Genomic DNA, 44,892 nt, shown 5'->3' with positions numbered 1-44,892 from the left:
AGTCCAGCGTGGAACGCAGGCGGGGGTTCATGACGAAGGCCTCCTCGCGGGGGATGGGGGTGGTGCGAGGAAGCCGGAGGGCGGGTGCGCCCTCCGGCTGGCTGGTTAATGCAAGATCTTGCAACGATTCCAGGACGCTACCAGCTGAATGCGTCAATGTGAACGGGTTGGCGAGCGGCTGGGCACAGGATGTCGCGCACGGAAGACTGGAAGGCTAGCCGAGCAGCGGAAAGTTGTTGCACAGGCGGCAAGAAGTTGCCGCATCATCTTTGGGGTGGGTAGCGCTGCCGTCAGACGGCGCGGAATCCATCCGGCGGCCAGTGGTGGCTTCCCACGCCGAGTCCATCGCACCCGCGCCGGTGGCCGTCGCCTGGTTCGAACCGGCTGTCGGCTCAGGCGCGCTGGCGGAGACCCTGACCGGCGCACAGCGTGAGGGCACGTGTAGCGGCCGGCAACTCGACGGCTATCTCGTCTTGTGGGATCCGCGCTGGTAGCCGCTGGCGGAGGGCGGGATGTAGGTCTCGGCCAGGTGCTGGCGGAGCATGTCGGTGAACCCGTCGGCGTCACCGGCGTGCAGGCGCTCGACGAGGATCTCGTGCTCGGCCAGGATCTCGTCGCACCGGGCGAGGAGCCGGTCGCCCTTGCTGAACAGCAGGAACCGCTGCCGGTCGGACAGCCGGTCGTTGAGTTCGAGCAGGATGTCGTTGTCCGCGGCCTCCACGAAGGCACGGTGGAAGTCGATGGTCAACTCGATGAACTGCCGAATGTCCTTGGCCTCGAACGCGGCGCGCTGCTGTTCGATCGACTGGCGTAGCCGCTCGGCGAGCAGTTCCCGGACGGGGGCGCTCGCCCGGCTGGCCCCCGTCGACTCCAGCATCAGGCGGGCGTCCTCCAGGTCGGCCACCGCCCGCTCGCTGAGCCCCTGCACCAGCGCGCCGCGCTTGGGGTAGATGACGATCCAGCCCTCGTCCTGCAGGCGGGTGAGTGCGGAGCGGACCGGTGTGCGACTGACCCCGATCTCGGCCGCGAGGGCCTCCTCGCCGAGCATGGCCCCGGCTGGGTGCACGCCGTTCAAGATGCCGCCGCGGATCGCCTGGTAGGCCCGTTCCGCCGCACTCGCACTGTCTGCCAACGACGCTCCCATCCACGGTGACGCGACGTACCTGCTACAAGTATCCATCCGGCACGCCGAGGCACCGTCACCGGCGGGCCGCTCGGGCGCGGACGAACAGCCAGGCCACGGCGGCGCCGCCGATCACGATCGCGGCCACGAGAAGATCCGGCACACCATCGGTGACCTGCCGTACCCGGTCCTCGAGCGCGGCCTGGTCGGAGGCGCCGAGAATGCCGCTCAGCGACGTGGTGCCGTCGGTGACCAGGAGCAGGACGCCGATCGCCACGGTCAGTGCGCCGCCGACGATTCCCGTCCAGGTGTTACTCCATCGTCCGAGGCGGATCCCACGGGGGCGGACCAGTCTGCGCACGAACGGCAGCCGTCCCCACAGCAGGGCCAGGACCAGCAGGGGAGCGGCCATGCCGGCGGCGAAGACGAGCAGCACGATCCCGCCGTAGAGGGCGTTGCCGCCGACCGCGGCGACGGTCAGCACCGCGCCGAGCAGCGGGCCGGCGCAGACACCGGCGAGGCCGTAGATCGTGCCGAGCGCGTAGACGGATGCCGCCGAAGTGCCCTCCATTCCGCTGCGGGACAGACCCGGGATAGGAATGTTGGCCAACATGATCAGGCCGAGCACGATCACCACGACGGCCGCGACCGTGACGAACGTGTCGCGGTGCTGGTTGACGAACGCTCCCACCGTCCCGGCGAGCACACCCAACGGCACGAGCGTGGTGATCAAGCCCAGATAGAACACCCCGGTGCGGCTGACCAGCAGGGTCGGGCTGGTGAAGGCGTACGAGAAGAACGCCGGAAGCAGCATCGCCGAGCAGGGGCTCAGCAGGGTCAGCAGGCCCCCGAGCAATGCGCCGAGAAGTCCCAGCTCCACGGTCAACTCGCCTTGGCGATCGCAGCGTCCAGGTACTGGCGGAAGACCGAGGTCGGCTGCGCGCCGGACAGCGTGCTGTCACCGGCGACGAAGAACGGGACGCTGGTGACACCCAACTGCGCGGCCTCGCTGTTGCTGGCCTCCGCCGCGGCGCGCAGGCCGGCGTCGTCCAGGTCCGCGGTGAACCGCTCGATGTCGGGCACGCCGGCCTTCCTGGCGAACGCGATCAGTCGCTCGCGCGGCAGATCCGGGTGCTTGTGCTCGTGGGCCTCCTTGTACACGGCGCTGAGGAACTCGAAGAACCGGCCCTGCTCTGCCGCAGCTCGTGCGGCGACAGCGGCGTCCTCGGACTGCTCCCCGAAGTACGCGACGTCGTGCACCTCGATGCGGACCTTTCCCGTGTCCACATACTCGCGCCGCAGCACGGGCAGCGTGTCACGGTTGAAGACCGCGCAGTACGGGCAGCGCATGTCGGTCCACTGCACCAGGACCACGGGCGCGTCCACGGCACCGACCGCCATCGGGTCACCCTGTTCGCGGCGTACGAAAGTGAACTCGCCGGTTCTGGCGCCGTCCGCGCTTGCCGAAGCCGTCGGGGTGGCGACCGGGCCCCGCCCGTTTGTGCGGTGAGCGGCCAGGACCACGCCGAGGAAGGCGATGATCGCGACGGCTGTGACCGCGATGCGGTTGCGGCGTCGCTTCGCCTCCTGGAGTCGGGCAGATTGTTTCGAACTCTTCACGAGATTAGGATACAGCATGTATCCAACACTCTGATCATTCGTGGTGGCAAGGAACGCGCATTGATGACCCTCACCGGCTATGTCGACAACCCCGAGGCCCGACTGGCGTTGCACCACCGGACGCTGAGCGTGGCGATGGCCTCGCAGGTCTTCAGCGGTGCCGGACTGGCCGCCGGCGTCACCGTCGGCGCCCTGCTCGCCGAGCAGATGCTCGGCACCAGCACCCTGTCCGGACTACCGGCGGCCCTGTACACCGGCGGGTCCGCCGTCGCGGCGTTCGCCGTCGGCCGCCTGTCCCAGCGCCTCGGCCGCCGTGTGGGCCTTGCTGCCGGCTACGCCGCCGGTGCGCTCGGCGGCGCTGGAGTCGTCGCCGCAGCAGCCCTCGACAGCGTCGTCCTGCTGCTGATCTCCCTGCTGGTCTACGGTGCGGGCACCGCCACGAACCTGCAGGCCCGCTACGCCGGCGCCGACCTGTCCGCGCCGGGCCGCCGTGGCCGGGCGGTCAGCTCGGTGCTGGTCGCCACCACCGTCGGCGCGGTCATCGGGCCGAACCTGGTCGCATCCACCGGCCGAGCCGCCGAGCACTTCGGCCTGCCCGCCCTCGCGGGGCCGTTCGCGCTCGCCGCGATCGCCTATGCACTGGCCGGCACGATCCTGTTCCTGCTGCTGCGCCCGGACCCGCTGCTGATCTCCCGGACCCTGCACACCGAGACCGCAGCAACCGCATCAGCGAGCCAGGCACCTGGCGTGTCCGCGGGTGTGATCGCGGGGGCCGCGACCATGATCCTCACGCAGCTCGTCATGGTCGCGGTGATGACCATGACCCCGGTCCACATGCAGGCCCACGGCCACGATCTGGCCGCGACCGGTCTGGTGATCTCGCTGCACGTCGCCGCGATGTACCTGCCGTCGCTGGTCACCGGCATCCTCGTCGACCGCCTCGGCCGGGTGCCGGTCGCGGTCGCCTCCGGTGTCACCCTGCTCGCCGCGGGCCTGGTGTCGGCCACCGCCCCGGACGACTCGGTGCCGCTGCTCGCCCTGGCCCTGATCCTGCTCGGCCTCGGCTGGAACCTCGGCCTGGTCTCCGGCACCGCCATGATCACCGACGCCGCCCCGGCCGAAACCCGCGCCAAGATCCAAGGCACCGTCGACCTCTGCATCGCCCTGGCCGGCGCGACCGGCGGCATCGCCAGCGGCCTGGTCATGACCGCCACCAGCTACGCCGCCCTCTCCATCACCGGGGGAGTGCTCGCCCTCGGCGTCATGCCGTTCGTCCTCTCCCGCACCCGACGGGCCGCGGTGTGACCACCGGGCTCGCCAAGAGATCGGTGGCCTGACCGTGGACCTCCACGCCAGCCGGACTCGGGCTGGCCGCCGTCTGGCTGGTCGCCGGCACCGCCAAGGTCGGTGACCTGGCGGAGTCGGCGCGCGCGGTCAACGCTTGCCAGCTGATGCCGTACGACGTGGAACGCCCGCCAATCTGCCGGTTGCGGCCGAATACGGGCTTGTCCGAACAGGAGGCATGAAGTCATCAGAGCGGCCGGTCGATCACCAGCTATGGCCCCCCACAACGCCAGAAGCGGCCCGAGCGAGGGGCCGATATGATCGGCGGGCTCCAAGGCGCGCCGGGAAGTCTGGTCGGCACCGTAACCCGTCGTGCTCGCTGGAGGGCCACCCGTGCTGCTGCTGTCCTTCGCTGTCGTCCTGCTCGCTGCGGTGCTGCTGTCGGCGCTCGCGCACCGCACGATCCTGTCCACTGCGGCGTTGTTCCTGGTGGCCGGGTTCGTCCTGGGAGAGGGCACCACCGGGGTGCTGCATCTGCACGCGGACTCGCCGATCGTGGCGCAGCTGGCGGAGTTGGCGTTGTTCGCGGTGCTGTTCACCGACGGGATGCGCGTGGGCTGGGCGGACCTGCGCTCGGCGTGGCGGCTGCCGGGGCGGGCGCTGGGCTGGGGGCTGCCGCTGACCCTGCTGGTCACCGCCGTCCTGGCGCACTACGTGGCCGGGCTGAACTGGGCGGAGGCGCTGCTGATCGGCGCGATCCTGGCACCCACCGACCCGGTGTTCGCGGCCGCTCTGGTCGGCAACGACAAGGTGCCAGCCCGGCTTCGGCACCTGCTCAACGTCGAGTCCGGCGTCAACGACGGCCTGGCGCTGCCGTTCGTGGTGGTGCTCCTCGCCGTCGCCGCCGGCTCGCACGACCTGCACCTGGAGGAGTTGGCCGCCGAACTGGCGGTCGGGTTGGGAATCGGGGTCCTCGTGCCGCTCGCCGCGATAGCGCTGGAGCGGACCCGGTTCTTTGCCGCGTCGGCGGCGTACGCGCCGCTCAACGGGGTGGCCATTGGCCTGCTGGTGCTGGCGTTGGGCAAGGCTACGCACGGCAACCTGTTCCTGGCCGCGTTCGCCGCCGGCATCACGGTGGCCACCTTCGGGCCACGGGAGCGGGCAGCGTTCGAGCATTTCGGGGAGAACGTTGCCGAGCTGCTGAAGCTCGCCGCGTTGCTGGTGTTCGGGGCGCTGATCTCGGTGGAGTTCCTCGGCGAGATCTCCTGGACCGGTTGGGTGTTCGCCGTCCTGGCCATTGCGGTCGCCCGGCCGCTCGCGCTGTGGATCTCGTTCCTGCGCTCCGGGCTGAGCCTGCGTGAGCAGGGCGCGGCGATGTGGTTCGGTCCGAAGGGCTTCGCCTCGGTCGTCTACGGGCTGTTGGTGCTCGAGTCCGGCATCGGCGCCGCCGACGAGGTCTTCCACCTCGTCGCGTTGACCATCGTCATCTCGATCCTGGCGCACTCCTCGACCGACGTGGTAGTCGCACGGGCGTTCGACGACACCCGCGACTTCCCGAACTGGCACGGCGTGCTGCGCCGGATCCAGCGGGCGCGCCGCACGGCACCCGCGCCGGGGCAACGCGCGGCGGCCGACAAGGCCAACACGGCCACCGAGCGGGCCGGCCGGGACGGCGGCATCAAAACGGCGAGATGGCGGGGGGATCAGGCGAAGTAGCGCAGCCACAGGTAGGGCACGGCCAGCCCGACGGTGACCAGGGTGACCAGGATCCCGTAGCGGGTGAACTGCCAGAAGGTGATCCGCTGCCCGGCGCGTTCGGCGAGGCCGAGCACGACGACGTTGGCGGAAGCGCCGACAGCGGTGGCGTTACCGCCCAGGTCCGCGCCGAGCGCGAGGGCCCACCACAGGACCCGGGACTGCTCGGCACCGCCTTGGGCGCTAACCAGATCGGCGACGACCGGGCTCATGGTCGCCACGTACGGGATGTTGTCGACGACCGCGGACAGCGCCGCGGATCCCCAGAGCAGCACCATCGACGCCGGCAGCAGCCGGCCGTCGGTGGCATTGATCGCGGCGCGGGAGATCTGCTCGACCACACCGGTGTTCACCAGGGCGCCGACCATGATGAACAGGCCGGCGAAGAACACCAGGGTGGGCCACTCGACGTCGCGGCTGATCTGCCCGGCGTCGAGGCGGGACAGCGCGAGTAGCAGCAGGCCGCCGATCAGGGCCACCACCGCCGGCTCCAGGTGCAGCGTGGTGTGCAGGACGAACGCGGCGGTCACCGCGCCGAGCACGGCCAACCCGAGCACCAGCAACCGCCGGTCCCGGATGGCGTCGCGCTCGTGCAGGGCGGCGATCTGCGCGGCCCGCTGCGGGTCGTAGCGGAACGCCGAGCGGAACAGCACCCGGCACAGCCCGAGGAAGACCACCAGCAGCAGCACGACGAACGGGGCGAGGTGCAGGAGGAAGTCGTTGTAGGTCAGGCCGCCCCGGCTGCCGATGATGATGTTGGGCGGATCGCCGACGAGCGTCGAGGTGCCGCCGATGTTCGACGCCATCGCCTCGGCGATGAGGAACGGCACCGCCGGCACGTCGAGCCGCTCGCACACCAGGAAGGTCACCGGGGCGATCAGCAGGACGGTGGTGACGTTGTCCAGCGCCGCCGAGGCGACCGCGGTGATCACCACGAGGATCACCAGCACCCGGTACGGCCGGCCCCGGGCGCGCTTGGCCGCCCACACGGCGACGTACTCGAAACCGCCGGTGCGTTTCAGCACTGCGACGATCAGCATCATGCCGACCAGCAGGAAGATCACATTCCAGTCGATGCCGGCCTGCTCGTCGAAGAACGCGTGCGCGGTGTCGGTGGCGCCGATCAGGAACATCACCGCCGCCCCGCCGAGCGCCGCGGCGACCCGATGGATCTTCTCGGTGGCGATCAGGACGTACGCGACGGTGAAGACGGCCACCGCCGCCCAGGCCACCCCGGTCACGCGGCCAGCATCCGGTCGAGCAGCGCGTCGAGGCTGATCCCGCCGATCATCGGCTCCCGGGCCGCGGCCACGGCCACGAGGGGGCTCCGCTTCTGCGCCATCACCGCGGCGATCTCGAGCACGGTCGCCTGCGGTTCTACCACCGGCGGTTCGGGGTGCTCCTTCGGCAGCAGGTCGGCCACCGTACGCCCCTCCGCGCCGCGCAGGAACACGTCCGCCGACGGCTCGTCGATCATCCGTGCCAGGGTCGGGTCCTCCCGGCAGTAGCCGGGGATCACCAGGCGCAACACCTGGGTGCCGGGCAGCACGGTGACCGGGCAGCCGCGGTCGTCGACCACGATCAGACCGGGCAGGTTGTAACCGGCGAGCAGGCGGGCCGCGTCCAGTACCGAGGTGGCTACGGTGATGGTCGGGACGGGCACGGCCAGGTCTCGGGCTCGCACAGTGAACTCCAGAGGCTTCGGGACGCGACGGATGACACGCCGACCAGACTTCCCGGCACACCGATGATCACCCTAGGTGCCTGAGGCCCCGAACTCACCGGTACACCCGAGCCGACTGCGGTAACTGATCGGCTTTCCGCAGAGGTAGAGGATCCGCCGAAGAGGAGGGAGTCGCCAGGGCTGTGCGTCGGCTCGTCTGTGACATCCGCTTCTGCCGCAGACGGTATATAGCGGTTTCCCGCCGGCGCTTCGGTGGTCAGCCCGGCCCCGGTTGCGGCCAGCCCGCCCGATCGGTGGCGTTCCAGGGAAGGAATCAGGTAATGGCAAGGAGTACCGCTTGGCCGAGTGCGGCGGCCATCCGGTAGAAGCGGCACAGGTCGGCGAAGGCTGGCGCGATTTCGCTGTCGAAGTCGCCGGCCCCGCGATCCCACACACTCGGGTAGATGTCGGCGGCCATCATCGCGTTGGCGTCGTACCGAGCGCGCAACGTGTCGACGTCCAGCGTGTCGAGCGCGGTGGAGATCACGCGGACCGTTTCGGCGTCGAGAAGGCGTGCCGGCCCGTAGCCGCCGTCCTCGCCGATCTCCTCGCCGCCGAGGATCGCCGCACCGGCCCCGTCACCGATCTCCCATGCGGTACCGGTGAGCAGGTAGTGCAGGGGGGCCGGACGAATTGGTGGGCCGCGACGCCGATCTCGGCGTCGCGGCCCGTCTTTCCTCACGGTCCCTTCACCACGGCTCGACCATGGTCAAGCCGCAGATCACGGCCTACTTCCCGTTGTTCGGCACCGGGTGCATGACGGTCAGCGTCATGCTGTTGTTCTTGTAGGACACCCGGAACAGGTAACCGCCCACGTTCAGGGCCCGGTCCTCGGGCAGCGCGTGGAAGGCACCCTTGATCGAGCTACCGCTCATGATCGTGAACACGGTGCCGGGGGTCAGCTTGCCCCGCACGTCCAGGTCCAGCTCGCCGTCCAGCACCAGCTTGCCCGCCGCCCGGACGCTCGTGTAGTCCCGGTCGCCGGAGATCGTGACGGCGACGCGACCCTGCCTGCCGACGGTCACGTTCCCGCCGACGTTCAGGACGTTGCCCGCGGAGGTGCCGGTGAGCTGCGCGGCCTCGTCGGACGTGAGCCCGGGCCGCAGCATGCCGCTGGTGACGGTCACGCTGTCACCCACGCTGCCACTGCCGCCGAGCGTGCCGCCCTTGACGTCGATCGAGCTTGCGTGCGAGCCGGTGATCGAAAGCTTACCGCCTTCAACCGTCGTGCCGCCCTCGTAGGTGGCGTCGCCCGTCATGATCAGCGTCCCGGGGCCTTGCTTGGTCAGAGAAGCCGTGTAGAGGTTGTTGTCGATGTTGTTCTGAATGTAGGCCGCGCGCTGGTCCATCCATTCCTTGCGCCACTTGACGGCGTCCTCATAGGTGATCTTGTCGTACAACTCGGGGTGGCCGTTAGTGATAGCTTGGATGTGAGGATCACCCAAAATGCCCTGAAGCATGAAGGCCTGTTCGTCAAGCGTGCCGTCCGGGTTCAGCACGTTGGGGCTGAATTCACCGGCGTAGGCAATGCCTTGCTCCTTGTAGCCCGCCAGCCACTCGAGATCTTCCCTTTCCCTTTCCTTGATCGCGATCTGGCTGATGTCGTTCGACCAGACGTCCAAGGGCGCTTTATCCATGTTGTAGGTCATGGGGCTCAGGAGCTGGCCGGGGCCGTACATGCCCTTGGCCAGATCGGGAATCCCCCAGCCCCAGCGTTCGTCCGGAAGACCGTCGGGAGCGGTCCAGGCGATGGATGCCCCGGAGGGGGAGGTTTGCCCGGTGCCGAGGAATCTCACGCCGTCGGACATCTTGTTGTTCGCCGTGGTGAACATCAGCTCACGCACCTGCTTGGCGTCCATGTTCGGATAGCGGGAGAGCAGAACCCCCATCACCGCTGTCGCAACGGGCGTTGCCGGTGACGTGCCGCTTGAGTTTGAATAGCTAGTGTCACCACCGCTGCTCGTGGTCCGAACGTTGCTTGAAGGGGTAGACACGTTCCACCATTTGGCGAGCCCTGCCTCGTTATACCCGAAATGCTTTGTGTATTCGGGATTGGTCGCAGTGGGCGGTTGCACCCCGCCGACGGCTATCCACTGCTTTTCCGCCGAGGGATTGAAGAGGGGATACGCCGGGCGAAAATACGGGTTGCTCCAGTCGTTGTTGCCGGCCGACCTTGCGTTGACGGTACCGCTGTCCTTGATGGCGTCCCAGATGGCGTCCATAAAGGAACGTCCGGGGTACTTCGGATTGTACTGAATGCCGCCTTCCGAATAGCTTTTCTTGAAGAAGAAATACTGGTACTCCAGATCCTTCAGGTGCTCGTTGGGGATAATGGTCGCCATTGCCGTGGCGCTGGCGCTGTCTTTGCCAGTCAGTTGGTAAGCGTTGGCGCGGTTGCCGTTGACTCCAAGGTCGTTTCCTAAGCCGTCATAGCGGGCTCTGTCAAGAGTCTGGACATAAGAGCCCCAACTGCTGTTGATGACCTGGGCGCCCGCGTCGACCAGGGCCTTATTGGCTGTATACCAGTACACGTAATCGTGGAAGGGACCGTGGGACTGGCTATCGGAACCGCCGGTCTTGGCAACATACATCTTCGATCCAAAGGCGATGCCGTGCTGGTCTATACCATCGCGCATGCCGGAGGTGACCCCAAGCATACCGGTCCCGTGCGAGTAGTCAGTTGTTCTCGCCTGATCACCGGCCACAGTGAACCACTCGCCCGCAGTAAAAGGGTTCGTCGGGGTCGCGCCACGATATCCGTAGCCGGACGTGCCGTAGACACCCTCCCCTGTCACCGGATCGATCAGCTCGGTCTGAAATGCTTCGTGTGTAGGCCTGTAGCCCGAATCCATCATGCCCAGCGTGACGCCCTGCCCGCAGTACCCCAGGGCGTAGGCGGTGGACGCGTTTACCGCGGCGAGTTGCCATGGGGAGTTGACCGCTGTGCCAGGAGTAGAAGGATTATGGCCGGTATAATAACCATATTCCGGCGTTTCCCAACTGGCTTTAGCGGCATCTAGTTCCCCTGGACTCGTGGCGACAAAGCCGGGGTCTTCCGGGTACGACCACTGCGCGCAGTCTTCCGGGTACGACCACTGCGCGCTGGCCGGGCGTTCGTCGGCCCCCGGCCCGGCCAGGGCGCCGGTCGCCGGCAGGCCGGCGGCCACGACCGCCAAGGCCAGCACCGAGCCGCGCCGGGCAAGCTTCCCTCTTCGCATCTGCGTGCTCCTCTTCCCCACACCACCCGTCGACCAGCGGCTCGAGGTCCCTCGTCGGCATATACACGGGTCAGTCGCCACAACAATCGAACCGAACCTACGGACCGACGTGCAGCAGGTCATCGGACACCTGTGGAAGACGGCCGCCGTCGGCTCCTACGCCTGTCGCACGGTCGCCGCCGGCGCTGGACCGCGAGCCGACCCGATTCGCGTTTGCGACGACCGGATCGTCGATTCAGGAGCGATCGGTCATTGACAGAGCCCAGAACGAGCGTTCAGGCAGCTCGTCTCGTTGCCCTCGTAGGCGGTGGGCCATGCGCGGTACGGGTTGTAGCCGGGATCCCCTCGCCACGGGTTTTGGCTGGGGTCGATAGGCGGCAGCTGCCCTACGTCGCCCACTCCCACGGAGATGGGAGCTAGCCCTTCGACCTTGAATAGCGGTGCCGTGGCAGCTGCCAGCCTCGTCGACGAACAGCACGTCGAAGGGAATCGAGTCGTTGCCGGCTGCTCCGAGGTGAGAGAGCAGTCGCCGGCGCTCGCCCAGGGCACCCAGTTTGTGAGATGTCCCGAGAACAACTTCGCAGGAGCTGGGGATGAGCGTGGTTGTGGTCGCGGATGGACTTGTGCACGTCTTGCCCCCGGGAACGTCGTAGCGCTCAGTCCGGTGCGGGGGTCAACGGCACACTGCGGGACAGGATCGCGGACGTGAGCGCGGTGGTGGCCTGCTCGGGAGCGTGAGGATTGGTCAGCAGTACCAGGTCGAGAGCGGGCAGTACCGGGAGCCCGGTCGAGGCGGTTAGCTCGACGAGGTCCGAGGGCAGAAGGGATCGTGCGAACACCGCGATGCCCAGCCCGGCCCTGACCGCGGCGAGGACCCCGTTGACCCCTCGAGCCACGCAGGTGATCCGGTACCGCATGCCTGCCGCCTCAAGAGCCTCGACGCTCATCGATCTGCTCAGGCTCGGGCTCTGGTAGGCCACCAGCGGTACCGGCTGCCTCAGCACCGGACTGGCCTCTGCTGCGGCCCAGACCCACTGGTCGCGGCGGACCAGTTGGCCCTGATTCGCGGCTGGCACGCCCACGCTCCGCTTTACGAAGGCCATGTCGAGGTGGCCTGACTCGATGCGACGCAACAAGGCGTCGTTCTGCAGCACGGTGAGCTCGAGGCCAATCCGCGGGTTGAGTTGCCGGAAGCTGCGGAGAATTCGGGGCAGGGGTGTCAGCGCGAGGTCGTCGGTGACACCGAACCTCAACCGGCCGGCGAGGGTCGGACCAGTGAAGTGTTCGACGGCGCGTTCGTGGGCGGCGAGGATGTCGCGGGTGAGCGGAACCAGTGCCTCTCCATCAGCGGTCAGCGTCACGCTGCGGGTGTCGCGGACGAACAGTGTGCGGCCGACTTGCTCCTCGAGTCGACGAATGTGCTGGCTAACCGTGGGCTGGCTGAGTCCCAACCTTCGTCCGGCTGCAGTGAAGCTCAGCCCCTCGGCGACGCCGAGGAACGTGCGTAGCAGCTCTGGGTCGTACACCGGTTCCTCCCCCGAGGTCCTGCCATAGTTATTACTGAACCCAATCAGAGTTATCGCAGCGATTGGACTCAAGTATATGTCGCCGCAGGGGAGGATCGGACCAACCGACTCCTCTCAGAAGGACCCCATGAGCGCCGCGGAGCCCACCCCTCCTGCCACCACCCCAGCTCGCTTCCCCCGTGCCCTCGCCTCCATGGAGAACCGCACCTTCCGCATGCTGCTGGTTGGATGGTTCGCTGCCGGAACCGGCTACTGGATGCAGTTGCTCGCCCAGAACTGGCTCGTCCTCACACTGACCAACAGCCCCTCTGCAGTAGGCCTCGTGACAGCCGCCCAGTTGCTCCCGACGCTCCTGCTCGGTCTGCACGGCGGCGCGATCGCCGACGCCTTCCCCTGCCGCCGGATCGTGCTCGTCACCAACAGCGCGAAATGTGTGCTAGCGGCGGCGTTCGCCCTGCTCACCGCCAGCGGGCACGTGGCGGTATGGGAGGTCACCTGCCTCGCGATTGCACTCGGCGTGGTCTACGCCATCGACAGCCCAGCCCGGCATTCGTTCCTCACCGAAACCGTTCAAGCCAGCCACCTGCGCAACGCAATCAGCCTCGTCTCGCTGGCCTTCCAACTGGGCGCGATGATCGGCCCCGCGCTGGGGGGTGCCCTCATGGTCACCTTCGGCACGGACTACGCCTTCGGCGCCGCCGCCATCGCCTACGTGGTCCCCGCCGCCGTTGCGGCACGGCTGCCAAGTGCGACCAGTCGGACCCACGTCAGTGCGGCACCACGGACTGGAGTCCGCGAGGGACTCCGCTACGCGATTCGCACGCGAACCGTGTTGTGGCCGTCACTGATCGTGGGATCGTTCGGGTTCTTCATGGTCAACCTGCCGGCCACGCTGACGACGTTCGCGAAAGACGAGTTCGACTCCGGACCCACAGGGGTAGGACAACTCAGCATGTCCCTGGCGGCCGGCTCACTTCTCGGTGCCCTCCTCACCGCCCGCCGAACACGCCCGCTTCGCCTGCGCACCATCGCGGGCTCCGCGATGCTGCTCGCCCTGGCGCTCCTCTCGGCAGCGGCCGCGCACACCCAGACCATCCTGACCTTGCTCCTCACTGCCGTCGGAGCGACCTACCTCGCCCTGCTCACCTCAGCACAATCCCTAGTACAACTGACCACCACCGACATGCTCCGCGGCCGCGTGATCGGCACCCATCTGTTCGTCTTCCTCGGCAGCGGGTGCGCGGGCGGTCCGGTACTAGGTCTCCTCACTGAGCACTTCGGCGCCCGCGCCACCCTGCTGCTCGCCGGCGCCATCCCCGCCCTGATCACCACCATCATCGCCCACCACCTGGCCCGCCTCGCCAACCTGCGAGTCGGCCTGACAACCATCTCCGTACAACTACACCGCCCCACGCTCGTCCCCCGCAGTTAGGCCGCCCGCCGGACTGCAACGCCAAGGGCGTTCGCGTCTCCTCTAATGAGCCCAGCGGCTTAACGGAGGCGGCTCGGTCGAGGGGAGTGCTGCACGAGCTTCTGATTTCGGATACGGCTGCCAGGGCGGGCCGGGGCGATCCCGGCCGCCGTGCCGACGCCCGACGGTCAGGTGTCGGTCCGGGTTCGGTGAATCCGCCGGCAGCCTGGTCGCCCGTAAGGGCGAGCAGATCCTCGCCGGCGGCCAGACCGTGGTGCGGGCGGGAGGCGAAGTCCACCTCGCCAGTACGGATGTTCGCCGACATGACATCGGAAGGATTCTTTGCACCGGCACGAAGCCCTCGCCGAGCCGGATGCGGGAGGTGAGCACGCTGTGCACCACCCATGACCACCAGAGCACGGCGAGCACCAGCACGGCGTGCAGCAGCGCGCCGCCGGTGATGTCCCGCGCCGTGGTCCGGGTGATGATGAAGAACGAGAAGACGAAGACCAGGTCGAAGAAGATCTCGAACCGGTCCACCCGGGCCGCGGGGGCCACCGGCACCGCGGGCCCGAGGCGCCCCCGCCACCCGAAGCCGCTCACCGCCCGAGTCTGCCAGCGGACCGCTGGCGGTGGGCCGGATTCCGAGCGGTCTGCCGTCTCCTGCATGCCGCCCGACCCGGTGGCCGGGTTCTGCATCCTCCCGCGGGTCGAGCTGATCTCCAGCACCTGCGTCACAGACAACCATTGTTCCGCGGCAGAGATCCCGGGCCGTGACGCCGGCCCGGGATCTCGGAGAGGTGGGGGTTACCTGATCGGTTGCGAATACACCGGAGGAGGCGGTGGGACGGGCTTGCGGAAGTGGGCGCGGGCGCCCGGCAGGCACAGCAGCACCAAGGCCGCCGCGACCATCGGCAGGGTGAGGCCGCCGGTCGCCCGGGTCAGCATGCCCCACCAAGGCGTGTCGGGGGAGCCGCCGCTGAGCAAGGACCAGAGCGCGACGAGCACGGCCGGCACGGCCAGGATCCAGGTGAAAACCCGGGCCACCCGGGCGCCGCGGGCGTCCAGCACCGCCAAGAGCAGGAAGACCAACCCGATCACGGCGGTGAGGGCGGCCAGCAGGACGTACGAGACGGTTACCACGGCGGGATGGCCGTCGCCCTGATGGTCGTTCATGTAGATCCGGACGAACTGCGGCAGGCCGAAGAGCGTGCCGATCGCCCACGCCACCCAGAGCGCGGCGGCGCCGGACAGCAGCAGGGAGGCGATGAAGACCGGACGCGGGCTCATCGGGTCACCGCCCGGCGGCGCCGGCGGACGACCAGGATGCCGGCGGTGGCCCAGGCCAGCACCGGCAGCAGGGTCAGCACGTAGAACCAGGGGTTGGACAGCGGCGACGGCGGCAGCGCGAGGGCCTCCTCCCTCGGCAGCTCGTTGCTCTCCTGGCCGAACCAGAGCTTGCCGCTCTTGTCGGCCACCGGGCCCCCGGCGAGATCGGCGACTGCCGTGCGCAGACCGGGCCGCTTCGCCTCGAACTCCGGCTCGCTCAGGTTCGACGTAGGTGTGGTCGTGAAGTCGACACCGCCGTAGACGTACGTGTTGGTGTAGATGTAGTTGCCTTTGCGGGTGGTGTGCTTGACCCGGAACTCGCCGTTCTTGTACGACTTCACGTACGCGTCGAACGTGTCCTTCGGCTTCCATGAGCTCTTCGTCGCCCACGGCGTGATGTCCCCGCTGTCGACGATGTCGGCGTACGCGGTGGGCTTCTTCTCGCTGCGCTCCCGGTACCACTGGGCGGCGACCCGGCTGGCGTAGACGCGGCGCAGGTCGGCGTACTCGGGAGCGGTGTTCACTGCCTTGACGATCTGCGGGAGGATCTCCGCCCTGTACACCCGCTCGTTGTGCTCGGTGTCCGCGGTTGCCTGGCCCGGGCAGGTCTGCGAGCCGGACAGGTTCTCGTACTCCGTCTCCATCTTGACCTGCAGCGGCGCGTCGAGGATGAAGAGCTCGTTTCCGGCGTCGCGCACGGTCGCCGGAGCGGGCACGATCCACTGCCGCATGTTGATGCAGCTCTGCTCGCCGCGCAGCTCGCTCCAGAACCGTCTGCCGCCCTTGGTGTCCGGGTGGATCAACTTGGCGACCGTCTTCTTCATCTGGAAGTCGGCCTCCAGCAGGACCCGGCCCGCATCCGTACGCCCGAAGCGCGCGTCCACGATCCGGTTCGGCTCCTCGGGGTTCAGGTTGACCGTGAAGGCGGTCTCGGGCAGCGCGAGCCACGTGAAGAAGGAGTCCGAGGCGAGCTTGGCGGCGTCCGCCCCGCCGTACGAGACCTTCTGTTTCGGGTCGGGGTCGACGCTGTACGAGTACTTCACGCCGGGCGCGCCCGCGTAGGTGTCGGAGATGTAGCGCAGTTCCAGCGTCGAGAAGTCCACTCCGCCCAGTTGCTCGGCGTCGTCGCCGATCTCATCGTTGTCGTAGACGACCGCGGGCACCGCCGCCGAGACGTCCGGGTGGCAGGGGGATCGACCCAGCTGGCAGATTTTTGACGGCGCAGCTTCCTCGGCCGGAGCGTCCGCGAGGTCCTCGGCCACCGCTTCCTTGAGCTTCTCCTCCTCCTTGGCTGCGGCGGGCGAGCTGGGCGAATTCTCGATCTGCGTCGCCGCCTTGCTCGGCCACGGTTTCTGCGCACCGGCCACCAGCGGCGAAGCTGATGCGGGCCGGTTGACGACGGCCTGCGCGCGCCACGTCTTGATCGAAATGGGGCGGGTGCCCGCCCCTGCTGCCTCGCCGTGCAGCTCGATGCGTCGCGCCAAGAGTATTTCCTGGGCCTTCTCGATGACCCGGAGAGCTTCCGCGTTCGGAGTGTCGCCGAAGGTGATCTCGATGTCGGCGTTCTTGGCCGCGGCCACCTCCACGGTGACGTTCAGGAACTCGTCGGCGTCGAGGGTGCTGCCGGACTTCCGCTCACCCACCACACCTCTGCTCGCCCCGGCCGGATTCGGGTGGTAACTGTCCACCCGGTAAACCCGGTTCGAGCCCACCTTCCGGCGCTGCGGGTTGCCCTCCTTCCACGTCAGGTTGACGCCGCGGACCTTCTGGTTGACGGCCTCGAAGCCATGCGCCCTGTCCACACTGTTTTTTCCGTTGTAGTGAACCTCGTAGGCGCCGCCCCCTTTGCCGCGGTTCAGGATCTCCACGGTCTTCTTCAGCCAGTCCCCCCAGCTCAGCTTGCCCTTGTAATCCCGCCAGCCGGTGAGCATGTGGTTCCAGCCGCCCGGAAAGAACGACTGCCAGAACTGATCCTCGGTGACGATGCCGCTCTGCTCGCCACGCTCGGTCATCTCGTCGACGTAGAAGGCGTAGGCCGCGGCGAACCCGGGGCTGTGCCGGTTCGACGCCTTCTTCCGGAAATCGTGACTAGGCAGGGCGTTGAGGTACTCCTTGGTGAGCATCCACTGCGGGATGTTGTAGTCGTCGGGATCGAGCTCGTCGTAGTGGTAGGGATCGGGCTCGACGACGTTGACCGGAGGCGGGCTCCATGTCCTGACCGCCGGAGTGGGCGCCGGGGCGGCCAGCACCGGTGTGGGCAGGGCGCCGAGCCCGGCCATGACGAGGATCAGAGCGAAAAGGGCCGCGACCGGCGACCGGAATTGGATCTTCATGCGAAAATCCTCCGTGGCGGACGAAAGGGGAATGCCGGCCTCAGGGTAGCCAGGACGACGCAAATGCATCGACCCCGGCCAGTGTCCGGCAATCGTCAGTCCGCGAGCTCCTCGCACTGCCAGCGCAGGTAGCCGGGGGTACGCATGCCCATCCGCAGCTGGACGAGCGGCAGCTGGGAACGGCTGTCCCGGCCGACATTCACCACATAGGGCACCGGCTGCTCGCCGGGCTCGTCCTTCCACGACCACTCGCCACCGCCGGCCCGGCGAAAGGTTTCGCCGAGATACCAGACGGCGCCGTCGACCAGGTCGCTGTTGGCGGGATCCTTCAGCGCGCGCGGGTCGCCGAGCAGCCGCACGAGCAGCTCGCCGAGCCGGTCGAGCGAGGACGGCGAGAAGTCCCACGTCCCGTCCGGCGCCCAGCGCGCCACCCAGCCGGCGAACCCGGCCTTCCGCTCGGCCAGCCAGCTCCTCAGCTGCGGCGGCTCCGCGGGCTCGTGCCGTTCGTCGAGCCCGGGCGTCGGCTCCTTGACCGGCCGCCAGCCGGGCACGGCGTCGCGACGAGCCGCGACGGCCGCGGCCCACTGGTCATAGACCTCGATTGGCCGGCCCGGCTCGACGAGCAGCTCCGCGGGCACCACCGGAGGCAGCCCCAGCTCCGGATCGGCCGCCACTCCGGGCTCGCCGGCCACCTCGACCCAGCGTCCGCCCCCGACCCGCAGCAGCGTCTCGCCGAGATACGCCTCGTACGCCGGGCTGTCGCCCTCGGCCGCCAGAACCTCCAGCTCCGCCAACGATACTCGGCTGAAGTCGACCTCCAGCGCCGCCTCGAGGCCGACGAGCCAGGGCTGCACCCCCTGCAGCCACTCCTCAAGCTCCATGCCGTGATCCTAGGACCGCCTGCCCACCGAGCGGCCACTCGCTGTCGCAGAACAACCTTCCGGACCGAGCATCTTGGCTTGGGGGGCGGTCTCGCTAACGGTGTTTTCGGCGATCTTGATTAGTCGGTTTCAGCGGCCGGAAGCGGTCGCTGAAGGTGATGGCGAAGGCGTTCAACCCGTTCAATCATTCGATCGCGTTGGTCGAGCAGATGACCTTGCGGATCTCCACGTCATAGTCGAGGAACGGGACGAACTCCGTCCAGACGTCGTCCCACAACCAGATCACCGCCGGATACCGTCCACCCCACTTGTCCGCGAGGTCGTCGAACGCCGCCCTGGGGCGGTGGCGTTGACGGCGGTGTAGATCGGGTCTTCCAGGACCTGCACCAGGCGGCCGATCTGCCCTTGCCGTAGCCGCAGGTTGTGCCGCCGCCCCGCATCGATGTCCAACACACCGCAGGGGTCGCCGACGTGCAGCACCCCGACCCGCTGTTCTACAGGCCTGGAGACGACCATGGCGGCGGCTTCGTGCTGGGCCTGGCGTCTCACGTTAGCCATCGGCGATGGCGCTTGGCTCATTGTCGTTACGCCCGTACCAGCCGAGCCAACGCGATCGCGAGTAGGCACGACAAAGTCGCGTCCAGCCGATGTGGACGCGGACTGGTGGGGTTGAGCATCGGTTCAGTTGTCGACATGAAATTCACGGCATCAGGCCGCGGCGATGGCCTCGATCTCCAGCAGCCAGGACTCGTCCCAGCATCCGGTGATGATGATCCCCAGCGACGGCCGGTGGCTGCCGAGAATCTCTTGCCTGATCTTGGAGTTCATTTCCCGATCCGCGCGGTTGGCCAGGTAGGTGGTGACCTTGACCAGGTTCTCCACGCCCATTCCGGCCTCGTGCAGCACCGCCAGTACGTTGCGCCATACCAGCCGACATTGAGCCTCGAAGCCCTCCGGTGCTGGTTCGTCGGCTGTCAACGGCGCCTGACCGGTGATGAACAGCAGCCGCTCGGCACCGGTGACGAGTGCCCCCTGGGAGAGCCCGGGATCCGCGAGATGTGATGGGTCCACGTTGGTGAAGTTCATGACGGCCATGCTAAGCGGCCCTTACCTGGGTGTCTTTCTCTTGTGTTGCGCAGTTGTCCGCGGACGACTGGGCATGTCTGCGATCCCGCACCGCTGGGGCGACGGCGATCAGCAGGACCGCCGCGGTCAGGGCGAATCCCACCGGGTAACCCAAGAGATCGGCCACGAAACCGAACCCCACGGCACCTATCCCGAGCCCGGCGTCGTACGCGAAGTTCCACAGCGCGCTCGCCCGGCCGAACTCGGATTCCTTGACCCGCTCGAACAGCATCACCATGGTCACGTTCTGCCCCGCACCGAAACCGATGCCGAACAGCACCATCCCCGCGATCACCGCGAGCGGGCTGTCCAGCCACACCACGCAGAAGGTACCCATGGCCGCTGAGAGCACGGCCGGAATCAGCAGACGGGCCGCGCCGTGGCGATCCGCGATCCAGCCGGCGGCCCAGCGCGCCAGCGGGACCAGACCGGACTGGACGAGCAGAGCCAGCGCGGCCAGCCGTCGCGACTCCGCCGACACGGCCAGCGGCAGGAAGGTGGCGAAGACACCCGACGCCACCGCGAGTGCGGTGAAGATGAGCGTCGGACGGGCCAGTGCACCGGTCATCCCCCTGAGGACCCTGTGCCCCTCCTCGACCCGCGCGGTCTGGGACGGCAACAGTGGTACGGCGAGCAGCCCCACGAGTCCGATCACCGTCGTCACCGTGAATATCGTCGAGAATGCGACATGATCGCTGAGCCAGACCCCGACCGGCAGCCCCAAAATGGCCGGTATCGCGCAGACGACTCCATACAGGCCAAGGCCTTCCCCGCGCCGTTCGGCCGGGACCAGTTCGGCGACGAGTGCGCCGCCGGTGACCACGAAGATCCCGAACCCCGCTCCGCGCACCAGCGAAACCGCGACGACCAGCTCCATCGCCGGCGAAATGATTAGCAGCAGCGAAGGAGCCGCCAGCAGGAGCAGCCCCAGTGCCAGCACCGCTCGATATCCCAGCCGCGCCAACAACTTCGGCGCGGCCAGTTCGAGCAGCACCGTGGACAGCATCATCGCGCCGGTGGCCAGTCCCGCACCGACGTCGCCCGCGTTCGACCCCCCGGCATAGAGCGGTACGACGGACAGGAGCAGGAAGAAGTTCGTGAGCCCGCCGAACGAGGCGAGCAGCAGCAGAACCATCGGGCGGTTCAGGATGGGCTGCACCTGAGTGGTCGTCATGGTGACAGTGTCATACGGAACGGGTGCGCCTGGCATCGCCACGCTGCCCTTGGTGGCTCAAAGGGCCACCTGCACTCGTGTCTGCGTACCCGAGTTCCGGTGCGTGCCTGCGGGTTTGACATCCATGGGAACGACGACATCCCCTCGCCGTGAATTAGCTCGAGATTCGCGAACAGCGGCACCGGTAAGTGTGCCCCTGGCGGCCGATGGATGTCGACGTGACGCGGCGATTGAGCAATTTGGAACAAAGATCTTGGCGTGCAGACATGGAGCAGCATAGGAGATGACGCGACGTTGTCCAGTGGGGCAGCATTGGGCGGAGCAACCGCCGGCCTGAGTTGGAGGACCACGTTGCCTGAGCACAGTCGGTCGGCAGCCGGCGACAGCGGCGAGCCTCGGGTCTCCAACGGTGGCGCACCGGAAACCCGGGCGCCGGCCGACGAGGCCGACGGCGCCACCGAACCCGGCGAACTCGACCAGGTTCCGGACCTGGTCAAGGCGCTCGACATCTGCGCGTGGGATCTGCGCGCGGCACGGCACGACATCGATGAATTCGTCGGCTACTGCGAACAGCATATGCTTCCCGTGGACAAGCCGGTTGTCGCCGCTCTGGTCGCTGCGGCTCACCAGGCCAGGGAACGCATCGCCGAGCAGCGGCAGTTGCTTCTGACGCAGTCCGAAATCGACGTGACTCAGCTGTCCGCAAGCGAGCTGGCTCTCCGCTTCGGGCTGGCCACGCTTTCTTATGTCCGGGGTGCGTTGGAATGGCGTTCCGCCGCCTTCGACCAGTCCCTGGCCGTGCAGTTCTTCGATCTCTGGGCGCAGGGGTCACCACCGGTCAACTACGAGCGTTACGAGCACAATCCGGTGCGTCGGGTGGAGGCGCAACTGCTCGAGGTGCTCGGCCTGTCATCGGAGAGTCATTCGATCAGCGCCACGTCGTCCGGTGTCGCCGCCTACACCCTGGTCGAGTCTTTCCTGCTGCGGAAACGGTTGCGGAACGGTGACAGGGTCCTGATGGCGCCGTACATCTACTTCGAGGCGTCCGAGCAGTTGACCACTCTGCCGTTCGTCCGGGTCGAGCGGGCCTCGGGGTACGGCGTCGAAGAGATCATCGCCGATGTCGTGCACTACCGGCCGAGAGCCCTTTTCGTGGACCCGCTGGCGAACACCGCCGAGCAGCGGATGATCGACCTGCCCGGCCTGCTGGCCCGGCTGCGGTCGGTGGTCCTCGAGCGGACCACGGTCGTGATCGACGGCACCATGGTCTCCGGCGGCCTGCCACCCGAACTGCTGGACAGCGACGACAAGGTCGAAGTGCTGTACTACGAAAGCGGCTCGAAATACCTGCAGCTCGGCATGGATGCGGGAATGGCCGGTCTGGTGGCCTACCCGATCGAGTTGCGGGAAGCCTTCGACCGGCAGCGCCGCAACACGGGCTTGATCCTTTACCGGCACGGCGCAGACCTGTTCCCGCGATACCAGAGATCGTTCTATCGCAGGCGGATGAGGAGAATCGGCGCGAACGCACTGCGGATCGCCGAGCTGCTGCGCGACGACCGCCGGGTCACCGATGTCGGTGAGATCTTCTACCCTGGCCTTCCCGATCATCCCGATGCCAGGATCGCCGAGCGGCTGCCGTACGCGGGCGGGTGTGTAACGTTCCTGTTCCATGAGCGGGACCGCAACACCAAGGACGAGCTCAATGTGCTGTTCGACCGGATTTTCGCGAACGCCCGCGTGTTGGGCGTGCAGGTGACCAAGGGAGCCAGTTTCGGTTTCTCGATCCCACGGCTATCCGCTGCGGACGCCTTCGCCGAGGGCGAGCCCCCTTTTCTGCGGCTTTATGCGGGCGACCGAGCCGACCAGGTCGAAGCGCTCGCCAAGGCGTTCGTCCAGGCACTCACCGACCACGTCGGTCAGTCGCCCCGCGATTTCGCGAACGACGAATCACCGCGGATTTCTCGAATCTCGTAACCGTCGCCGAACGGGAGCCTCCTATGCACAACGTGCTCATCATCGACTACACCGGCAGGGGGCACGCCTTCGCCGACCTGTTCGTGAGAACCGACCCGGACATCACGGTGCACCTCGCCCCCGGTTGCGGAGCGATCACCGATGATCGCATCATCTCGGCCCCCTGGCTGGACATCTACCACCCCGGCCCGGTCGTGGAGTACGCGAAAGAGATCCGCGCAGACCTGGCCATGCCGGCTCATCCCAGATCGCTGACCGAAGGCTTCGTCGACGCGCTGCGCGCCGGCGGGATTCGTACCATCGGCCCGGATCGGTCCGCGACCCGTCTCGAGTCCAGCAAGAAGTTCACCAAGGACCTGTGCTTCAAGTACGGCATCCCGACCGCGGGTTACCGGTACTTCGAGGATCCGGAAGCCGCCATCGAATACGTTCGCTCGGTCGACGCCCCGCATGTGGTGAAGGGCAACGAATCGTGCCAGGGGAACGGCGTCTTCATCTGCGAGACCGAGGCCGAGGCGATCGACGCGATCAACCGGCTGATGGTTTCCCGGGACTTCGGCCCCGGCGGGAGAACCATCATCATCGAGGAGAAGCTGGTCGGCCGGGAACTGCTGTACTTCGCGCTGGTCGGCGGGGAACACCACCTGATGTTGCCGATGGCGGTGGATTATCCCCGGTCCGATGACGGCAACCGCGGCGTCATGTGCGGCGGGATGGGCGCCTTCTCGCCGAGTCCAGACGACACTCCGGAAGAGATCGAGAGGTTCGAACGCCAGATGCTGCGGCCGCTGCTGGCCGCGATCAACGCCGAGGGACTCAACTACACCGGGGTGATCTACGTCGGCTGCATGCTCGTCGGAGACCAGCTCTACCTGATCGAGATCAACGCCCGCATGGGCGATCCGGAAGCCGAAGTGGTGTTCCCCCGGATCGCGACGAACTTCACCGAAGTCGCAACGTCCATCCTGGACGGCACACTCGATCGGCAACCTCCGTTGACCATCACCGACGAGTGCCTCGTCAATGTCGTCGCCACGCAGGGACCGACGAGGGAGCCCGGCAGGTCCTATCCCGGCTGGCCTTACGGTGAATACGGCCGGGGCTACCCCATCACCGGTCTGGACGCCGTCGACCGAGACCGCTGCCTCGTCTTCTACGGTGCCGCCCGCACGCGGCCCGACGGCCAGTTGGTCACCGACGGCGGAAAAGGCGTCAACCTGGTCGGTCGCGGCGCCACGCTCGACGAGGCGGCGACCAATGCCTACCAGGCGATAGCCGAGGTGAGCTTCCAAGGCATCAGGTACCGCAACGACATCGCCAAGACCATGCCGTGGGACTGACCGCGGACCAGGCCTGGCGCGGGGTGTGACAGGACGGCGTCCGTCACCGCGAAATTCGCGATGACGGACGCCGTCCTGTCATCGGAACCGGCCTCACCCAGGCAGGGAAAACGGAAGGGTGAGCCCGTCGTGCGCGTGGGCGCATCGGCAGTCCCGCTGATCACCGAGCCCCGCGACGGTCCGCAAGACGAGCTCGCGCAGCCGCTCGATGTTCTCGGCGAACACGCGGAAGACCTCGTCCTGTGCCACCGCGCTCTCCTCGTCGACGCCGGCGTCGAGGTCCGTGACGAGGGCGATCGACGTGTAGCACATGGCCAGCTCACGAGCCAGCGCCGCCTCCGGAAGCCCGGTCATGTTGATCAGCGACCAGCTCTGCCGAGCGTAGTACTGGGACTCGGCGCGGGTGGAGAACCGCGGGCCGTTGATCACGACCATGGTGCCGCCATCCACAACGGGCTGGCCGAGATCGGCCGCGTTTTTCAATACCGCCGCGCGCCCGTGCGGGCAGTACGGGTCGGCGAAGCCGATGTGCACGGCGCCGGTGTCGAAGAAGGTGGCTGCCCGCCCACTGGTGCGGTCGACCACCTGGTCGGGCACGACGAACGAGCCAGGTCCGAGCTCCGCGCGCAGCGAGCCGACCGCGCACGGGCCGAGCACCTGGCGTACCCCGAGCGACCGCAGGGCCCACAGGTTGGCGCGGTAGTTGATGACATGGGCCGGATGCTTGTGGCCCCGACCGTGCCGGGGCAGGAAGATCACCTCCCGGCCGCCGACCATGCCGCGCACCAGCTGGTCGGACGGCTCCCCGTAGGGAGTCTCGACACTGACCTGCTCGGCTTCCTCCAGCAGCGAGTACAGCCCGCTGCCACCGATCACGCCGACCGGCGTGCTTCCCGCCATGCTGCCGTTCCTTCCCACTGCTGTGTGGTGCCGGCGAACTCCGCCAACCGGCCGGCCGCGGTGGCGATCACCGCGTGACTCTTGCAGAACGCGAAACGAACCAGGTGCCGGCCGGCCTCGGCGTCGGCGTAGAACGCCGAGCTGGGGATGGCGACCACCCCCGCTTTGACGGCCAGGTCCTGGCACAGCGCGGTGCCGTCGAGGTAGCCGACCGACCTGGCATCCGCCTGCAGGAAATAGCCTGCTTGGCAGGAGAAGCACCGCCAACCGGACGAGGTGAGCGCGTCCCGCAGCGTGTCGCGTGCCGTCATGAGGCGTGCGCGGAGGTCGCTCAGCCACTTGTGCCGATCGGGCAGCGCCACGGCGACGGCGTACTGGAACGGCGTGCCACCGGCGAAGGTGAGGTACTGCTTCACCGTCCGCACCGCGGCGACCATCCGCTCGGGCCCGCACACCCAGCCGATCTTCCAGCCGGTGGCATTGAAGGTCTTTCCCGCGGAGGAGATGGTGAGCGTCCGTTCGGCCATCCCCGGAAGCGAAGCCAGTGGGACGTGCCGGATCCCGTCGAAGGTCAGGTGCTCGTAGACCTCGTCGGTGATGGCGATCAGGTCGTGCCGCCGGCAGACGGCGGCGATGTGGGCCAGCTCGGCCGCCGCGAACACGGTGCCGGTCGGGTTGTGCGGCGTGTTGACCAGCACCGCGCGCGTGCGTGGGGTCACCGCCGCGGCCAGTTCGTCGGGATCGAAGGTGAACCGGTCGTGCTCCGGACGCAGCCGGACGGTTCGCCGGTGGGCTCCGGCGAACGCGATCGCCGCGCCGTACGAGTCGTAGTAGGGCTCGAACACCAGGACCTCGTCGCCCGCCGGGACCAGAGCGGCGATCGTGGCGGTGATCGCCTCGGTGGCGCCCGCGGTCACGAGGATCTCGGTGTCCGGATCGTATGGCGTGCCGTAATCGGCCGATCGCTGCTGGGCGATCGCGGCGCGAAGCTCGGGCACACCCGGCAGCGGCGGGTACTGGTTGCGCCCGGAGAGCACCGCCTCGGCGGCGGCCGCGAGCAGTTCGGAGGGCCCGTCACTGTCCGGGAAGCCCTGACCGAGGTTGATCGCGCCGGTACGGTTCGCCAATGCGGTCATCTCGGCGAAGATCGTGCTGCGGAACGCCGCGAACTTGGGAACGAGTACGTCACCGCTCACTCAGGCCACCTCCGTTCTCGCGCCGAACCCGGTGAAGTCGACGACCACCGGGTGGACGCCGAACTCGGTCTCGCAACCCGGCCGACGCACCCCCACGGCCCGCCAGCCCGCGGTTCGGGCGGCGTCCAGCTCGGCCCGGCTGTCGGACAGGAACAGGATGTCGCGGGCGGCCGTGTCGATGGCGTGCGCGATCCTCCGGTAGGAAGCCGGCTCACGCTTCGGGCCGCCGGTCACCGTGTCGAAATGTCCTGCCAGGTAACCGAGCAGATCCCCCTGGTCGCTGCGGGAGAACCAGAGCCTTTGGGCGAGCGCGGAACCGGACGAGTAGATCCAGCAGGGCGTGCCGAGCCGGTGCCATTCGGCCAGCGCCGGCGGGACGTCCGCGTACACCACGCCGGACAGCTCACCGGCCAGGAAGCCCTGCTCCCAGATCAGCCCGTGCAGTGTCTTGAGCGGGCTGTGCTTCGCGTTTTCATCGTGCCAGTCGAGCAGGGCCCGCACCACGTCGTCCAGACCGGCCTCGTCGCCGAGCAGGCCGCGGACGCCGGCGACCACCTCCCGCGTGCCGGGCCGGTCCTGCCGCACCCAACTTTCGATCCGATCGCGGGCGTAGGGGAACAGCACGTCGTGCACGGCCGACAGCGGACTGACCGTACCCTCGATGTCGAGGACGACCGCACTGCTCATGAGGTGGCTGCGGGAGCGAGCAGTTCGTCGAGCGTCGCGATCCGGGACGCGATCGCCGAGCCGGTGAACTCAGCCACCCAGCCGTCCTCCTCCTGGAAGAACCGGATGGCGCAGAAGTGCGGCCGGGTGCCCATGTCGAACCAGTGCGTCGTGCCGGCCGGCACCGACATCAGGTCACCGGCGGTGCAGACCACGGCGTAAACCTTGTCGTCGAGGTGGAGGTAGAAGCAGCCGCTGCCCTCGACGAAGAATCGGATCTCGTCCTCGTCGTGGGTGTGCTCGTTGAGGAATTTCGTCCTCGCCGCCTCCGCTTTGGCCGGCCACTCCGGGTCGGAGTCGTTCGGCACCATCCGGACCACGTCCACGAGCGGGTAAGGGCCCTCCGCCGAGAGCCGCTCCACCTCGGACGCGTAGGCGGCGAGCACCTCCTCCTGCCCGGCTTCGCCGGCCAGCGGGACGGTCGCCCACCGCTCGAGCCGGATGCCGTGCGGCGCGAGCTCGGCGGCGATCTCGGCGATGTCCTCGGTGCGCAGCAACACGTTCGTACCGTCGTCTGTCGGCATGACCTGAAGCAGGGTCATCGGCTTCTCCTTATCAGTGACGCGTCATGAGCGGGCGACCAACAACGTGAGCTGACACATCGCCTCCAGGCACTCCATGCGGTTGCGCGCGATGTCCAGCGTCGGCCCCCACGTGGTCGCCCCGTGATTGCCGATCAGCATCACCGGCGGCGCGTCCGAGGCGATGCGAGCGACGACGTCGTCGGCGATATGGGGCACATGGGCGTGGTTGTCGAACACCGGCACGAACACTTTGGACGGATCTGACAGGCCGAGCCCCTTGATGATCTCCAGATCGGTGAACGTCACGGTGCCGGCGCCCCGCCTCGCCGCCAAGATCGCGGTCGCGGTGGCGTAGGGCGGATGTGCGTGGACGACGGCATGGGACTCGGCTGACAACCGATACAGCGCCGTGTGAATGGTGGTCTCGGCCGACGGGTGTGGCGCACCGTCGTGCACCGGGCGCGCGTCCTCGATGCGGACCTCGACCATGTCGGCGGCGGTGAGCGCACCCTTGCTGAGGCCGCTCGCGGTGATCAACGCTGTCTCGCCACCGGGCAGCCGGACCGAGAGGTTGCCTGCCGTGCCCTCCAGCCAACCGCGGGCGTAGAGCGCGGCGGCGGTCTCGGCCAGTGCGGCGCCCACGGCGTCGATGGACTTGGTCATGAGACCCGCTCCCTCGCTGCCGGTCTCGGCAGCGTTGTCCTCAACGGACGTACCAGGCCGAGTTCGGTGACCACGGCGGTCACCAGCTCGGCAGGCGTGACGTCGAACGCGGGATTGAACACCCCGGTGCCCGCCGGGGCGACCTCCACCCCGCCGAAGGCGGTGACCTCGCCGGCCGCCCGCTCCTCGATGACGATGTCCGCACCACTGGTCAATGCGGTGTCCAACGTGGACTCGGGTGCGACGACGATGAAGGGCACGCCCGCTCGATGTGCAGCCAATGCAAGCGAGTAGGTGCCGATCTTGTTGGCCACGTCTCCGTTGGCGCACACCCGGTCCGCGCCCACCAGAACGCAGTCCACCATGCCGGAGGCCAGAGCGGCCGGCCCGGCCGAGTCGACCAGCATCCGGTGCGGGATGCCGGCCTCGGCCAGTTCCCAAGCGGTGAGCCGCGCGCCCTGCAACAGCGGCCGGGTCTCGCCGAACAACACCTCGGCCACGTGCCCGGTCCCGGCGAGCACTCGGATGGCGCCCAGCGCGGTGCCCCAGGCGACCGTGGCCAGACGGCCGGTGTTGCAGTGGGTCAACAGCCGCAACGGTTTCTGCCCGCACAACCGCCGCACGAGGCCGGCGGCCGCCTCGGCAGCCGCGCGGTTGCGCTGCTCGTCCTCGGTGAGAATCGCCAACGCCTCGGCCTGCACGGCCTCGGCGCCACCGCCGAGCTTGTCGACCACCCGGCGCACCGCCCAGCTCAGGTTCACCGCGGTCGGCCGGGCATCGGCTATCCGCCGTGCGTCGGCACGCACGGCGATCTCGTCGCAGACCCCGTCGCGTGTGTGCGCCCTCGCCGACATCGCCACTGCGAGCGCACCGGCGACCCCGATGGCCGGGGCGCCGCGGATGGCCAGGCGCTGGATGGCCTCGATCACCTCGTCCGGTGTGGACAGCCGCAGCAGCCGGTACTCATGCGGCAGCGCGCACTGGTCGACCGCCTCGATGGCGCCGTCCTGCCAGGCGATGGAACGCATCATGGGCCCCATCGTCGCAACCGGCCGATTCGGCGGGCGTCTTCAATCGTGCGGTTAATCCTGACAATTTCGAGAATGCGATCTTCGGGAGCAATCCTCGCCCCCGGCGTCAGTGGCTCAATTGATCCCAAATCGCTACCCGACCGGTTCGCGGCCGAATCCACGGGCTTGGTGCTGCGCCTACGGCTGACCTGTCGGCGTGGGCCTGGCCGAGGAGCGCGTCGACGGTGTGCAGCCGCTCGCGCCATTCCAGCCTTTCCTGAATAGACGCGACGGCGTGCAAACAACGACACATAGCGGACACATGTACGTCAATATGATGAGGCATCAACGTCTTGCGTCGACGCATCGTCGGAGCGGTCTTCCAACCGACGGGCTAGCGCATTTTTAAAGTTGCACGCGTCACGCGCCGGACTCGAAGATCGGTGCGTCGGAACGGTCGAGGGTGACGGCCATCGGCACGGGGAAGAGGGGGTAGCAATGCTTGTTGCGTCCCGTATCCACGAGCAGGCGAGCCGGACGCCCTCGGCGCCTGCGATCCGCTGGCAGGACCGGTCGGTCACCTACGCCGAGCTTCGGGAGCTCGCCGCGAAGGCGGCGGCGCACCTGACCGGCCTGCAGACCGGCGGCGCTCCGGTCGCGCTGCGTGCCAGCAAGTCACCGGAGTCCGTGGCGGCCGTACTGGCCTGCCTCAGCGTGGAGCAGCCGGTGCTGCTGCTCTCCACCGACCTCGGTCCGCAGGTCTTCGACGCGCTGGTTTCCCAGGCGGGTTGCGCGGCGGTCATCTCGGTCGACGGTGCTGACCTGTGTGTCCAGCCCGTTCCGGTGCCCCCGCAGGCGCCCGTGCTCCCGCCGGACACCTGCCTGCTGCTCACCACCTCGGGCTCCACCGGGCTGCCCAAGATCGTGCCGCTGCCCGCCGCCGGCGTCGGCCGTTTCGTCGACTGGGCGGCCGCCCAGTTCGGCCTGACCGAGGGCACCCGGGTGCTCAACTACGCGCCGCTCAACTTCGACCTCTGCCTGCTGGACATCTGGGCGACCCTCTGCCACGGCGGCGAGGTGGTACTGGTCGACCCGGCCCGGGCGGTCCAGCCCCGGTACCTGCTGAGGCTGTTCGCCGAGGCGCGGCCGGAGGTCGTCCAGGCCGTGCCGATGCTGTTCCGCCTGCTCACCGAGGCGGGCGACGGGCACACGTTCCCGGAGGTCCGGCACGTCCTGCTGACCGGCGACCACACCCCACACCGGGTCCGCGCCGGCCTCCCGTCGCTGTTTCCCGGGGCGTCCCTGCACAACGTGTACGGCTGCACCGAGACCAACGACAGCTTCCTGTACACCTTCGGCCCGCAGCAGGCCGTCGAGGACGACGTGCTGCCCCTGGGCCGGCCGCTCCCCGCAGTGGAGGCCGCCCTGTTCCACCAGGGTGAGGTGGTGACCGGCCCGGGCACCGGCGAGCTGGTGGTAGCGACTCCGTTCCAGGCCGACGGCTACCTCGGTGACGCGGCGCCCGGCGGTCGGTTCTTCCGCCGGATCACCGACTCCGGCGAGCGGACCTGGTACCGGACCGGGGACCTGGTCCGCCGCGCCCCGGACGGCCGGCTGACGTTGATCGGCCGCAACGACCTTCAGGTGAAGGTCCGCGGCGTACGGGTCAACGTCGAGGAAATCGAGCGGGTCATCCAGGCCCACGAGGGTGTGGTGGAGGCGGTTGTCGTCCCGCTGCCCGATCCGGGCGCCGGCACCCGACTGCACGCCGTCGTGCGAACCGTCGACAGCGGCCCGAGCAGCCTCGCCCTGCGTACGCACTGCGCCGCCCGGCTCACCCGGGTGGCGATCCCCGACGCGTTCCGACTGGTCAACGAGCCGCTGCCGCTCGGGCCGACCGACAAGGTCGACCGCCATCGTGTCCGTGACCACCTGATGAGGGAGCTGTTATGAGCCTCGCCGACGAGATAACCCGGTACGTGGTGTCGGAGTACCTGCCCGGCACCTCCCCGGAGGAGTTGGACCCTTCCTACGACCTGATCGACACAGGCGTGGTGGACAGCCTGCGGCTGCTCCAGCTCATCGCCTGGCTCGGCGAGCGCTACCGGATCCCGATCGACGACATGGACATCTCCCCGGAGAACTTCCAGTCGGTCGCCGCCATGACGGCGTTCGTCACCACCGCCCAAGACCACGCTGCCCTCAGCTGACCACCAGGACTGGACTGATGATCGTTCGTACCAGGGAACGGATCGAGGCGGTGGAGTGGGGCAATGGCCTCAGCTACCGATTCCTTCTCGATGCCGACAACATGGGCTTCACCGTCTGCCACACCATCGTGCGTGCCGGGACAAAGTCGCGGCTGGCGTACCGCCGCCATCTGGAGGCCTGCTACTGCATCGGCGGCCGCGGGTGGGTGCAGACCGCCGACGGCTCCCAGACCTGGGAGCTGCGACCGGGCGTGCTGTACGCGCTCGACGAGCACGACGCCCACTTCCTCATCGCCGCACCGAAGACCGACCTCGAGCTGATCAGCGTCTTCAACCCGCCACTGCTCGGTCCGGAACGGCACAACCTGGAGTCCGCCGAATTCTCGGAATACTGAGGCGGCCAGGGCATGCGATGGAACGACGAGCAGCGGGCGTTGCGCGAGGCGGCCGAGCAGGCCGGCCGGGCGATCGGCGCGGACCACCTGGAGCGCGACGCCCGCGGGGAGTTCTCCTGGGACGGCTGGAAGCGACTGCGGGAAGTCGGTCTGTTCGGTCTGCCCTTCCCCGAGGACCACGGCGGCCTCGGCCGTGACCTGCCGACCACCATGTACGTCCTGGAGGGGCTGGGCTACGCCTGCCGGGACGCCGGCCTGACCTTCTCCGCCTGCACCCACCTGGTCAGCACCGGTGTCCCGCTGCACCGCTTCGGCGGCGCGAACCTGCGGGAGCGCTACCTGCCGCAGATCGTGGCGGGCACGATGATCGGCGCGCACGCCATCACCGAGCCAGCCGGCGGCTCCGACGTGACCAACATGGCCACCACGGCCGTCGCCGAGGACGACCACTTCATTCTCAACGGCAGCAAGGCGTTCGTCAGTAACGGCCCCATCGCCGACCTGGTGGTCGTCTACGCCCGGACCGGCCGCCCCGGCAGCGCCGCCGCAGTGACGGCGTTCCTGGTGCGGTGCGATTCCCCCGGCCTCCAGGTCGGCAGCCCGGTCGGGAAGATGGGGCTGCGCACCTCGCCGCTGTCCGAGCTGTTCCTCGACGGCGTGCGGGTGCCCCGGGACCATGTCGTCGGCTCGGTCGGCGCGGGGCTGCTGGTGCTCGACGCGGTGATGCGCTGGGAGATCCTCTGCGGCTTCGCCGGCGTGCTCGGCGAGATGCAGCACCGCCTGGAGCGGTGCGTCGAATACGCCCGCACCCGGACCCAGTTCGGGGCGGTCATCGGCTCCTACCAGTCCGTGTCGAACCGACTCGTCGACATGCGCATCGACCTGGAGACCTCCCGCAAGTGGCTGTACGACACCGCCGAGCGGATGGCAGCCGGCGAGAACGTGGCGACCGACGTGGCGATCACCAAGCTGATCGTCAGCGAGAGCAACGTGCGCTCCGCCCTCGCCGCCGTGCAGGTCTTCGGGGGCTACGGCTACACCACCGAGTACGGGCTGGAAAAGGACCTGCGCAACGCGGTGTCGGGAACCATCTACTCCGGCACCTCCGAGATCCAGCGCCAGCGGATCGCGGCCCTCATGGGACTGGGCCGGACCGCCCCGGCGAGGAGCACGACAGGGGAGCGTGAGGCATGAGCGGCACCGATCCCGCGCTGATCCGGGCCACCGAGTTCCTGGATCACGAGTCGCCCGCGGTGCGGCGCTTCGTCGCGGACGCGCTGGGCGACGCCACGGACGGCACGGATGTCGACAAGGCCGTTCGCCTGTACTACGCCGTCCGCGACGGCATCCGCTACGAGGTCTACGGCGCCGACCTGTCCCGCCACGGGCTCACCGCCAGCGGGGTGATCGAGCGTGGCTTCGGGTTCTGCGTACACAAGTCGATCCTGTATGCGGCGGCGCTGCGCGCGGTCAACGTGCCAAGCCGGATCGTCTACGGCGACGTACGCAATCACCTGGCCTCGCCCCGGTTGCGGGAACTCGTCGGCGGCGACGTCTTCCGCTTTCACAGCTTGACCTCGGTCCACCTCAACGGCGCATGGGTCAAGGCCACACCGGTGTTCAACAAGCTGCTCTGCAAGCTCTACCGGATCAGACCGCTGGATTTCGACGGGCTCTCGGACAGCCTGTACCACCCCTTCGACGAGCACGGCCGGCAGCACATGGAGTTCCTTCGCATGCGGGGGGAGTTCGACGACGTCCCCTACGACCTCGTGGTGGACGGCATCCGGTCGGCCCATCCGCTGCTGTTCGCCAGCTCGCACACGACCACCGCCGGCTCGCTGGTAGCCGAGGCCACGACACCGGAGGGCTCCCGTTCCGAAGGCGGCCAGGTTCCTGCCTGAGTGCGTGTTCGAGATGGGGTTGATCGCCTCCAGGTGAAGGTGCGGCGGTCTTGACGGTGTGCGGGTCGGCCGCGGGTGATGCGGCACGCCATGCCGGCGATGACGCGACCAGCGGTTGTCTCGGCGGCGCCCTGACCGGGCGCCGCCTGACCAGAGCGACCGACACCACCCGGACGGCCGCCGAACGCCCCGGCGCTCAGGGCGCCGGCTTGATGTTCTGGTTCAGATGGAACACGTTGTCCGGGTCGTAGGCCCTCTTCACCTCGGCCAGCCGGGCCAGCTTCGCCGGCGGGTAGGCCCGGCGAACGCCGTCCGTTCCGTCATCACTGAGCATGTTGACGTAGACGCCGCTGGCGAACGGTTCGAGCGCCGCCGCCACCTGCTTTGTCACCGCGATCCGGTCGGCGTCCTCGGCAGGATCCGTCCACGAGGAGCGGACGCCGAACTCGAAAAGCGTCTGCCGGTGGCCGAAAGCGGTTTCCTCGTCCGGAACCTCGGCAATCGCCCCGCCGTAGGCCTCCAGCCAGCCACCCGGCAGTCCCGCACCGCTCCCGTTCTCCGACCCTCTGGACAGGAACGCCTCGATCGCCGCGTCCGGGAACGCCGACAGGTAGTGGTCCTTGGAGTACTGGCGGAGCCCGTGCCGATCCGCTTCGTCGTCCATGGTCTGCAGCTCGCGATAGGTCGGTTCGAACACCCGCTCGCGCACCGGCCGACCGAGCCCGCGTAGCTCCGGCACCAGGCCCTTGCCCTGGTCGGGCTCGCCGACCCAGACGTATCCGACGGTGACCTCCGCTCCGGAGACCGACGCGGTGAAAGTGGCCTGGCGCGGCGCCATGGCATTGAGGTCCCGCCAGCCGCGGAGCACCGCCAGACCGGCATCGAGTGGGAAGGTCAGCTCCGCCACCAGCGCCCGCGGATCGACCTCGTGCAGTCGAAACTCGAACTCGGTGACCACGCCGAAGTTCCCGCCACCGCCGCGCAGCCCCCAGTACAGCTCCGGGTGCTCGGTCCGGCTCGCCCGCACCACTTGCCCCGCCGCGGTCACCACCTCGAACGACAGCACGTTGTCGCAGGCGAGTCCGTACTGCCTGGCCAGCCAGCCCATGCCGCCACCGAGCGTGAACCCGCCGACGCCGGTGTGCGAGACGCTTCCGGTCGTGGTCGCCAGGCCATTCGGCAGCGAGCCGCGGTCCATCGCGCCGAGCAGGGTGCCGCCCTTGACTATGGCGGTGCGACGCGCCGGGTCGACCTGGACACCGTGCAGCGGCCGGAGATCGATCAGCAGACCGTTTTCCGGCACGGCAGGCCCGAGCGCGGCATGTCCGCCGCACCGCACCCCGATCTCCAGTCCGGCCTCGCGCGCGATGCGCACCGCGGCCACGACGTCACTCACGCTCGCACATTTGATGATCATGCGTGGCCGGTGGTCGACCATCCCGTTCCAGGCCGCGCGTGCGTCGTCGTAGCCGTGGTCGCCCGGCCGGAGCGCCCATCCGTCCAGCCCGTCAGTGGGGTCACCCATGCTAACTCCCGTCATCCAGCGATGGCTTCGGCGATGGCCTTAGCGAGTCCGTCCAGCTGATGCATCCGGTCCCCGACATAGAGCCGGAGGAACCGCGGCTCGTCGTCGGGGACCGGCACGTACTTGTACTCCTCCTCGGTGGTGCTGACGCTCTGCGCCCACACCCGCGGGACGGAGTAGCCGAAGCTGACGCCCTTGGTCACCTGGGTGCCGCGCGTCCTGGCCCGCAGCAGGATCTGGTCGACCACCGCGTCGAGGTTGTCCCAGTCGTTGCGTGGGCGATCGTGGTACACAAACGTCACGATGCCACTGCCGTAGGGCAGGCCGGCAGCCAGCCGCGTGTCCGGGTGGTGCGGCAGCACCGGGTGGTGCACCACACCGGCCGAGGTGACTCGAGGATCGGCATGCAGAAGCGTGGCCAGCCGTTCGGCGTTGGCCCAGATCCGCCGCATTCTCCTGCGGTGCAACGAAACCTGGTAGCGCGGGAACAGTTCGGCGTTGTGCCGGGCGAGCACCAGGCCGGTGTTGCGGCGCAGCATGTCCATCCGCTCGGCCAGCTCGATCGGGAACACCACCAGGCCGGCGAGCGCGAAGTCCATGCCCAGCTGGAGGTATTTGGTGCAGCTCTCGTAGTACATGACCTCCAGCCGGTCGTCGGAGGCGAACAGCGCCGGCTGCAGCGATGCGCCGGTCATCGTTCCGTCCACGACCACGGTGCAGCGTTCGGTCACCACCTCGCGTAGCCGCCGGAAGAGCTCGGGCAGGTCAAGCATCCGCTGCCGCACGTTGTTCGCCAGCGGGTCGACGAAGATGACCTTCGGGCGAAGCCGGACGACATCGGCGATGATCTCCTCGACGGCGTACCCGCTCGCCCGCTCGGCCCGCACCTCAGGCAGTGCGTGGAGTTGCTGCGCCGTCTCGTAGTAGATGTACGGCGCCAGTAGCACCGTGTCGCCGGCGCGGAGCCGGTCCCGCAGCAGAAACGCCTCGATCCAGGTGTACGCGGCCATGCCGGACGAGGTGACCCCGATACCGCATCTGTCCGGCGGGAGGTCGAGCAACTCGAGCAGTTGGCGCTCGACCCTGATCACTGACGCATGCGTGCCGTTGCGGTCGTAGTGGATCGTCGGCCATGACTCGGATTGGGTGCCGAAGAACTGCACCTGTGCCGACTGCCCGTAGGACTTTGCGGACCAGTCGAGCGAATGCCGCACATAGGCCAGCGTGGCCAGTCCGAACCGCAGGACCGCTTCGCTCGGGCCCAGCAGGTCCGCCGCGTCCGTGGTGGATGCGGCGAGCAGGGCCCGCTGCTGCCGGGCCACTCGCATGCCGACCTGCTGCGTCGCGGCCACCAGATGCGCGAGCACCGGCTCGTCCACCAGCAGATCGTTGCGCGCGCAGTAGGTCGCGTACTCCTCGATCTCGCGCCGCGCGGCACGCAGTTGGAAAAGGCACCCGTCGAACTGCGAGCTCAGGTCCTTCACCTGCTCAGGCAGGACCTCGCCGAGCGGAGCACCGGCGCCGAAACTCGGTGCTGTCACGGAGCCCGTCGACCCGCCGATGCCGTGGTCCCCGCCCGTCATGCCGTCATGCCAGGCGATGGAGCGCGTCATGGGCTCCACCGTCGCATCCGGCCGATATGGTGAGCATCTTCGATCGTGCGGGCGTTCTGACATCCATCTTGGAAAATGCGGTCTTTGAAGCAACCCTCGCCCGCGAGCATGATCCGGGCCTACTTTCAGAAGAGGAATGTCCGCGGTACGCGAGGAGCTTCCATGACCGTCACGCCGTTCTCTGAGGCGCAGTCCTGCCGGCCGACGGTGTTCGACACCGAGGAATGGCTTGACGCATGGGCACGTGCGACCATCGAGCGGCGGCGTGTCATCGATCCCGGCCGGGCCCCACGCTACCTACTGGAGTACTCGCCGTTCTGGCAGGGCCTTGAGAACGACACCGCCAGCGGGGTCGTCTGGGACCGGCCGGTGCTCACGATCGGCTCGATCTACTCCGTCTACGGCCCGGCGTATCTGGCCGGCGACGCGCTCGCCGTGGCCGCGCTGGTCGACGAAGCCCGGGAGCAGGCGCGAGACCTTGGCGCGGCCGGTGTGCTGGTACTCAACCTGCCACCCGAGCCGGCCCGCCAGTGGGCCGCCGTCCGCCCGCCCGACGTCTTCGCCCGGCTGGACACCGCCTACTACAAGAATCCGGGCAGCGGACCGGATCCGGTGATGGGCGAGGTCAAGACGAGGAAACGGACCGACTGGCGGCGACGCTGGCGGCGAGCCACCGAGAAAGGCGTCAAACTCGTCGAGGAAACGGGACCCGCAGCGGTGGCGCATATCGACCGGGTGCTCGAGCTGACCAACGGCTCGGCGGTCAAGCACGGCTGGCCGGCGCTGTACGACCGCGCCACCCTGGAGGCGGTGCTGTCCACGCCGTACGCCAGCCTGATCCGGGCCGAATGGGAGGACCGGACAATCGGTGTGTCCGTTTCGCTCGAGCACGACCGCAGGCTCTACCTCTGGGGAGCCGGCACCGACGCCACCGTGTACAGCGAGGTCAGCCCGTATCCGTTCATGCTGTACGAGCTCCTCGCCCAAGGCGTGGACCGCGGCTGGGACATCATCGAGTTCGGCCGGGGCAACGACACGTTCAAGAAACAGCACGGTTTCAGTGGCATCCACCTCTGGGGTCTGTGGTACGCGGCCGACCCGGGTGACGTCGAGATCTACCGCCCGAGGCTGACGGCCGTGCACGAAGGCCTGCTGACCGTGGCGGGATATGAGGGGCTAGCGCAGCGGCCGTGACCACCGACAAACGCACCGGGATCGCGGCGCTGCTGCTGTCCGCGGTGATGATGAACATCGCGTACACCATGCTGGTTCCGCTGGTGCCCGAGCTGACCGGACGGTTCCAGATGTCCGCGCTGGAGGTGGCCGCGGCGTTCAGCGGGTTCGCCGTGGCCAAGGCGCTGACGCAGCCGATCGGCGGGATCCTGGTCGACCGCACACTGCGCCCGCAGCTGATCGGCTTCTTCGGTATGAGCATGACCGCCGCGGCCGTTCTTGGTCTGGCCTTCGCCGCCGCCGGCTGGCAGGTGCTGGCCTGGAGGCTCGCCTGGGGCGTGGCCGAGGGCCTCACGATGCCAGTGCTCTACCAGCTGGCCAGCTCGTTGGGAGCCAGTTCGCGCTTCGGGACAGCCCGCGTGATGGGCTGGTTCGGTGGCTGCTGCACAGCCGGTATGGTGCTCGGTCCCGCCGTGGTCGGTCTGCTGCACCCGTTGCTCGGCTTCACCGGGGTGTTCCTGGCCGGCGCAGTGGTGACCGCCGCCGGCGGAGTGCTGTTGCTCGGCTTGCGTGTCGACCGTATGGAGGTTTCGCCGTCGGCTGCTGCGGGAGAGCGGTGGACCATCGGGGCGGTTCGCCCGCTGATCCTCCTGGTAGCCATCTTCGCGGTGGCCGATCTGGTGAACAACGCGCTGTTCGCGGCGTTGGAACCGGTGGTTCCCCTGCACCTCGACAAGGTCACGGGCAACGGAGTCGCCTACACGTCGGTGATTTATACGGCCGGGTTGGCGGTGTTCATGGTCGTCGCCATGACCTGCGCCAAGTTGGTGGAGTCCCGGCCGTTGTTGGTGATTGCCGCGTTCGCCTTCGGCGCCGAGGCGGTCGGTCTCGCCGCGGTCGGCTTGTTCGACGGCGTAGTGGCGATGTGTGCCGGGCTGTTGTTGTTCATGACGGCTCAGCCAGTGCTGTACCTGGTGGCTCGGCAAGGGGTGAACCTCGTGCCGCGGCATCTGCTCGGGCGGGCGTTCGGCGTATTTGGGTTAGTGTCCGACATCGGTTTCGTCGTGGGGCCTTTGCTGGGCGCCCTTGCCTACACCGGGCTCGGCATTTCCGCTTTCTTCGCCATGGCGGTCGTTGCCGCCGGAGCGGGATTGGGTGTCGCGCTCCTGCGTGTCTTCAGGGGCGGTATCGTCGCCGAGGAGCGCGCAGGAAGTCCTGGTGCGGTGGCCGCGGTGCAAGCTGAGCGATGACCTGTCCGATGACCGTGTCCAGGGCGGCGAACAGGCCGGCCACGCACGCCGCCGCCGTCGCGGACCCCCGGTCGGGCAGTAGATCCAACGGCCGGTGACTGTCGAAATACAACGTCAGCGACACCTGACAAGTAAGCAATGTGGATGGACATCACATCGTGCCGTTATGAAGCAACATAAGAGATGACGCGCCGATGTCCGGTGGGGCAGCATTGGCCCGAACAACCGCCGGGCCGAGCAGGGAGAGTGACGTGTCGACCGTTTCGCCCAAGGTCATGGAGAACTACGCCTCGCAGGCCTTCCTTGGCAGCTACTTGTACACCGACTGGGGCGACATCGTCCTACCCGAGGCCGAGTCTGACCCCCGTCTCGCTCGAGCCGAGCCGCCGGTCGCCGGGCGCTTCGCGCGCGCCACGGCCGACCTCGTGGCGCAGTGGTGGCCGTCCGCCGAACCGCCGGCGCGGGTATGCGACGTCGGCGGCGGCACCGGACGATTCCTGTATGAGATGGCCCGACGCGGTTTCGGCGACGAGGATCGCGTGCTGTCGGAACCGGCCGAGATGTTCAATGTGTGGGCGCGGCGCATGCTGTGCGGCGAGCCGTTCGACGGCTGGCTGCCCACGCCACCGCGCGATTCCGAGCGGCCGGATTTCCGCCGGGTGGACCCCGCGGACTTCCCGAAGCCGGACGACAAGGCCACCGTCTACCCGGTGCCGGCCGAACGGCTGCCCCGGCCGGCCGGCTACTTCGACCTCGTCAGCGTGCTCAACGTCGTCGACCGGGTGCCGGATCCACGCCAGGTCGTGTCGGCGGCTGCCCGGCTGCTCCGCCAGGGCGGCCTGCTCGTGATCTCCAGCCCGCTGGCCTTCGAGAGCCAGTACACCGACGAGGCCAACTGGGTCAGCGACCTTCACGAGTTGGTGACCACCGAAGAGTGGTCGGTGGTTGGCCAGCACGAGGGCGTGCCCTATGAATTCCTCTACTACGATCGACACCTCACCCGCTACTACAGCCAGGTGATTGCCGCGACCAAGCGGTGAAACCGGCCGCGGCTGGGGCGGTGGGACGAGCAGCCGGTACCCCTCGGACACCAGCGACGAGCAGTGGGCTCTGATCGAGTCGCAGCCCGGCGCAGGGCTGATCGACTCCCAGACGATGAAGGGTGCCGGCACTGTCCCGCGGTCAGAATGTGGCGATCGGGTTGACCGGGCTGCCGGACGTGCCGGCGAAGCGGACCGGCGCGACTGCGAGGTGGAAGTCCCACTGGCCGAGTTCGGCAGCCGTCGTCGCGCACGCCTCCAGGTCGCAGTTGTCGAGCAGCCACAGACCCATCGCGACGAGGCTCACGGCGTGAACCGGCATCAACACGTCCTCGTACCCCGACGGCTGAACGTCCTGGGGAGTGTCAGCGCCGATCAGCGCGACCCCCCGTTCATGCAGCCACGGCAGGCAGGACGCGTGCCAGCCGGCCTGCGTGAAACCGTTGGCCTCCCCGGTCTCGTGTCGGACGCGGCCATAGCCGGTCCGCAGGAGTACCGCATCGCCGGATCGCACCCGCACACCCTGGCGGCGCTCGGCCTCCTCGAGGTCGTCGGGAAACACACCCTGCCCCGGTTCCAACCACGGCAGATCGCGGACCCTCGCGACGTCCAGCAGGACACCACGCGTGATGATCCCGTTCGCCGCCGCCGTGACGGCCGCCCACGCCGATCCCGTTGCGGCGTCGACCAACGAGTGCGACCGCCCGTTGTACATCGTGCCGTCCCAGAAGATGTGGCACGGCGAGTCGATGTGGGTGAGGGTGTTGCCGTGGAAGGTGATGCCGAGCCGCTCGGACGAAAAGCCCCAGCGCCGGTCGGCGTGGAATGCGGGCACCGGCATGTTCTCGGCACCCGGCATGTCGGCGGCGCATGGGCACGTCGTCGTCGACCGCTCCATGTCTTCCGGTACGGCAACCTCCCATGCGCACGACACGCTCCTGCCGTGGCGCACGGCCCGCGCCGCCGCCAGCCGAACGTCGTCGGTGATGTGGTTCAGGGTGCCGAGCTCGTCGTCGTCGCCTCACCGTCCCCAGTTCGACAGCGTGTCGAAGTACCCGAGCACGTCGTCCTGTGTGGGCATCGGTCGTCCTGCCGTCATCCCAGCATCGATCCTCCGGTCACGTGGTTCGAGGCACCAAGGACCGCTGAGCTGGCATGACGCTGGATCAGCGGGCCAGCAGTCGGCCGGTCAGGAGGTAGGGTACGGCACACCTGTGGTGCTGTGGCGCCGGTAGCCGTTGATGTTGCGTGCGAGGTACTGCTGGTGCAGTAACCGAGTGACAAATCTACGTAAGAGCGTGTTTGCGGAGATCAACTACTGGTGGTGCAGGTGCGTCGCTGCTGGCGGGTGGCGGGGCCTCCGCGGCGGCTGCGTCTCTGGGTATCCGGAGGTCGGCGTCCGAGGGCGTCAAGGCTTGCTGGGAGAAGCCTTGGCCACCATTCTTCGGTAGCGTCCGCGTCGATGAGAATTCTGGTCACCGGCGGCGCCGGCTTCATCGGATCCCACTTCGTCCGCTCCCTTCTGCGGGGCGCGTACCCCCATGTCGACTGCGGTGGGATAACCGTCATCGACAAGCTGACCTATTGCGGGAACCGGAACAATCTCGCCGTCGTCTCCGACGATCCGCGACTGCGATTCGTGCACGGCGACATCGGCGACGCCGAGCTTATCGACACCGTGCTGCCCGGCCACGACGCGGTGGTGCACTTCGCCGCCGAGACTCACGTCGACCGGTCGATCAGCGGCGGTGCCGCGTTCGTGACCACGAACGTCCTGGGCACCCAGGTGCTGTTGGATCGGGCGGTACGCCACGGGGTCGGCCGCTTCGTGCACGTGTCCACCGACGAGGTGTACGGCTCGATCGACGAGGGGTCGTGGGACGAGTCCTTCCCGCTGGCTCCGCGGTCGCCGTACTCGGCTGCGAAGGCCGGCTCGGATCTGCTGGCGCTGGCCTATCACCACACCCACGGGTTGCCGGTGCTGGTCACCCGGTGTTCCAACAACTATGGGCCGTACCAGTTCCCGGAGAAGGTCGTCCCGCTGTTCCTGACGAACCTGCTGGACGGCCTGCCCGTCCCGCTGTACGGCGATGGCGGCAACGTCCGCGACTGGCTGCACGTCGACGACCACTGTCGGGGCGTCGCCCTGGTCCTGACCGGCGGCCGCCCCGGCGAGGTGTACCACATCGGTGGCGGCGAGGAGCTGACCAACCGGGAGCTCACCGAGCGGCTGCTGGAGGTCTGCGGCGCCGGCTGGGACCGGGTGCGGGTGGTTCCCGACCGTCTCGGCCACGACCGGCGCTACTCGCTCGACCACGGGAAGATCTCCGCCGAGCTGGGCTACACGCCGCGGCTGACCTTCGCCGAGGGGCTGGCCGAGACCTACGCCTGGTATCGGGACAATCGTGCCTGGTGGGAGCCGCTGCGGCAGCGGGCGGCTCTGCCCAGGACATCGGCCTGACCGCTCCGGCCCGACCGGCCGTGCCGACGACAGGGACCGGCTCGGCCCCTCCGTCCGACGATGTCGTGTTCGGCATGCGCGCCAGGCCCGAGGCGGTGTCCGACCCGGGCAACGTGAGAGAAGACAACGCCGGCCTGGCGTAGCGATCATGAGAGCGGCGCTGGCCGACGCGAGGCGCCAGGAGCCCGGAATTCGCCGGTGGAGGTGTGCGACGCCGCGCAGAGGCCAACCACCCGCGCAAAGCCTTTTGAACTGTTCACCCCGCTGTACCGATAGCGCCAGCTACCAGAGTTCGGAGACCAACTATGGCAAAGGTCGGCAAGAGGATGCGGGGCATGCAGCAGTCCTCGATCAGGGCTATGACTGCGCGTTGCCAGGAGCTCGACGCCATCAATCTCGCGCAAGGACTGTGCCAGGTGCCGCCACCGGCTTCGTTGCTTGCGGAAGGCGCCCGCGATTTCGGGCAGGTCGACCACTCGTACAGCCCTGCCGAGGGCCTTGCCGACTTTCGTGAAGCCGTCGCTGACAGGCTCAAGAGGCACAACGGGCTCAGCGTGGAGCCGGCGACCGGGGTCGTGGCCACGATCGGCGCGACGGGCGCTCTCATGGCGACGCTCACGGCGCTGCTGGATGAGGGCGACGGTGTACTCATCTTCGAACCCTTTTACAGCTACCATCTGTCGGCGCTCAAGGTGCTGAACCTGCGCCCCGAACCGGTGAGACTTGTCGCGCCGACCTTCGAGATCACCGAGGAAGCGCTGCGGGCCGCTATCACCGACCAGACGCGCGCAATGATCGTCTGCACGCCGAACAATCCGAGCGGGCGACGGTTCACCGAGGCGGAGCTGATGATCGTCTCGGCTGTCGCGGAAGAACATGATCTGCTCGTCATCACCGACGAGGTGTATGAGGATATCTACTACGGTCCCGCCCCGCATGTCGCCCCGGCGACTGTCGGCAATCTCGGCGAGCGGACGCTGACGATCTCTTCGCTGTCGAAGTCATTCAGCATTCCCGGGTGGAGACTGGGTTACGTCTGCGGTCCGGAGCAGCTGATGAGTACGGTCAGGGTGGCTGCCGACGCGCTCGTGGGATGCGCGCCGACTCCGTTGCAGGAATTCGGCGCGAGGGCGCTGAGGATGAGCGACGAGTACTACCGCGACCTGCGTGCCATGTACGACGGCAAGCGCCGTGCCCTGGCGGAAGGCTTCGCGGCCGCCGGATTGTCGCCCAACGAACCTGAGGGCTCCTACTACCTGCTGGTCGACTGCTCACAGATGGGAGTGGCGAGCGGGGCGGAGGCGGCCGAGGTCCTGCTGAAGAGAACCCTCATCGGCACGGTGCCCGGCGAGGCGTTCTACCTGAACTCGCCGGAGCGTCCGTACGTTCGCGTGTGCTTCTCCCTTCCGGACGACGTGATAGCCGAAGTCGTCAAGAGACTGGCGAGCGGCAGTCTGTGAACGTCATCCGTTTCGCCGGCCTCCAGCCGGGCCGGCGGCGTCCGCGCGAGGTTGCCCTGGTGGCGCGGCATGACGGTCGGACCACAGGTCGTCACCCAGCGGAACCAGAAGGCCCCGATGGCACCTGAGGTCCGGCGGGTTTGAGCTGGCTTCACGATCGGAGTTCTGGCTTCAGCTGCGCGGGGCGGGCCGCGGGCTCCGGGGGAGGTGCAGCATTGTCGGCCCGGGTGGCCAGGGCGCATCCAGCCATGATCAACACGAAGGAGGCGACGATCAGGAGGGTCAACGGCTCGTTGAGGAGCAGCGCCCCGGCAGCGACCGCCACCGCCGGGTTGACGTAGATGAACAGCAGGGCGCGCGAGGGGCCGGCCTCCTTGATGAGCTCCAGGTACGCCACGAAGGCGAGCCCGGTGCAGACGACCCCCAGCGCGGCGATCGCTGCCAGCACCTCGGCGCTGGGCATGGCGCTCGGCCACGTCCAGATCGCGGCAGGGGTGTAGGCCAGAGCGGCGAAGCTGAGGCAGGCCACGGTCAGCGGCATGGTGGGCACGTCCTGCAGATAGCGGTCGGCGACGAGCGGGGCGAGCGCGTAGCAGACTGCGGTCAGCACGACCTCGATGATCGCCCTGGCATCCCCGCCGCCCAGGCCGGGCCCGACCAGCGCGGCGACGCCGACCAGGCCGAGCGTCAACCCGGCCCAGCGGACCCTGTCGAGCCGTTCGGTGCCGGTCAGCCGGACCAGCGCCACGCCGAGGATCGGCGCAGCGGCGATCAGTAGCCCGGTGGTCGAGCTGGACAGCCGCTGCTCGGCGTCCGACAGCAGCAACCAGGGTGCGAGAATCTCCAGGAAGGCGAACGCGAGAGCCGGCCGCCAGTATCGCCGGACCTGCCACAACTGCCCGCCTCGCAACACCAAGGGCAGGAGCAGCGCGGCCCCGATCGCGGTCCGCGCGAAGACCAGCACGGGCGCCGACACCCCGCCGACCACCGCGACCTTGATGAGCAGGTAGGGGATGCCCCATA

Annotated in this window: 39 protein-coding genes and 1 pseudogene; 15 read left to right on the top strand and 25 right to left on the bottom strand. The window is 68.2% G+C overall.

Features of this window, described 5'->3' with window-relative positions; genetic code table 11:
• Positions 1-463: 463 nt before the first annotated feature.
• The 3 genes from ACY34I_RS31760 to ACY34I_RS31750 all read right to left on the bottom strand — a co-directional run bounded on the left by ACY34I_RS31760 (position 464) and on the right by ACY34I_RS31750 (position 2,743).
• On the bottom strand, positions 464-1,132 hold the full coding sequence (locus ACY34I_RS31760; RefSeq protein ID WP_462758865.1) for a GntR family transcriptional regulator: 669 nt from the start codon (positions 1,130-1,132) through the stop codon (positions 464-466).
• 67 nt (positions 1,133-1,199) lie between these two features.
• Complete coding sequence (locus ACY34I_RS31755) at positions 1,200-2,003, bottom strand: cytochrome c biogenesis CcdA family protein (RefSeq protein WP_462758864.1); 804 nt, start codon at positions 2,001-2,003, stop codon at positions 1,200-1,202.
• A 2-nt stretch (positions 2,004-2,005) separates the two neighbouring features.
• Positions 2,006-2,743, bottom strand: coding sequence for a DsbA family protein (locus tag ACY34I_RS31750; protein ID WP_462758863.1), 738 nt, complete (start codon positions 2,741-2,743; stop codon positions 2,006-2,008).
• Between the two features lie 63 nt (positions 2,744-2,806).
• Between ACY34I_RS31750 and ACY34I_RS31745 the strand changes: the two genes are divergently transcribed.
• Both ACY34I_RS31745 and ACY34I_RS31740 read left to right on the top strand, forming a co-directional pair.
• Entirely contained in the window at positions 2,807-4,048 is a 1,242-nt protein-coding gene (locus ACY34I_RS31745) for an MFS transporter (protein WP_462758862.1), read from the top strand.
• A gap of 351 nt (positions 4,049-4,399) precedes the next feature.
• Entirely contained in the window at positions 4,400-5,743 is a 1,344-nt protein-coding gene (locus tag ACY34I_RS31740) for a cation:proton antiporter (RefSeq protein WP_462758861.1), read from the top strand.
• Here the strand turns inward: ACY34I_RS31740 and ACY34I_RS31735 are convergent.
• The 5 genes from ACY34I_RS31735 to ACY34I_RS31715 form a co-directional block, all read right to left on the bottom strand.
• Entirely contained in the window at positions 5,731-7,023 is a 1,293-nt protein-coding gene (locus ACY34I_RS31735; protein ID WP_462758860.1) for an ArsB/NhaD family transporter, read from the bottom strand. The genes ACY34I_RS31740 and ACY34I_RS31735 overlap by 13 nt on opposite strands.
• Positions 7,020-7,466 carry a CBS domain-containing protein gene (locus tag ACY34I_RS31730; RefSeq protein WP_462758859.1) on the bottom strand — a complete coding sequence of 149 codons (447 nt, stop codon included), beginning with the start codon at positions 7,464-7,466 and terminating at the stop codon, positions 7,020-7,022. The genes ACY34I_RS31735 and ACY34I_RS31730 overlap by 4 nt, the downstream gene beginning before the upstream one ends.
• 313 nt (positions 7,467-7,779) lie before the next feature.
• Entirely contained in the window at positions 7,780-8,187 is a 408-nt protein-coding gene (locus ACY34I_RS31725; protein ID WP_462758858.1) for a YfbM family protein, read from the bottom strand.
• Between the two features lie 46 nt (positions 8,188-8,233).
• A complete protein-coding gene (locus ACY34I_RS31720; RefSeq protein ID WP_462758857.1) occupies positions 8,234-10,723 on the bottom strand; it encodes a S8 family serine peptidase in 2,490 nt (829 codons plus the stop codon).
• 656 nt (positions 10,724-11,379) lie between these two features.
• Positions 11,380-12,249 carry a LysR substrate-binding domain-containing protein gene (locus tag ACY34I_RS31715; protein WP_462758856.1) on the bottom strand — a complete coding sequence of 290 codons (870 nt, stop codon included), beginning with the start codon at positions 12,247-12,249 and terminating at the stop codon, positions 11,380-11,382.
• A 193-nt stretch (positions 12,250-12,442) separates the two neighbouring features.
• Here ACY34I_RS31715 and ACY34I_RS31710 point away from each other — a divergent pair, with 193 nt between their 5' ends.
• Positions 12,443-13,681, top strand: coding sequence for an MFS transporter (locus tag ACY34I_RS31710; RefSeq protein ID WP_462758855.1), 1,239 nt, complete (start codon positions 12,443-12,445; stop codon positions 13,679-13,681).
• Positions 13,682-13,723: 42 nt separating this feature from the next.
• Here the strand turns inward: ACY34I_RS31710 and ACY34I_RS31705 are convergent, their stop codons facing one another.
• The 7 genes and pseudogenes from ACY34I_RS31705 to ACY34I_RS31675 form a co-directional block, all read right to left on the bottom strand.
• Positions 13,724-14,398 carry a low temperature requirement protein A gene (locus tag ACY34I_RS31705; protein ID WP_462758854.1) on the bottom strand — a complete coding sequence of 225 codons (675 nt, stop codon included), beginning with the start codon at positions 14,396-14,398 and terminating at the stop codon, positions 13,724-13,726.
• Between the two features lie 69 nt (positions 14,399-14,467).
• Complete coding sequence (locus tag ACY34I_RS31700; RefSeq protein WP_462758853.1) at positions 14,468-14,950, bottom strand: hypothetical protein; 483 nt, start codon at positions 14,948-14,950, stop codon at positions 14,468-14,470.
• Positions 14,947-17,322, bottom strand: a complete 2,376-nt coding sequence (locus tag ACY34I_RS31695; RefSeq protein WP_462758852.1) for a hypothetical protein — start codon at positions 17,320-17,322, stop codon at positions 14,947-14,949. The genes ACY34I_RS31700 and ACY34I_RS31695 overlap by 4 nt, the downstream gene beginning before the upstream one ends.
• Before the next feature lie 95 nt (positions 17,323-17,417).
• Entirely contained in the window at positions 17,418-18,203 is a 786-nt protein-coding gene (locus ACY34I_RS31690) for a hypothetical protein (protein WP_462758851.1), read from the bottom strand.
• A 187-nt stretch (positions 18,204-18,390) separates the two neighbouring features.
• Positions 18,391-18,572, bottom strand: a pseudogene (locus tag ACY34I_RS31685) (transposase); the annotation flags it as partial.
• A 339-nt stretch (positions 18,573-18,911) separates the two neighbouring features.
• On the bottom strand, positions 18,912-19,289 hold the full coding sequence (locus tag ACY34I_RS31680) for a RidA family protein (protein WP_222870827.1): 378 nt from the start codon (positions 19,287-19,289) through the stop codon (positions 18,912-18,914).
• A 10-nt stretch (positions 19,290-19,299) separates the two neighbouring features.
• Positions 19,300-20,502: an MFS transporter gene (locus ACY34I_RS31675; RefSeq protein ID WP_462758850.1), complete on the bottom strand. Its 1,203-nt coding sequence runs from the start codon at positions 20,500-20,502 to the stop codon at positions 19,300-19,302.
• A gap of 351 nt (positions 20,503-20,853) precedes the next feature.
• On the opposite strand from ACY34I_RS31675, the gene ACY34I_RS31670 reads away from it, so the two are divergent.
• Positions 20,854-22,479 carry a PLP-dependent transferase gene (locus tag ACY34I_RS31670; RefSeq protein ID WP_462758849.1) on the top strand — a complete coding sequence of 542 codons (1,626 nt, stop codon included), beginning with the start codon at positions 20,854-20,856 and terminating at the stop codon, positions 22,477-22,479.
• A 23-nt stretch (positions 22,480-22,502) separates the two neighbouring features.
• Positions 22,503-23,819 (top strand): phosphoribosylamine--glycine ligase, encoded by a 1,317-nt coding sequence (gene purD, locus ACY34I_RS31665; protein ID WP_462758848.1) that lies wholly within the window; start codon positions 22,503-22,505, stop codon positions 23,817-23,819.
• Positions 23,820-23,912: 93 nt separating this feature from the next.
• Here purD and ACY34I_RS31660 read toward each other — a convergent pair whose 3' ends face one another.
• The 6 genes from ACY34I_RS31660 to mtnA are packed head-to-tail and all read right to left on the bottom strand — an operon-like array spanning position 23,913 to position 28,859.
• Entirely contained in the window at positions 23,913-24,719 is an 807-nt protein-coding gene (locus ACY34I_RS31660; RefSeq protein ID WP_462758847.1) for an S-methyl-5'-thioadenosine phosphorylase, read from the bottom strand.
• A complete protein-coding gene (locus ACY34I_RS31655; RefSeq protein ID WP_462758846.1) occupies positions 24,692-25,915 on the bottom strand; it encodes a pyridoxal phosphate-dependent aminotransferase in 1,224 nt (407 codons plus the stop codon). Before ACY34I_RS31655 ends, ACY34I_RS31660 begins: the two co-directional genes overlap by 28 nt.
• Complete coding sequence (gene mtnC / locus ACY34I_RS31650; protein WP_462758845.1) at positions 25,916-26,602, bottom strand: acireductone synthase; 687 nt, start codon at positions 26,600-26,602, stop codon at positions 25,916-25,918. It abuts the gene before it with no gap.
• Positions 26,599-27,183, bottom strand: a complete 585-nt coding sequence (locus ACY34I_RS31645; protein WP_462758844.1) for a 1,2-dihydroxy-3-keto-5-methylthiopentene dioxygenase — start codon at positions 27,181-27,183, stop codon at positions 26,599-26,601. The genes mtnC and ACY34I_RS31645 overlap by 4 nt, the downstream gene beginning before the upstream one ends.
• A 24-nt stretch (positions 27,184-27,207) precedes the next feature.
• Positions 27,208-27,828: a methylthioribulose 1-phosphate dehydratase gene (gene mtnB / locus ACY34I_RS31640; RefSeq protein ID WP_462758843.1), complete on the bottom strand. Its 621-nt coding sequence runs from the start codon at positions 27,826-27,828 to the stop codon at positions 27,208-27,210.
• Complete coding sequence (gene mtnA / locus ACY34I_RS31635) at positions 27,825-28,859, bottom strand: S-methyl-5-thioribose-1-phosphate isomerase (RefSeq protein ID WP_462758842.1); 1,035 nt, start codon at positions 28,857-28,859, stop codon at positions 27,825-27,827. The genes mtnB and mtnA overlap by 4 nt, the downstream gene beginning before the upstream one ends.
• A 477-nt stretch (positions 28,860-29,336) precedes the next feature.
• Between mtnA and ACY34I_RS31630 the strand changes: the two genes are divergently transcribed.
• Genes ACY34I_RS31630 through ACY34I_RS31610 form a run of 5 tightly spaced genes read left to right on the top strand, consistent with a single transcriptional unit; the run spans position 29,337 to position 33,347 of the window.
• Entirely contained in the window at positions 29,337-30,791 is a 1,455-nt protein-coding gene (locus ACY34I_RS31630) for an AMP-binding protein (protein WP_462758841.1), read from the top strand.
• Positions 30,788-31,048, top strand: a complete 261-nt coding sequence (locus ACY34I_RS31625) for an acyl carrier protein (RefSeq protein WP_148803408.1) — start codon at positions 30,788-30,790, stop codon at positions 31,046-31,048. Before ACY34I_RS31630 ends, ACY34I_RS31625 begins: the two co-directional genes overlap by 4 nt.
• Positions 31,049-31,065: 17 nt before the next feature.
• A complete protein-coding gene (locus ACY34I_RS31620; protein ID WP_462758840.1) occupies positions 31,066-31,443 on the top strand; it encodes an ectoine synthase in 378 nt (125 codons plus the stop codon).
• 12 nt (positions 31,444-31,455) lie between these two features.
• A complete protein-coding gene (locus tag ACY34I_RS31615; RefSeq protein WP_462758839.1) occupies positions 31,456-32,637 on the top strand; it encodes an acyl-CoA dehydrogenase family protein in 1,182 nt (393 codons plus the stop codon).
• Positions 32,634-33,347 carry a transglutaminase-like domain-containing protein gene (locus tag ACY34I_RS31610; RefSeq protein ID WP_462758838.1) on the top strand — a complete coding sequence of 238 codons (714 nt, stop codon included), beginning with the start codon at positions 32,634-32,636 and terminating at the stop codon, positions 33,345-33,347. The genes ACY34I_RS31615 and ACY34I_RS31610 overlap by 4 nt, the downstream gene beginning before the upstream one ends.
• Before the next feature lie 196 nt (positions 33,348-33,543).
• Here the strand turns inward: ACY34I_RS31610 and ACY34I_RS31605 are convergent, their stop codons facing one another.
• Both ACY34I_RS31605 and ACY34I_RS31600 read right to left on the bottom strand, forming a co-directional pair.
• On the bottom strand, positions 33,544-34,872 hold the full coding sequence (locus tag ACY34I_RS31605; protein WP_462758837.1) for an FAD-binding oxidoreductase: 1,329 nt from the start codon (positions 34,870-34,872) through the stop codon (positions 33,544-33,546).
• 11 nt (positions 34,873-34,883) lie between these two features.
• Positions 34,884-36,485, bottom strand: a complete 1,602-nt coding sequence (locus ACY34I_RS31600) for a PLP-dependent transferase (RefSeq protein WP_462758836.1) — start codon at positions 36,483-36,485, stop codon at positions 34,884-34,886.
• 162 nt (positions 36,486-36,647) lie between these two features.
• Between ACY34I_RS31600 and ACY34I_RS31595 the strand changes: the two genes are divergently transcribed.
• The 3 genes from ACY34I_RS31595 (at position 36,648) to ACY34I_RS31585 (ending at position 39,948) form a co-directional block, all read left to right on the top strand.
• The gene (locus tag ACY34I_RS31595) at positions 36,648-37,679 is read left to right on the top strand and encodes a GNAT family N-acetyltransferase (protein WP_462758835.1); all 1,032 of its coding nucleotides are present in this window, start codon (positions 36,648-36,650) and stop codon (positions 37,677-37,679) included.
• The gene (locus ACY34I_RS31590; RefSeq protein ID WP_462758834.1) at positions 37,676-38,908 is read left to right on the top strand and encodes an MFS transporter; all 1,233 of its coding nucleotides are present in this window, start codon (positions 37,676-37,678) and stop codon (positions 38,906-38,908) included. Before ACY34I_RS31595 ends, ACY34I_RS31590 begins: the two co-directional genes overlap by 4 nt.
• A gap of 251 nt (positions 38,909-39,159) precedes the next feature.
• Positions 39,160-39,948, top strand: a complete 789-nt coding sequence (locus tag ACY34I_RS31585) for a methyltransferase domain-containing protein (RefSeq protein WP_462758833.1) — start codon at positions 39,160-39,162, stop codon at positions 39,946-39,948.
• A 142-nt stretch (positions 39,949-40,090) separates the two neighbouring features.
• Here the strand turns inward: ACY34I_RS31585 and ACY34I_RS31580 are convergent, their stop codons facing one another.
• On the bottom strand, positions 40,091-40,807 hold the full coding sequence (locus ACY34I_RS31580; RefSeq protein WP_462758832.1) for a cyclase family protein: 717 nt from the start codon (positions 40,805-40,807) through the stop codon (positions 40,091-40,093).
• A gap of 603 nt (positions 40,808-41,410) precedes the next feature.
• Here ACY34I_RS31580 and rfbB point away from each other — a divergent pair.
• Entirely contained in the window at positions 41,411-42,409 is a 999-nt protein-coding gene (rfbB, locus tag ACY34I_RS31575; RefSeq protein ID WP_462758831.1) for a dTDP-glucose 4,6-dehydratase, read from the top strand.
• A gap of 335 nt (positions 42,410-42,744) precedes the next feature.
• On the top strand, positions 42,745-43,869 hold the full coding sequence (locus tag ACY34I_RS31570) for a pyridoxal phosphate-dependent aminotransferase (RefSeq protein WP_462758830.1): 1,125 nt from the start codon (positions 42,745-42,747) through the stop codon (positions 43,867-43,869).
• Between the two features lie 151 nt (positions 43,870-44,020).
• Here the strand turns inward: ACY34I_RS31570 and ACY34I_RS31565 are convergent.
• A partial coding sequence (locus ACY34I_RS31565; RefSeq protein ID WP_462758829.1) for a DMT family transporter occupies positions 44,021-44,892 on the bottom strand: 872 nt, incomplete at its 5' end.

This window comes from Micromonospora sp. RTBAU3-60, from assembly GCF_054963695.1.
This window is presented reverse-complemented; position numbering and strand designations above follow the sequence as displayed.

What these genes read in the sequence shown, in the direction of transcription:
- ACY34I_RS31745 (WP_462758862.1), top strand. Translation starts at nt 2,807, where the DNA reads ATGACCCTCACCGGCTATGTCGACAACCCCGAGGCCCGACTGGCGTTG.
- ACY34I_RS31720 (WP_462758857.1), bottom strand. Translation starts at nt 10,723, where the DNA reads ATGCGAAGAGGGAAGCTTGCCCGGCGCGGCTCGGTGCTGGCCTTGGCG.
- ACY34I_RS31710 (WP_462758855.1), top strand. Translation starts at nt 12,443, where the DNA reads ATGGAGAACCGCACCTTCCGCATGCTGCTGGTTGGATGGTTCGCTGCC.
- ACY34I_RS31700 (WP_462758853.1), bottom strand. Translation starts at nt 14,950, where the DNA reads ATGAGCCCGCGTCCGGTCTTCATCGCCTCCCTGCTGCTGTCCGGCGCC.
- ACY34I_RS31695 (WP_462758852.1), bottom strand. Translation starts at nt 17,322, where the DNA reads ATGAAGATCCAATTCCGGTCGCCGGTCGCGGCCCTTTTCGCTCTGATC.
- ACY34I_RS31690 (WP_462758851.1), bottom strand. Translation starts at nt 18,203, where the DNA reads ATGGAGCTTGAGGAGTGGCTGCAGGGGGTGCAGCCCTGGCTCGTCGGC.
- ACY34I_RS31680 (WP_222870827.1), bottom strand. Translation starts at nt 19,289, where the DNA reads ATGAACTTCACCAACGTGGACCCATCACATCTCGCGGATCCCGGGCTC.
- ACY34I_RS31675 (WP_462758850.1), bottom strand. Translation starts at nt 20,502, where the DNA reads ATGACGACCACTCAGGTGCAGCCCATCCTGAACCGCCCGATGGTTCTG.
- purD (WP_462758848.1), top strand. Translation starts at nt 22,503, where the DNA reads ATGCACAACGTGCTCATCATCGACTACACCGGCAGGGGGCACGCCTTC.
- ACY34I_RS31660 (WP_462758847.1), bottom strand. Translation starts at nt 24,719, where the DNA reads ATGGCGGGAAGCACGCCGGTCGGCGTGATCGGTGGCAGCGGGCTGTAC.
- mtnC (WP_462758845.1), bottom strand. Translation starts at nt 26,602, where the DNA reads ATGAGCAGTGCGGTCGTCCTCGACATCGAGGGTACGGTCAGTCCGCTG.
- ACY34I_RS31645 (WP_462758844.1), bottom strand. Translation starts at nt 27,183, where the DNA reads ATGACCCTGCTTCAGGTCATGCCGACAGACGACGGTACGAACGTGTTG.
- mtnB (WP_462758843.1), bottom strand. Translation starts at nt 27,828, where the DNA reads ATGACCAAGTCCATCGACGCCGTGGGCGCCGCACTGGCCGAGACCGCC.
- mtnA (WP_462758842.1), bottom strand. Translation starts at nt 28,859, where the DNA reads ATGATGCGTTCCATCGCCTGGCAGGACGGCGCCATCGAGGCGGTCGAC.
- ACY34I_RS31630 (WP_462758841.1), top strand. Translation starts at nt 29,337, where the DNA reads ATGCTTGTTGCGTCCCGTATCCACGAGCAGGCGAGCCGGACGCCCTCG.
- ACY34I_RS31625 (WP_148803408.1), top strand. Translation starts at nt 30,788, where the DNA reads ATGAGCCTCGCCGACGAGATAACCCGGTACGTGGTGTCGGAGTACCTG.
- ACY34I_RS31620 (WP_462758840.1), top strand. Translation starts at nt 31,066, where the DNA reads ATGATCGTTCGTACCAGGGAACGGATCGAGGCGGTGGAGTGGGGCAAT.
- ACY34I_RS31615 (WP_462758839.1), top strand. Translation starts at nt 31,456, where the DNA reads ATGCGATGGAACGACGAGCAGCGGGCGTTGCGCGAGGCGGCCGAGCAG.
- ACY34I_RS31610 (WP_462758838.1), top strand. Translation starts at nt 32,634, where the DNA reads ATGAGCGGCACCGATCCCGCGCTGATCCGGGCCACCGAGTTCCTGGAT.
- ACY34I_RS31605 (WP_462758837.1), bottom strand. Translation starts at nt 34,872, where the DNA reads ATGGGTGACCCCACTGACGGGCTGGACGGATGGGCGCTCCGGCCGGGC.
- ACY34I_RS31600 (WP_462758836.1), bottom strand. Translation starts at nt 36,485, where the DNA reads ATGACGCGCTCCATCGCCTGGCATGACGGCATGACGGGCGGGGACCAC.
- ACY34I_RS31595 (WP_462758835.1), top strand. Translation starts at nt 36,648, where the DNA reads ATGACCGTCACGCCGTTCTCTGAGGCGCAGTCCTGCCGGCCGACGGTG.
- ACY34I_RS31580 (WP_462758832.1), bottom strand. Translation starts at nt 40,807, where the DNA reads ATGCCGGGTGCCGAGAACATGCCGGTGCCCGCATTCCACGCCGACCGG.
- rfbB (WP_462758831.1), top strand. Translation starts at nt 41,411, where the DNA reads ATGAGAATTCTGGTCACCGGCGGCGCCGGCTTCATCGGATCCCACTTC.
- ACY34I_RS31570 (WP_462758830.1), top strand. Translation starts at nt 42,745, where the DNA reads ATGCAGCAGTCCTCGATCAGGGCTATGACTGCGCGTTGCCAGGAGCTC.